53 protein-coding genes and 1 other RNA gene (1 of these 54 running past the window's edge) are annotated in these 53,718 nt (G+C 69.0%); 22 read left to right on the top strand and 32 right to left on the bottom strand.

Annotated elements, in window-relative coordinates:
- Positions 1-326 carry the 5' portion of a peptide deformylase gene (gene def, locus AB6A69_RS12855; RefSeq protein WP_371061069.1) on the bottom strand. The gene continues 193 nt to the left of window position 1, outside the view, so 326 of the gene's 519 nt are visible here — the first part of the coding sequence; its start codon is at positions 324-326; its stop codon lies beyond the left edge, outside the window.
- Positions 327-421: 95 nt separating this feature from the next.
- Between def and AB6A69_RS12860 the strand changes: the two genes are divergently transcribed.
- The gene (locus tag AB6A69_RS12860) at positions 422-1,603 is read left to right on the top strand and encodes a MalY/PatB family protein (RefSeq protein WP_371061070.1); all 1,182 of its coding nucleotides are present in this window, start codon (positions 422-424) and stop codon (positions 1,601-1,603) included.
- Between the two features lie 4 nt (positions 1,604-1,607).
- On the opposite strand, the gene AB6A69_RS12865 is transcribed toward AB6A69_RS12860, so the two are convergent.
- Entirely contained in the window at positions 1,608-1,967 is a 360-nt protein-coding gene (locus tag AB6A69_RS12865) for a hypothetical protein (RefSeq protein ID WP_371038193.1), read from the bottom strand.
- Between the two features lie 219 nt (positions 1,968-2,186).
- Between AB6A69_RS12865 and AB6A69_RS12870 the strand changes: the two genes are divergently transcribed.
- Complete coding sequence (locus AB6A69_RS12870) at positions 2,187-3,161, top strand: glutathione S-transferase family protein (RefSeq protein ID WP_371061071.1); 975 nt, start codon at positions 2,187-2,189, stop codon at positions 3,159-3,161.
- 11 nt (positions 3,162-3,172) lie between these two features.
- On the opposite strand, the gene AB6A69_RS12875 is transcribed toward AB6A69_RS12870, so the two are convergent.
- Positions 3,173-3,550, bottom strand: coding sequence for a response regulator transcription factor (locus AB6A69_RS12875; RefSeq protein WP_371061072.1), 378 nt, complete (start codon positions 3,548-3,550; stop codon positions 3,173-3,175).
- Positions 3,551-3,767: 217 nt separating this feature from the next.
- Between AB6A69_RS12875 and AB6A69_RS12880 the strand changes: the two genes are divergently transcribed.
- Both AB6A69_RS12880 and AB6A69_RS12885 read left to right on the top strand, forming a co-directional pair.
- On the top strand, positions 3,768-4,955 hold the full coding sequence (locus AB6A69_RS12880) for a lytic murein transglycosylase (protein WP_371061073.1): 1,188 nt from the start codon (positions 3,768-3,770) through the stop codon (positions 4,953-4,955).
- Positions 4,956-5,030: 75 nt separating this feature from the next.
- Positions 5,031-5,642: an exopolysaccharide biosynthesis protein gene (locus AB6A69_RS12885; protein WP_371061074.1), complete on the top strand. Its 612-nt coding sequence runs from the start codon at positions 5,031-5,033 to the stop codon at positions 5,640-5,642.
- Between the two features lie 3 nt (positions 5,643-5,645).
- On the opposite strand, the gene hemF is transcribed toward AB6A69_RS12885, so the two are convergent.
- Positions 5,646-6,527, bottom strand: coding sequence for an oxygen-dependent coproporphyrinogen oxidase (hemF, locus tag AB6A69_RS12890; RefSeq protein WP_371061147.1), 882 nt, complete (start codon positions 6,525-6,527; stop codon positions 5,646-5,648).
- A gap of 145 nt (positions 6,528-6,672) precedes the next feature.
- On the opposite strand from hemF, the gene AB6A69_RS12895 reads away from it, so the two are divergent.
- Entirely contained in the window at positions 6,673-7,050 is a 378-nt protein-coding gene (locus tag AB6A69_RS12895) for a hypothetical protein (RefSeq protein WP_371038188.1), read from the top strand.
- A 159-nt stretch (positions 7,051-7,209) separates the two neighbouring features.
- Here the strand turns inward: AB6A69_RS12895 and AB6A69_RS12900 are convergent, their stop codons facing one another.
- Genes AB6A69_RS12900 through clpS form a run of 3 tightly spaced genes read right to left on the bottom strand, consistent with a single transcriptional unit; the run spans position 7,210 to position 9,394 of the window.
- Entirely contained in the window at positions 7,210-8,010 is an 801-nt protein-coding gene (locus tag AB6A69_RS12900) for an SDR family NAD(P)-dependent oxidoreductase (protein ID WP_371038187.1), read from the bottom strand.
- Between the two features lie 21 nt (positions 8,011-8,031).
- Positions 8,032-9,033, bottom strand: a complete 1,002-nt coding sequence (locus tag AB6A69_RS12905; RefSeq protein ID WP_371061075.1) for a class I SAM-dependent methyltransferase — start codon at positions 9,031-9,033, stop codon at positions 8,032-8,034.
- Positions 9,034-9,043: 10 nt separating this feature from the next.
- Entirely contained in the window at positions 9,044-9,394 is a 351-nt protein-coding gene (gene clpS, locus AB6A69_RS12910) for an ATP-dependent Clp protease adapter ClpS (protein ID WP_371038301.1), read from the bottom strand.
- A 443-nt stretch (positions 9,395-9,837) separates the two neighbouring features.
- Here clpS and AB6A69_RS12915 point away from each other — a divergent pair, with 443 nt between their 5' ends.
- Complete coding sequence (locus AB6A69_RS12915) at positions 9,838-11,358, top strand: serine hydrolase (RefSeq protein ID WP_371061076.1); 1,521 nt, start codon at positions 9,838-9,840, stop codon at positions 11,356-11,358.
- A 17-nt stretch (positions 11,359-11,375) separates the two neighbouring features.
- Here AB6A69_RS12915 and ccoS read toward each other — a convergent pair whose 3' ends face one another.
- The 4 genes from ccoS to AB6A69_RS12935 are packed head-to-tail and all read right to left on the bottom strand — an operon-like array spanning position 11,376 to position 15,742.
- Entirely contained in the window at positions 11,376-11,534 is a 159-nt protein-coding gene (gene ccoS, locus AB6A69_RS12920; protein ID WP_371038184.1) for a cbb3-type cytochrome oxidase assembly protein CcoS, read from the bottom strand.
- Entirely contained in the window at positions 11,531-13,726 is a 2,196-nt protein-coding gene (locus AB6A69_RS12925; RefSeq protein ID WP_371061077.1) for a heavy metal translocating P-type ATPase, read from the bottom strand. Before AB6A69_RS12925 ends, ccoS begins: the two co-directional genes overlap by 4 nt.
- A gap of 4 nt (positions 13,727-13,730) precedes the next feature.
- Positions 13,731-14,192, bottom strand: a complete 462-nt coding sequence (locus tag AB6A69_RS12930; protein WP_371061078.1) for a FixH family protein — start codon at positions 14,190-14,192, stop codon at positions 13,731-13,733.
- Positions 14,189-15,742, bottom strand: a complete 1,554-nt coding sequence (locus AB6A69_RS12935; protein WP_371061079.1) for a cytochrome c oxidase accessory protein CcoG — start codon at positions 15,740-15,742, stop codon at positions 14,189-14,191. Before AB6A69_RS12935 ends, AB6A69_RS12930 begins: the two co-directional genes overlap by 4 nt.
- 340 nt (positions 15,743-16,082) lie before the next feature.
- On the opposite strand from AB6A69_RS12935, the gene AB6A69_RS12940 reads away from it, so the two are divergent.
- Entirely contained in the window at positions 16,083-16,943 is an 861-nt protein-coding gene (locus AB6A69_RS12940) for a sulfotransferase domain-containing protein (RefSeq protein WP_371061080.1), read from the top strand.
- 384 nt (positions 16,944-17,327) lie between these two features.
- Here the strand turns inward: AB6A69_RS12940 and ccoP are convergent, their stop codons facing one another.
- The 4 genes from ccoP to ccoN are packed head-to-tail and all read right to left on the bottom strand — an operon-like array spanning position 17,328 to position 20,786.
- Complete coding sequence (ccoP, locus tag AB6A69_RS12945) at positions 17,328-18,212, bottom strand: cytochrome-c oxidase, cbb3-type subunit III (RefSeq protein WP_371038179.1); 885 nt, start codon at positions 18,210-18,212, stop codon at positions 17,328-17,330.
- Positions 18,209-18,427, bottom strand: coding sequence for a cbb3-type cytochrome c oxidase subunit 3 (locus AB6A69_RS12950; protein WP_371055228.1), 219 nt, complete (start codon positions 18,425-18,427; stop codon positions 18,209-18,211). Before AB6A69_RS12950 ends, ccoP begins: the two co-directional genes overlap by 4 nt.
- Before the next feature lie 9 nt (positions 18,428-18,436).
- Positions 18,437-19,162: a cytochrome-c oxidase, cbb3-type subunit II gene (ccoO, locus tag AB6A69_RS12955; RefSeq protein WP_371055229.1), complete on the bottom strand. Its 726-nt coding sequence runs from the start codon at positions 19,160-19,162 to the stop codon at positions 18,437-18,439.
- Positions 19,163-19,175: 13 nt separating this feature from the next.
- On the bottom strand, positions 19,176-20,786 hold the full coding sequence (gene ccoN, locus AB6A69_RS12960; protein ID WP_371061081.1) for a cytochrome-c oxidase, cbb3-type subunit I: 1,611 nt from the start codon (positions 20,784-20,786) through the stop codon (positions 19,176-19,178).
- Positions 20,787-20,987: 201 nt separating this feature from the next.
- Between ccoN and AB6A69_RS12965 the strand changes: the two genes are divergently transcribed.
- Positions 20,988-21,827 carry a universal stress protein gene (locus tag AB6A69_RS12965; RefSeq protein ID WP_371061082.1) on the top strand — a complete coding sequence of 280 codons (840 nt, stop codon included), beginning with the start codon at positions 20,988-20,990 and terminating at the stop codon, positions 21,825-21,827.
- A 49-nt stretch (positions 21,828-21,876) separates the two neighbouring features.
- Here AB6A69_RS12965 and fnrL read toward each other — a convergent pair whose 3' ends face one another.
- Complete coding sequence (fnrL, locus tag AB6A69_RS12970) at positions 21,877-22,623, bottom strand: transcriptional regulator FnrL (protein WP_371038174.1); 747 nt, start codon at positions 22,621-22,623, stop codon at positions 21,877-21,879.
- Between the two features lie 70 nt (positions 22,624-22,693).
- Between fnrL and hemN the strand changes: the two genes are divergently transcribed.
- Both hemN and AB6A69_RS12980 read left to right on the top strand, forming a co-directional pair.
- Positions 22,694-24,049, top strand: a complete 1,356-nt coding sequence (gene hemN / locus AB6A69_RS12975; protein ID WP_371061083.1) for an oxygen-independent coproporphyrinogen III oxidase — start codon at positions 22,694-22,696, stop codon at positions 24,047-24,049.
- A gap of 48 nt (positions 24,050-24,097) precedes the next feature.
- Positions 24,098-25,015 (top strand): endonuclease/exonuclease/phosphatase family protein, encoded by a 918-nt coding sequence (locus tag AB6A69_RS12980; protein WP_371061084.1) that lies wholly within the window; start codon positions 24,098-24,100, stop codon positions 25,013-25,015.
- On the opposite strand, the gene AB6A69_RS12985 is transcribed toward AB6A69_RS12980, so the two are convergent.
- From AB6A69_RS12985 to AB6A69_RS13005, 5 genes are all read right to left on the bottom strand, one after another.
- Positions 25,012-26,649, bottom strand: a complete 1,638-nt coding sequence (locus tag AB6A69_RS12985; protein WP_371061085.1) for an ABC transporter ATP-binding protein — start codon at positions 26,647-26,649, stop codon at positions 25,012-25,014. The genes AB6A69_RS12980 and AB6A69_RS12985 overlap by 4 nt on opposite strands.
- Entirely contained in the window at positions 26,646-27,800 is a 1,155-nt protein-coding gene (locus AB6A69_RS12990; protein WP_371061148.1) for an ABC transporter permease, read from the bottom strand. The genes AB6A69_RS12985 and AB6A69_RS12990 overlap by 4 nt, the downstream gene beginning before the upstream one ends.
- A 69-nt stretch (positions 27,801-27,869) precedes the next feature.
- On the bottom strand, positions 27,870-28,955 hold the full coding sequence (locus tag AB6A69_RS12995) for a microcin C ABC transporter permease YejB (RefSeq protein ID WP_371061086.1): 1,086 nt from the start codon (positions 28,953-28,955) through the stop codon (positions 27,870-27,872).
- A 7-nt stretch (positions 28,956-28,962) separates the two neighbouring features.
- The gene (locus tag AB6A69_RS13000; RefSeq protein WP_371061087.1) at positions 28,963-30,933 is read right to left on the bottom strand and encodes an extracellular solute-binding protein; all 1,971 of its coding nucleotides are present in this window, start codon (positions 30,931-30,933) and stop codon (positions 28,963-28,965) included.
- Between the two features lie 191 nt (positions 30,934-31,124).
- On the bottom strand, positions 31,125-32,240 hold the full coding sequence (locus AB6A69_RS13005; RefSeq protein WP_371061088.1) for a cytochrome c family protein: 1,116 nt from the start codon (positions 32,238-32,240) through the stop codon (positions 31,125-31,127).
- A 122-nt stretch (positions 32,241-32,362) separates the two neighbouring features.
- On the opposite strand from AB6A69_RS13005, the gene AB6A69_RS13010 reads away from it, so the two are divergent.
- Positions 32,363-33,202: a prephenate dehydratase gene (locus AB6A69_RS13010; protein WP_371061089.1), complete on the top strand. Its 840-nt coding sequence runs from the start codon at positions 32,363-32,365 to the stop codon at positions 33,200-33,202.
- A gap of 21 nt (positions 33,203-33,223) precedes the next feature.
- On the opposite strand, the gene nudC is transcribed toward AB6A69_RS13010, so the two are convergent.
- Positions 33,224-34,174 (bottom strand): NAD(+) diphosphatase, encoded by a 951-nt coding sequence (nudC, locus tag AB6A69_RS13015; RefSeq protein ID WP_371061090.1) that lies wholly within the window; start codon positions 34,172-34,174, stop codon positions 33,224-33,226.
- Between the two features lie 173 nt (positions 34,175-34,347).
- On the opposite strand from nudC, the gene AB6A69_RS13020 reads away from it, so the two are divergent.
- The 6 genes from AB6A69_RS13020 to recR all read left to right on the top strand — a co-directional run bounded on the left by AB6A69_RS13020 (position 34,348) and on the right by recR (position 40,362).
- Positions 34,348-36,189 (top strand): 5'-nucleotidase C-terminal domain-containing protein, encoded by a 1,842-nt coding sequence (locus AB6A69_RS13020; protein WP_371061091.1) that lies wholly within the window; start codon positions 34,348-34,350, stop codon positions 36,187-36,189.
- Between the two features lie 45 nt (positions 36,190-36,234).
- An RNA gene (ffs, locus tag AB6A69_RS13025) (signal recognition particle sRNA small type) lies at positions 36,235-36,331 on the top strand.
- 114 nt (positions 36,332-36,445) lie between these two features.
- Positions 36,446-37,471, top strand: coding sequence for a sodium:calcium antiporter (locus AB6A69_RS13030; protein ID WP_371061092.1), 1,026 nt, complete (start codon positions 36,446-36,448; stop codon positions 37,469-37,471).
- Between the two features lie 82 nt (positions 37,472-37,553).
- Positions 37,554-39,323 (top strand): DNA polymerase III subunit gamma/tau, encoded by a 1,770-nt coding sequence (locus tag AB6A69_RS13035; protein ID WP_371061093.1) that lies wholly within the window; start codon positions 37,554-37,556, stop codon positions 39,321-39,323.
- A 45-nt stretch (positions 39,324-39,368) separates the two neighbouring features.
- Complete coding sequence (locus AB6A69_RS13040) at positions 39,369-39,713, top strand: YbaB/EbfC family nucleoid-associated protein (RefSeq protein WP_371055240.1); 345 nt, start codon at positions 39,369-39,371, stop codon at positions 39,711-39,713.
- A 55-nt stretch (positions 39,714-39,768) separates the two neighbouring features.
- Positions 39,769-40,362 carry a recombination mediator RecR gene (gene recR / locus AB6A69_RS13045; protein WP_371038161.1) on the top strand — a complete coding sequence of 198 codons (594 nt, stop codon included), beginning with the start codon at positions 39,769-39,771 and terminating at the stop codon, positions 40,360-40,362.
- 16 nt (positions 40,363-40,378) lie between these two features.
- On the opposite strand, the gene AB6A69_RS13050 is transcribed toward recR, so the two are convergent.
- Together AB6A69_RS13050 and AB6A69_RS13055 are read right to left on the bottom strand one after the other, a co-directional pair.
- Positions 40,379-41,533 (bottom strand): FAD-dependent oxidoreductase, encoded by a 1,155-nt coding sequence (locus tag AB6A69_RS13050; protein WP_371061094.1) that lies wholly within the window; start codon positions 41,531-41,533, stop codon positions 40,379-40,381.
- A gap of 78 nt (positions 41,534-41,611) precedes the next feature.
- Positions 41,612-42,367, bottom strand: a complete 756-nt coding sequence (locus tag AB6A69_RS13055) for a DUF1013 domain-containing protein (protein WP_371038159.1) — start codon at positions 42,365-42,367, stop codon at positions 41,612-41,614.
- Positions 42,368-42,494: 127 nt separating this feature from the next.
- On the opposite strand from AB6A69_RS13055, the gene AB6A69_RS13060 reads away from it, so the two are divergent.
- On the top strand, positions 42,495-43,127 hold the full coding sequence (locus AB6A69_RS13060; protein WP_371061095.1) for a ribonuclease T: 633 nt from the start codon (positions 42,495-42,497) through the stop codon (positions 43,125-43,127).
- Positions 43,128-43,146: 19 nt separating this feature from the next.
- On the opposite strand, the gene AB6A69_RS13065 is transcribed toward AB6A69_RS13060, so the two are convergent.
- Together AB6A69_RS13065 and AB6A69_RS13070 are read right to left on the bottom strand one after the other, a co-directional pair.
- Positions 43,147-44,133 carry an NAD(P)H-quinone oxidoreductase gene (locus AB6A69_RS13065; protein WP_371061096.1) on the bottom strand — a complete coding sequence of 329 codons (987 nt, stop codon included), beginning with the start codon at positions 44,131-44,133 and terminating at the stop codon, positions 43,147-43,149.
- Between the two features lie 4 nt (positions 44,134-44,137).
- Complete coding sequence (locus AB6A69_RS13070; RefSeq protein WP_371061097.1) at positions 44,138-44,845, bottom strand: COQ9 family protein; 708 nt, start codon at positions 44,843-44,845, stop codon at positions 44,138-44,140.
- 111 nt (positions 44,846-44,956) lie between these two features.
- Here AB6A69_RS13070 and rpsU point away from each other — a divergent pair, with 111 nt between their 5' ends.
- The gene (rpsU, locus tag AB6A69_RS13075) at positions 44,957-45,163 is read left to right on the top strand and encodes a 30S ribosomal protein S21 (RefSeq protein ID WP_371038299.1); all 207 of its coding nucleotides are present in this window, start codon (positions 44,957-44,959) and stop codon (positions 45,161-45,163) included.
- A 179-nt stretch (positions 45,164-45,342) separates the two neighbouring features.
- Here rpsU and AB6A69_RS13080 read toward each other — a convergent pair whose 3' ends face one another.
- Complete coding sequence (locus AB6A69_RS13080; RefSeq protein ID WP_371061098.1) at positions 45,343-45,837, bottom strand: DUF2165 family protein; 495 nt, start codon at positions 45,835-45,837, stop codon at positions 45,343-45,345.
- A 100-nt stretch (positions 45,838-45,937) separates the two neighbouring features.
- On the opposite strand from AB6A69_RS13080, the gene AB6A69_RS13085 reads away from it, so the two are divergent.
- Positions 45,938-46,084 (top strand): hypothetical protein, encoded by a 147-nt coding sequence (locus AB6A69_RS13085; protein ID WP_371038154.1) that lies wholly within the window; start codon positions 45,938-45,940, stop codon positions 46,082-46,084.
- Between the two features lie 4 nt (positions 46,085-46,088).
- Here the strand turns inward: AB6A69_RS13085 and AB6A69_RS13090 are convergent, their stop codons facing one another.
- Positions 46,089-46,547: an Lrp/AsnC family transcriptional regulator gene (locus AB6A69_RS13090; protein WP_371061099.1), complete on the bottom strand. Its 459-nt coding sequence runs from the start codon at positions 46,545-46,547 to the stop codon at positions 46,089-46,091.
- A 134-nt stretch (positions 46,548-46,681) separates the two neighbouring features.
- On the opposite strand from AB6A69_RS13090, the gene ald reads away from it, so the two are divergent.
- Positions 46,682-47,800, top strand: coding sequence for an alanine dehydrogenase (gene ald, locus AB6A69_RS13095; protein WP_371061100.1), 1,119 nt, complete (start codon positions 46,682-46,684; stop codon positions 47,798-47,800).
- 39 nt (positions 47,801-47,839) lie between these two features.
- Here the strand turns inward: ald and AB6A69_RS13100 are convergent, their stop codons facing one another.
- Both AB6A69_RS13100 and AB6A69_RS13105 read right to left on the bottom strand, forming a co-directional pair.
- On the bottom strand, positions 47,840-48,397 hold the full coding sequence (locus AB6A69_RS13100; RefSeq protein ID WP_371061101.1) for a thioredoxin family protein: 558 nt from the start codon (positions 48,395-48,397) through the stop codon (positions 47,840-47,842).
- Between the two features lie 80 nt (positions 48,398-48,477).
- The gene (locus tag AB6A69_RS13105; protein ID WP_371061149.1) at positions 48,478-49,272 is read right to left on the bottom strand and encodes a mechanosensitive ion channel family protein; all 795 of its coding nucleotides are present in this window, start codon (positions 49,270-49,272) and stop codon (positions 48,478-48,480) included.
- Positions 49,273-49,443: 171 nt separating this feature from the next.
- Between AB6A69_RS13105 and AB6A69_RS13110 the strand changes: the two genes are divergently transcribed.
- A complete protein-coding gene (locus AB6A69_RS13110) occupies positions 49,444-50,145 on the top strand; it encodes a glutathione S-transferase family protein (protein WP_371038150.1) in 702 nt (233 codons plus the stop codon).
- Positions 50,146-50,166: 21 nt separating this feature from the next.
- Here AB6A69_RS13110 and AB6A69_RS13115 read toward each other — a convergent pair whose 3' ends face one another.
- Both AB6A69_RS13115 and AB6A69_RS13120 read right to left on the bottom strand, forming a co-directional pair.
- Positions 50,167-53,064: an error-prone DNA polymerase gene (locus tag AB6A69_RS13115; RefSeq protein ID WP_371061102.1), complete on the bottom strand. Its 2,898-nt coding sequence runs from the start codon at positions 53,062-53,064 to the stop codon at positions 50,167-50,169.
- Between the two features lie 58 nt (positions 53,065-53,122).
- Positions 53,123-53,605 (bottom strand): RNA pyrophosphohydrolase, encoded by a 483-nt coding sequence (locus AB6A69_RS13120; protein WP_371055251.1) that lies wholly within the window; start codon positions 53,603-53,605, stop codon positions 53,123-53,125.
- Between the last annotated feature and the right edge of the window lie 113 nt (positions 53,606-53,718).

The raw sequence follows: 53,718 nt of genomic DNA on the forward strand, positions 1-53,718 counted from the left end.
TCGGCCGGGCGGGTCACGTCGGCGAACTGCTCGGGGATCGACAGGCATCCCTCCTCGTAGGTGTTGAGCTCGTCCGAGGCGGCCACGATCTCGGGGTTGAACATCGCCAGCGGACGCGGCTCCTCCCCCTCGCGCTTGGCGCAGTCGAGCACGACAAGCCGTTCGAGCACGCCGACCTGCGGCGCGGCAAGGCCGATGCCGGGCGCGTCGTACATGGTCTCGAGCATGTCCTCGGCCAGCTGCCGGCGCGCGTCGGTGATGTCGTCGACCGCCGCGCTGACCTTCTTGAGGCGCGGGTCGGGGTGGATCAGGATGGGCCGTTTCATGGCCGTTGAGATAAGCGAGCGCGTGACCGTGCGCAACGCCCCCTTGCGCCCCGCGCGCTTTCGTCTAGCGTCGCGCGCCGAACCGGAGGAAGCAGATGGATTTCGACTTCGACGAGGTGATCGAGCGCCGTGGGACCCATTCGCAGAAATGGGACAAGATGGAGCGCCTCTACGGCGTGCCGGCGGAAGACGGGCTGGCGATGTGGGTGGCGGACATGGATTTCCGCCCGCCCCCGGGCGTCACCCGGGCGCTGGCGCGGATGGTAGATCACGGGATCTACGGCTATTTCGGCGACGACTCGGACTATCTCGACGCGATCCGGTGGTGGATGCGGGAACGCCATGGCTGGGATGTCGCGCCCGAGTGGATCTTCACCACCCACGGGCTGGTGAACGGCACGGGCCTTTGCGTCGACGCCTACACGCAACCGGGCGACGCCGTGGTGCTCTTCACCCCCGTCTACCACGCCTTCGCGCGGGTGATCCGCGCCGCCGGGCGCCGCGTCGCGGAATGCGAGATGCCGGTCGAGGACGGGCGCTACGTCCTCGATTTCGACGCCTGGGACGCGCAGATGACGGGCGACGAGCGCATGCTCGTGTTCTGTTCGCCGCACAATCCGGGCGGGCGGGTCTGGAGCGCGGAGGAACTGCGCGGCGTGGCCGAGTTCGCGCGGCGCCACGACCTGATCGTGGTGTCGGACGAGATCCATCACGATCTCGTCTATCCCGGCGCGCCGCGGCACCTGCCCATGACCGTGGCGGCGCCGGATATCCTCGACCGGCTCGTGATGATGACCGCCACCACCAAGACCTTCAACATCGCGGGCGCGCATCTCGGCAACGTCATCGTGCCCGACGAGGCGCTGCGGGCGCGCTTCGCGGCGCGGATGGCCGCGCTCGGGATCAGCCCGAACGCCTTCGGGCTGCACATGGCCACCGCGGCCTATTCGCCGGAGGGCGCAGCCTGGGTGGATGCGCTCATGGCCTATCTCGACGGCAACCGCCGCATCTTCGATGCCGGCATCGCGGAGATCCCGGGGCTCTTTTCCATGCCGCTTGAGGCCACCTATCTGTCATGGGTGGATTTCTCGGGCACCGGGATGCCGGGCGAGGAGATCACGGCCCGCGTCGAGAAGGACGCGCGGATCGCCGCGAATCATGGGCCCACCTTCGGCAAGGGCGGCGAAGGCTGGCTTCGCTTCAACATCGCGACCCCGCGCGCCCGCGTCGAAGAGGCGGTCTCGCGGCTTCGGTCGGCCTTCGCCGACCTTCAGTGACGCCTCAGCCCTCGCGCGCGTCGGCGATCAGCCCGGCGGGCGCGGCCTCGTCCCGAGCGAAGTCGAGCGCCACGCCGCCGGGGGCCGCGATTGGCCGCTTGAACTCGTAGCGGCGCTCGCCCCCCTCCTCGGCGGAGGTCACCACGAGGCACCGCCCGAGATGGCGCGCGCCGTCGTAAAGATCGACGAGGCCGCGCAGACGCGGCGCTTCGCCCGCGTCGAGAACGAACCCGCCCTCCCAGATCCGAAGCACGGCGTGGCTGGCCCCGCCCCCTTCCACCCTGAGGCGGGTGCGGCGGCGCGCGCGCATCGACCGCGCGGCATCGAGACCCGCTTGCAGTTCCGCCGAGACGTAGGTGGACATGATCCGCTCTCCGCTTTCCCTTACGACAAGAAGGTCCGCAAAAAAGATGAAAATCAAGTGAAACCGGGGGCGCGGCGGATGCCGAAGCTGCGCGAGGATGTCGCGTCCGCGCCCCGCGCCGAAGGCTCTGTGCGATGCCGCAGGGCGGGTGCGCACCCTCCGCGCTTTCATGCCGGCGCAGGATGGCTATCTCTGGCTGAAAGAGGAAAGGAAAGCGGCATGGGCCTTCTTGTCGACGGCGAATGGCACGACCGGTGGTACGACACCAGCAAGACGGGGGGCGCCTTCGTGCGCTCCGATTCGAAATTCAGGAACTGGGTCACGCCCGATGGGGCGCCGGGCCCCTCCGGCGAAGGCGGCTTTTCCGCCGAGAGCGGGCGCTACCATCTCTATGTCAGCCTCGCCTGCCCCTGGGCGCACCGGACGCTGATCTTCCGCAAGCTGAAGGGGCTGGAAGACCACATCGGCGTCTCGGTGGTCCATCCCGACATGCTGTCGGACGGCTGGACCTTCGACACGGGCTTTCCCGGCGCGACCGGCGACCGGCTTTACGGCCTGCCCTACGCCCGTGACCTTTACGTGAAGGCGAAGCCGGATGTCAGCGGCCGCGTCACCGTGCCGATCCTGTGGGATCGGCAGAGCGAGACGATCGTTTCTAACGAATCGGCCGAGATCATCCGCATGTTCAATTCCGCCTTCGACGGGATCACCGGGAATGCCGACGATTACTGGCCTGAGGACCTGCGCGAGGCCATCGAGCCCGTGAACGCGCGCATCTACGACACCGTGAACAACGGGGTCTACAAATCCGGCTTCGCGACGACGCAGGACGCCTACGAGGCGGCGGTGCATCCCCTTTTCGAAACGCTCGACTGGATCGAGGACCGCCTCGGCGGCAGCCGTTACCTAATGGACGCGCGTGTCACCGAGGCCGACTGGCGGCTCTTCACCACGCTCATCCGCTTCGATTCGGTGTATCACGGACACTTCAAGTGCAACCGGCGCCGGATCGTGGACTACCCCAATCTCTGGGGCTACACGCGTGAACTCTACCAGTGGCCGGGCGTGGCCGAGACGGTGAACCTCGAGCACATCAAGCGCCACTACCACTACAGCCACGAGACCATCAATCCGCACCGCATCGTGCCCATCGGGCCCGTTCTCGACCTCGAGGCGCCGCACGGGCGCGGCTGACGGGCCGGGGATCAGGGCGGCGGGGATGGCGGGGCGGAGCCGTAATGCTCCACCATCGCCGCAAGGTCCTCGGGCGGGGTCGCACTCTGGATATACGCGCAGGCGTTCGAGCAAAGTCCGAAGATGGAGCCATCGGAGAAGAAGCGCGTGTTGGTAACGAAGATCACCTTGGCGTCCGGGACACGGTAGCTGGCGAAGTCGGCGACGGCGAAGGCGCTGCCCTGGTCGAGCACGAGGTCCAGCACGATCACCTGCCAGTCCGCCTGCTGAAGAAGGGCGATCGCGTCGTCCTCGGCCGCCGCGCGCCCGACCTCCGCGCCCTGTCGGTGCAGGTGGCGTTGCCAGAGTTCGCCCAGATCGGGGTTACTCTCCACGATCAGAACGCGCATGCGAGCCCCCGTTACAACGCCGGGCCCGCGCCTCGCGCCGCCCGCAAACGCCCCTCCCCCTTCTTACCTTAAGTCAAACGCGACGCGCCGGGTGGAATTTCGGACGCTTCCCGGCCCGACCGGCAAGATTCGGCCGGCAGGAGTGGCGCGGGCCAGCCTTGCTCCCCCGGCTGCGCCTGCTAGCCTGCCCCCGTGGAAACCAGTTTAGGGTATCATCATGCGCGGCGCGGCGATCCTATGGGCCTTGCTGATCTTCCTTCACACCGCCGGCGCCGCGACGGCGCAATCCGCGCCCTGCGGCGGCCCGTTCCCGGACTTCGTGGACGGCCTGAAGCGCGACGCCGAGCGCCGCGGCCTCGATCCCGCGACTGTGGCGCGTTTCTTCGCAAATGTCCGCCAGGATCCGGACGTGATCCGCGCCGACCGACGGCAGGGCGTCTTCCAGCTGCCCTTCGTGGAGTTCTCGCGCCGCCTCATCAGCCAGAACCGGATAGAGAACGGACGCCGCAACGCCCAGCGCCATGCCGCGGTCTTCGACAGGATCGAACGCGAGATCGGGGTGCCGCGCGGCATCCTGCTGTCCTTCTGGGCGTTCGAGACCGATTACGGCGCGGTGCAGGGTGATTACAACACGCGCGACGCGCTGGTGACGCTGTCGCACGACTGTCGCCGGCCGGGGCTTTTCCGGCCGCAGGTCTTCGCGGCGATCGAACTCTACGCGCAGGGCGACCTCGATCCCGACGGCACGACGGGCGCCTGGGCGGGCGAGATCGGCATGGTGCAGATGCTGCCGCGGGACATCCTGGAACATGGGACGGACGGCGACGGCGATGGCCGCGTCTCTCTCAAGACCTCGCCGCCCGACGCGCTCCTTTCCGGGGCGAAGATGCTCGAAAGCCTGGGCTGGCGCGCGAACGAGCCCTGGCTGCAGGAGATCACGGTGCCCCGGGGCTTCGACTGGGCGCTTTCGGGGCTGGAGGGCACGCGGCCGGTTTCCGAGTGGGCGGCGCTCGGCGTGCGCGGGCGCACCGGGCCGCTCGGCCCCGGCGCGCTTCAGGCATCGGTGATCGCGCCGCAGGGCCGGCTCGGGCCGACATTCCTCGCCTATCCGAATTTCAATGTGCTTTTCGAGTGGAACCAGAGCTTCGTCTACGTCACGACCGCCGCCTATTTCGCCACCCGGCTCGAGGGCGCGCCGGTCTATGACGCGGGCACGCCGGAACCCGGTCTTTCCGGCGATCGGATGAAGGCGCTTCAGCGCAAGCTCGCCGGGATGGGCTACGACGTGGGCGGGGTGGACGGCATCCTCGGGGCGAAGACGCGGATCGCCGTGCGCGAGGTGCAGGCGCGCCTCGGGCTTCCCGCCGATGGCTGGCCGACGCCCGCGCTGCTGGATCGTCTGTGAGGCGGATTGCAGTCAGCGCGGCGCCCACCTATCTCTGCGGCGTGCCCGTCGGGGCGCATCCCTTCCAGAGGCCGCATGGGCGAGCTTGAGCTTCCCCGAGATCGCGATCCGATCACAATCCGCGAGATCCTCGCGCGGCTCGAGGTGCTCTCGCAGCGTGAGCGCGTGTCGCTGGGCGACATCCTGGAATCCTTCGGCCAGGCGAGTTTCGTTCCGGCGCTGATGCTGCCGGCGCTTCTGGTCTTTTCGCCACTGTCGGGGATTCCGCTCTTCTCGTCGATCTGCGGACTGACGATCGCCGTCGTCTCGGCCCAGATGCTCGTGCGGCGCCGGTATGTCTGGCTGCCGCGAGGGCTGCGCAAGCGCGCGGTGGCCGGCGGCCGCCTGCGTGCCGCGCTTACGCGCATCGCGCGCATCGGGCAATGGATCGACCGGAACACCGGCACCCGGTTGCGGCTGCTGACAGTACAGCCCATGGCAAGCTTGTTCACGCTGATCTGTCTCTGCGCCGGGCTTGCCATGCCGTTCCTGGAGCTTGTGCCGTTTTCCTCCTCCGTCCTCGGCCTGTCGGTGGTCCTGATCTCGGCGGCGTTCCTGACGCGCGACGGGCTTTTCGCGCTCGCCGGGCTCGGCGTCTTCGCCATCGCGCCGATGATCCCGCTGGCGCTGTGGATCGGGCTCGTCTGAGCCTCAGATCCACTTCGCCATCGGCGGCAGGCTCATGAGCACCGCGTTGGCGTCGTGCCCCGTGGCCAGACCGAACTTGGTGCCCCGGTCATAGACGAGGTTGTATTCCGCGTAGAGCCCGCGATGGACAAGCTGCGCCTCCTTGTCCTCCTCGCTCCACGGCATGACGCGGCGGCGCTCGACCAGCGGCACGAAGGCCGGCAGGAAGGCGCGGCCGATGTCCTGCGTCAGCGCGAAATCGGCCTCCCAGTCGCCGGAGTTGCGGTCGTCCATGAAGATTCCGCCTACGCCGCGCGCACGGTTCCGGTGGGGGATGTAGAAATACTCGTCCGCCCAGGCCTTCAGCTCGCCGTAAAGGTCCTCGCCGTGCGGCGCGAGATGCGCCTGCTGCGTGGCGTGGAAGTGCCGGGTATCCTCCGCGTACTCGATGCAGGGATTGAGGTCCGACCCGCCGCCGAACCACCAGGCGCCCGGCGTCCAGAACATCCGCGTGTTCATGTGCACCGCCGGAACATGCGGGTTCTGCATGTGGGCCACAAGGCTGATCCCGGACGCCCAGAAACGCGGATCGCTGTCCATGCCCGGCACACCCCGGGCCGCCATCGCCTTCTGTGCGGCCGGCCCCAGGGTGCCGTAGACGGTGGAGACGTTGACACCGACCTTCTCGAAGACGCGACCGCCCCGCATCACGCTCATCAGGCCCCCGCCCGCGTCCGAGCCATCCTCCGAGGAGCGCCGCGTCTCGGTCACCTCGAAGCGCGCGGGCGCGGCGTCGGAGAGCGGCCCGGTGTCGTGGCTCGCCTCGAGCCCCTCGAACGCGGCGACGATCTCGTCGCGCAGGTCACGGAACCAGGCGCTCGCGCGGCCCTTCTCGCTTTCCATCATGGCGGTCATTCCCGGCCCTCTTCCCCGTGTCGCCGCAAAGACGTAGCAGCGCCCGCGCGGCTTGGCCAGAACCGGGATGCCGCCCTGATCGCCGCTCGCGCGCCCGGGCGTTGCGCGGACCGCCGTGCCGGCCTATCGTTCCGAAATGCGGTTCGTGCTGATCTTCCTCGTCGCGCTCGTGACGCTTTCGGCCTGCACGCAGCGCGACATCTGCATCTCGCAGGCGACGCGCGATCTTCGCGTGCTCGATGGGCTGATCGCCGAGACGCGCGCGACGCTCCGCCGCGGCTACGCGGTCGAGGAGCGTGTGATCGAAACCACGCGCACACGCGGATGCCGCCTGGCCGACGGCACGGTCGGCGTATGCACTGTCGAGGTGCCGACGACGGTGCGGACCCCGGTCGCCGTCGATCTCGACGCGGAGCGGCGCAAGCTCGACTCGATGCTGGCACGGCGCGAGGGGCTTGTCCGGGAAACCGAGGCGGCGGTGCGCGCCTGCCAGGCCGCCTACCCAGAGGGCTAGGCGGCTTCGGCGCTAGTGAAGGTGTCGCGCCGAAGGCGCGCCAGTTGGATCAAATCAGGCCGAAGGCGCGCCAGTTGGGTCAAATCAGGCCGAAGGCGCATCAGCCCGGGCAACGCCCCCTTGACGGGATCCGATCGGGGCGGCCCGGCGGGGGCCTCGTCAATGCGCCGGGGCCGCCACCGGGTCGAGCAGCGTGCGCCCGCCATCCACCGTCATGATCTGCCCGGTCACGAAGCCCGCCCCCTCGGAGGCCAGGAACTGCACGGCTTCGGCAAGCTCGCCCGGTGCGGCGATCCGGGACAGGGGCGTGTGGTCCTCGATGTCCTCGCGATATTCCGCGTTCTGCTGCAAGGCGCCCTTCAGGCTCGCCGACATGACCGAGCCGAAGGCGACCGCGTTCACCCGGATGCGGTATGGCGCGAGCGCCACGGCAAGCGACCGGGTCAGCTGGTCCAGCGCGGCGCTCGATACCGAATAGGCCATGAGGTCGGGATGCGTGCGGCGTGCGGCGATCGAGGACAGGTTCACGATGCTGCCCACCTGCCCGCTCTCCTGGCCTTCCGCCTGCTTGATCATGCGCCGCGCCACGCACTGGCTGAGGCGAAGGCTTGTCATCAGGTTCTGGTTGAGGAGTTTCTCGACAGACGTGTCCTCGGGGTCCAGCGGGTCGGAGGCCATCATCTGCCGCGAGCCGTTCACCAGGATGTCCACCCGGTCGAAGCTGTCGAGCGTGGCCGACAGCAGGTTGGCGATGGCCAGGCGCTCTCGCAGGTCGCCCGCGAAGTATCGGACGTTGCCGTCCTCCGCCGTCCCGCCCAGCTCGTGGGCGAGACGCGCCTCGTCGATGTCGGCGAACATCACGTTCGCGCCCCGGTCGGCGAAATGCCGCCCGATCGCAAGACCGATGCCGTTGGCGGCGCCAGTGACGATGGCGGTCTTGCCTTCGATGGAAAAGGACATGGGAAAAGGCTCCTGGGGGGATCAGCGGAGGCGGCGCGGGCGCGCGGCCTCAAGGATCTTGAAACGCGCGTCGCCGCCGGTCTCGGCCGTCTGCGCGAAACACTCCGTCAGGGCGGTCTCATAGGGCAAGTGGCGATTGGCGACAAGCCAGAGCCGTCCGGAGGGCGCGAGGCAGGCCGCGGAGGCGGCGATGAAGGCGCGCCCGAGCGACGGGTCTGCGGCGCGACCGCCGTGGAAGGGCGGGTTCATCACGATGCCGCCAAGGGGCGCTTCGGGACGCCAGCGGGTGGCGTCGGCCCAGTGAAAGCGCGCTCGGGGATCGCGGATGTTCTCTCGCGCGCAGGTCAGTGCCAGATGGTCCGCTTCGACGAGGTCGATCGCCTCCACCCCGTCGCGGCTCAGCGCCGCGGCGGCGAGCCAGCCCCACCCCGCCCCGAGATCGGCGAGATGCGATGGCAGGCGTGCGGGCAGCGCCTGCGCGAGCAGCACCGAGCCCGGGTCCGGCCCATCGGCGGAAAAGACCCCCGGCGCGGTGACGAAGCCGCCTTCCACCTGCTCTCTCGGCGGTGCCCGCCAGTCCGAAAGCGCCCCCGTCGCGGAAAACCAGTAAAGCTTGCCGTGCGCCTTGTTGATCGGCCCGGCCACGGCCACCCGCGTCCTGAGCGCGCGAAGCAGCGCGTCGGCACCGTCGGTCTTCTGGCCGTCGACGACCACCAGGCCGCCGCGCGCCACCAGCAATTCGGCGCGTGCCACGGCGTCGCGCCCCTCCGAGCGCGCGCGCGGCAGGACCACGATCGCCGCAGCGTAACGCCCCTCGGCCTCCTCGGGCGGCTCTGGCGCCGTGTTCCAGCCCCCCACGGCAAAGGCGTCGTGGTCGGGCCGGAAGCGCTGGATCACATCCACACGGTCCCGGTCCAGCGCCGAGAGATCCATGCCGGCACGCGGACCCAGCACGACGATCCGCCCATCGGAGGTCAGCTCCAGTCCGCCGCCGAGGGCCAGGCTCAGGCGCGATGCGCCCATCCCGGGCGGCCTATTCCTTTTCCATGGTGCACTGCAGCGGGTGCTGATGCCGGCGGGCGAAGTCCATGACCTGCGCCACCTTCGTCTCGGCGATCTCGTGGCTGAAGACGCCGACGACGGCGACGCCCTTCTTGTGAACCGTGAGCATGATCTCGAAGGCCTGGGCGTGGCTCATGCCGAAGAAGCGTTCGAGCACGTGCACGACGAATTCCATCGGCGTGTAGTCGTCATTCAGCAGCAGGACCTTGTAGAGCGGCGGGCGTTTCGTCTTGGGCTTGGCCTCGACGACGACGTCCGAGCCCGTGCCACCCCCGTCGGGGCGGTCGGACTGCAGCGTCCATGTCCGGGCGGGCGTGTTCATCGTGTCGCTTCGCGTCATCGTTTCCGACCCGGTTATATAAGTGACCGGGGCGCACTGAAAAGGGGGCGTCCGGTCGGCAGCATCATGGTTTCCGGCCAGAAGGGTCCCCGCCGTTGCAGGGCATGTCCGGCGCCGCGCCCGGTTCATGCCAGGCCCGGGGCCTCGCGCTTCGCGTCTGTCTGCATGACGGCGCCGGGAAAACGGCCGCGACATGCGGGGCGATTGGTCGCGGTCGCCGCTTCGACCCGCCATGCGATGGACCGGGGGAAAGGTATTGCGCCCTCGCAACGCGCAGGCCCCACATCTTGGGACGCCCTGCGTCCCTTCAGGCCGAAAAATCGTTCCTATGTCGTGCTTTATTCGCCGTTCTTCCTGTGGTAACTTTCCGTCACAACAATTGCCAGCCGGAAACCGGCGGCGCGAGCAGACGAGGCGGGACAGCGATGGCGCGGGTACGCAGGCAACCGGCCCGGTGGGGCCTGTATTTCATTGCGTTCGTATGGTTGGTCGTGGTGGTGCCACTCAGCGCCGCCGCGGCGCCCTATGCGGCGATGGTGATGGACGCGCGCACCGGCGAAGTGCTGCACTCGCGCAACGCGGACACCCGCCTGCATCCTGCCTCTCTGACCAAGATGATGACGCTTTACGTCGTGTTCGAAGCGGTGGAAAACGGCGAGATCGGTCTCGACGATCTGGTGACGATCTCGCGCAAGGCCGCCGCAGAGCCGCCCTCGAAGCTCGGCCTGCGCGCCGGCCAGAAGATCAAGCTGCGCTATCTGATCCGCGCGGCCGCCGTGAAATCCGGCAACGACACGGCGACGGCGCTGGCCGAGGCGATCTCGGGCTCCGAGGCCGCCTTCGCGCGGCGCATGAACCGCACGGCCAAGGCCATCGGGATGACGCGCACCACCTTCAAGAACGCCCATGGCCTCACCCAGGAGGGGCATCTTTCCACCGCGCGGGACATGACGATCCTGGGCCGGCAGCTCTTCTACGACTACCCCGAGTATTACAATCTCTTCTCCCGTCGTTCGACCCATGCGGGCGTCAAGACCGTGCCCAACACGAACCGCCGCCTGCTCGACGCCTACAGGGGCGCCGACGGGATCAAGACCGGCTACACGCGCGCCGCGGGCTTCAACCTCGTGGCCTCCGCCGAGCGGGGCGGTGAGCGCATCATCGCGACGGTCTTCGGCGGCCACTCCACGGCATGGCGCAACCAGCGCGTGGCCGAACTGCTCGACATGGGGTTCGCCCGGGCGCCGACGCGGGTCGCGGTCCACCGGCCCGCGCGCCCGCCCTATCTCGGCAATACCGGCCCCGGCGGCGCCAGCGGCACGGAAATCCGCGTCAGCGGGCTCGTCGCGCGCTCGGTGCGGCCGATGGCGCGGCCGCGGCCGGCCGAGACCGTCCCGGTGGCGGTCGCCAGCGCGCAGGTGATCGACAGCGCCGTGGCCGAAGTGCTGGATGCCTCGGTAAGCGACGTGCTCGCCACGGTGGTCGGCGACCCGGACGAGCAAGTCGCCGAGATCGTGGCCGAGACCGTCAGGGCAGAGCCCGCCCAACCCGTCGGCGCGGCGGCGTCCACGGCAGGCGTCGCGCCGAAGGCGAGCGTCCCGCCGGAGACGCGTCCCGAGACGTTGCAACTTGCCAGCGCCGCCGCGAACGAGCGCGCGGCGGAGACCGCGGAAGACCGCGTCGTCACGCGGCTTTCCACGTCGGGCGGGCGGCAATGGGGCGTCAACCTCGGCCGGTATCCGACGCGCACGAGCGCAGAGAAGGTTCTGCTCACCACCGCGCTCGCGGAGATGTCGGCACTCGACGGGGCGCTGCGGAAGGTCGTGCAGCGCAACGGCGGTTTCGAGGCCAACTTCCACGGGCTGACGCGCGACGGGGCGGACCGCGCCTGCCGGCGTCTCCAGGCGCGCGGCACCACTTGCTTCATGGTCGGCCCGCCCAGCTGACGCGCGGCGCGCGTGGCTCAGGGTTTGGGGTGGTCGTCGTATTCGTCCGACAGGATGCGCCGCGCGTCGCCCTCCGGATCGTCGTACTGGCGCGACCGCACCGTGTAGACGAAGAAGGCGAGGCCCACGGCCCCCAGGAACACCGAGATCGGGATGAGGTAGGCGAGGATGTTCATGAGCGTCCCCTCAGCCGCAATGCGTTCAGCGACACCGTAATCGACGAGGCGGACATCGCCAAGGCGGCGACCAGCGGCGTCGCCCAGCCGATCACCGCGATCGGCACCGCGATCACGTTGTAGATCGTCGCCAGGCTGAAGTTTTCATGGATCCGCTTCGTGGCGGACCGCGCCACCGCGATCGCGTCTGCCACCGGCTCCAGGTTGCCGCCAAGAAGCACGATGTCGGAGGCGACGCGCGCGGCGTCGAGCGCCGAGGCCGGCGAGATCGAGGCATGCGCCGCGGCAAGCGCGGCCGTGTCGTTGAGCCCGTCGCCGATCATGAGCACCCTGGCACCCTCGGCCGAAAGCGCCTCGACCCGCGCGGCCTTGTCCTCGGGCCGCATTCCCGCGGTCCACTCCGCGATCCCCAGCCGGTCGGCCAGGTCGCGCACCGGCGCAGCGGAATCGCCCGAGAAGAGCAGGATCCGCATCCCGTCCGCACGCAGCGCGTCGACGGCGGCCTCCGCCCCCTCGCGCAGCCGGTCGGTGAAGGTGAACGCCACCGGATCGCGCCCCTCGATCGACAGCCAGGCTGCGGTCGTCTCGCCGGTCTCGGCCCCGACCCAGTCGGCCCGGCCCAGCCGGACCCGACGGCCCTGCCAGCGCGCCTCGGTGCCGTGGCCGGGCACCTCGGCCAACGCCTCGATACCCGGGGCGGGCTTCACCCCCGCCGCCCGCGCCGCTTCCGCCAGCGCGCGCGAGAGCGGATGCGCAGAGCCTTCGGCGAGGGCAAGCGCGATTTCGAGGTCCTGGCCTTCATGCGCGTCGAGATTCGTGAGCACCGGCGTGCCCGCGGTCAGCGTCCCCGTCTTGTCTAGAACAACGGTGTCCACCTGCGCCAGACGCTCGAGCGCGGTGGCGTTCTTGATCAGAAGCCCCTTGCGGAACAGACGCCCGGAGGCCGCGGTGGTCACCGCCGGCACGGCGAGGCCCAGCGCGCAGGGGCATGTGATGATCAGCACTGCCGCCGCGATGTTGAGCGAGATGCGCAGATCGCCCGACCACAGCAACCAGCCCGCGAAGGAAAGCGCGGCAAGGATGTGAACGCCGGGCGCGTAAAGCTTGGCCGCCTTGTCGGCGAGCGAGGTGTAGCGCGACCGGCCCGATTCGGCGACAGCGACGAGTTCGGCCATGCGGTGAAGCGAGCTTTCCTCGCCCACGGCGGTGGCACGCACGGTAAGCGGGCCGGTCAGGTTCACCTCGCCCGCGCTGACCGCCATGCCGGGCTGGGCGCGGACGGGCAGCGTCTCTCCGGTGAGGAGCGAGCGGTCGAGTTCCGAGGCGCCCTCCACGATCTCGCCGTCCACCGGCATGCGCCCGCCGGGCCGCACCAGCACCAGGTCGCCGGCGGCAAGCTCGGCGATGGCGACCTGCTCGGTTCCGCCGTCGTCGCGGACGCGCAGCGCGCGCGGCACCTCGAGCGCGGCAAGCTCCTCGGCGGCCGAGCGTGCCACGGCCCGGGTGCGGTGGTCGAGGAACCGGCCGGCCAGCAGGAAGAAGGTGAGCGCGATGGCCGCGTCGAAATAGGCATGTTCGCCCGAAAGCGAGGTCTCCCACAGGGACGTCACCACCGCGAGGAGGATGGCGAGCGAGATCGGCACGTCCATGTTGAGCCGTCCCGCCGACAGCGCCGCCCAGGCGTTGCGGAAGAAGGGCTGGGCCGAGAAGGCGATGGCCGGAAGCGCGATCGCCGCGGAGACCCAGTGGAAGAGGTCGCGCGTCACGCCTTCCGCGCCGGACCAGACGGCGATGGACAGCAGCATCACGTTCATGGAGGCGAAGCCGGCCACCGCGAGGCGCATCATCAGGTCGCGGCCCGCGCGGTCGGTTTCCGTCGCCGAAAGGGTGCCGGCATCGAGCTCGTGCGCCTCGTAGCCGAGCCGGTCGAGCACCCCGGTGAGGTCCTCGGCGGTGACGTCCGGATCGGCCTCCACGGAGGCGCGTTTCAGCGTCAGGTTCACCCGGGCGGAATGCACCCCCGGATATGCCGAAAGTCCCTTCTCGACGGTCGTGATGCAGCCCGCGCAGTGGATCGTCGGCAGCGAGAGCGCGATCCGCGCGTTCTTCTGGGGTGCGCGCGCGGCGAGGTCTTCCGCCGCGGGCGCGGCGCTGCATGCGGGACAGGCCGAGGGGCGGGCCGCGGTGTTCACCTGGTCAGCCCCGCACGTAGATCTCGATGCGCTGCTCGAACGGCGTGCCGTCGAGCGCCTGCGCCCGCATGCGCAGGTTCCAGACGCCGCTCGCGAGCGAGGTCCGCGCCACGTAGTCGCGCCCGTCGAAGCTGAACTCCGGCGTGAAGTCGTCCCGCACATGCGTGGCCCGGCCCATGGTCGTCTCCAGCTGGCCGAGTTGCACCGGCCGGCCCTCCGCATCGCGCACCGACAGCACCAGCGTCTCGTCCTCGAAGGCGGCCGAGACGTCCCAGCCGAGCGCCTCCTGCGCCTCGCGGCGGGCGTCGAAGTTCTGCGACGCGACGTAGGAGTTCTTCACCTCGAGGCCCGGGAAAGTCGAGACCGCGTTCCAGGCCAGCGCCAGGTTGACGCCGATGATGATGGTGAAGGCGCCGACGAAGATGGCCAGCGCATGCCGCCCGGTGAATTCGCGTTCAGGTTTCAATCCGAGGCCCTCCCGAAGAAGATCGTGCCGTTATGCGCACGCTCCGCGTTGGTGAGATCCTCGACCCAGAAGCGGAAGTCGGTGCGCTCCGCGGTGGCCGGCTCCGATCCCGGCGGCGCAACGACGTAGACGCGCTGCAGGAAGGTGGTGTCGGCGGGCACCTCGACGGTCTCGTAGGGCGTGCCCTCCAGCTGGATGCGCAGCTGCGGGTGGCCGGTGAGCGAGACGCGGAAGGGGCGATCCTCTCCATGCTTGTTCAGAAGCCGCACGTCGTAGGTGTTGCGGACCGATCCGTCCGACAGCGTGACGTAGGTCGGGTTGCGCACCGGCGCCACGGTCATCTCGATGTCGGGGCGAACGAAGAGCGCGAAGACGAGGCCGAGGCCCACCATCGCCCAGAGCGTCGTGTAGAGGACCACGCGGGGGCGGAGAACGTGCTTCCACACCGGGCGCGGCGCCATCCCCTCGCGCTCTCGCCGCTCGTCCGAGAGCGCGATGTAGTCGATCAGGCCGCGCGGCTTGCCGATCTTCTCCATGACGTCGTCGCAGGCGTCGATGCACAGCGCACAGGTGATGCATTCGAGCTGCTGGCCCTCGCGGATGTCGATGCCCATCGGACAGACGTTTACGCAGGCCATGCAGTCGATGCAGTCGCCGGCCTCCTGCTCCTGGTCCTCGCTCCGGGTGCCGGTGGGCGCTTCGGGCGTGGGCGTGGGCGCATACCTCACCGCGCCTTCGCCGGACGCCTGGGCCTGCTCTTCGGCGGCCTGTGCCTCCTTGACCGAAACGCGGCGCACGTTGTGCTTGCCGCGCGGCTCGCCCCTCCAGGCGCGATAGGCGACGGTCAGCGTTTCCTCGTCCATCATCGCGGCCTGGATGCGGGGCCAGGGGCAGGCATAGATGCAGATCTGCTCGCGCGCGAAGCCCCCGAAGAGGAACGTCGTGCCGGTCAGGATCGCGATGGTGATGTAGGCCGCGGGATGCGCGTCGAGCGTGAAGAGGTTGCCCAGAAGGGTCGGCGCATCCGCGAAATAGAAGACCCACGCCCCGCCCGTGGCCACCGCGATGAGAAGCCACGTTACCCATTTCGTCAGCCGCAGACGGGCCTTGCGGAAATCCAGCTTCTTCTGCCTGTGCAGGCGCAGCCGGGCGTTGCGGTCGCCCTCGATCCAGCGCTCCACGGTCAGGAAGAGATCGGTCCAGACCGTCTGGGGGCAGGTATAGCCGCACCAGACGCGCCCGAGCGCGGAGGTGAAGAGGAAGAGCCCCAGCCCCGCCATGATCAGCAGACCGGCGACGAAATAGAACTCGTGCGGCCAGATCTCGATCCAGAAGAAGAAGAACCGGCGGTTCGCGAGATCGATCAGAACCGCCTGGTCGGGCAGGTTCGGGCCACGGTCCCAGCGGATCCAGGGCGTGATGTAGTAGATGCCCAGCGTCACCGCCATGATGATCCATTTGAGGTTGCGGAACCGGCCCGAGACGCGGCGCGGGAAGATCGGCTCGCGCGCGGCGTAAAGGACGGGGGGCTCTTGGTCGGTGGAACTCACGGAATGTCTCCAGCGGTCTGGGAATGCGTCACGGTCTTGTCTCAGGGCGGGGCCGCGCGAGCTTTGACCTGCATCAAATCCTGTATCTGTGATCCACCTATTCGCGTTGCGCTGCGGCCTCGTGCCGCAGTCGTGTCGGGCACCAGGTCGCGCGACACGCGGCGCAAGCGCCGCCTTGGGCATGCATGCGGTCCGTGCCGCGCAGGCCGGCCGGTGACGAGCGGCGTGCCGAGGTCGCGCAACCACGACCTTCCGTCAGGCCGCCATTGCCAAAAGTGGGTCCAGAGGGCACGTTCGAAGTTGGGACAATTTCGGGCAAGGGTCGAAAAGGACTGTAGAGTTGCGACATCGAATTCAACGAATAGTCAACAGGTTTCGGCCAGTCAAACTACCGGACTTTGCAATCATCGGCGGCCAAAAATGTGGCACGACCTCATTGTATCACATGCTCGCGTCTCACCCGAATATTGGCATGTCAGTAGGCGCACAGGAAACCCATTTCCTAGACCGCCATTTTCACAAGGGTCTCGATTGGTACAGGGCCCACTTTCCCTTCGACGGCAAGACTGACAGACAAGGGATACGAACAAGTGCCGGCGACTGCACGCCCATCTATCTCTTTCATCCCCTTGTTCCCGAACGCGCCAGGAACACGATTCCGAACGCTAAGTTCGTCGTACTCCTGCGCGACCCCGTCGAACGTACTCTTTCGCACTACTTTCATTGCCTCAAAAGAGGCCATGAACATCTGAAGCTTGACGACGCCCTCGCCGCAGAGGAGGAACGGTTATCCGGGGAAGTCCAGAGGATGTATGATGATCCCGGCTATTACAGCATACCGTACAGACGGTTTTCCTATCGCAAGCGTGGCGTCTATCATGAGCAGATCGCTCGTTGGCGGGACTTTTTTCCGGAGGAGAGCTTCCTGTTTCTGCGAAGCGATATGCTATCGTCCTCACCCGGCGAGGCTCTGGGGCGGATCTTCGATTTTCTGGATTTGCCAGCAATGGAGCCGCCGCCCGATACACGACGGAATGTCGGAAGGTGGAGTGATGTCCCAGAGAAAACCATAGAAATGCTCGCCCAGTACTTTGAAGAACCCAACCGGCATCTCACGGAAGTGCTCGGACCCGATTTCAATTTCAACGAACGCCCCGGCCCACTATTGCGCCAGAGATTTGGCGATAAATCTTCCAGATAATCTCCACGCGGCTCGCGTCGGTTCGCGAGTTTCCTCGAAAGCTGCCTCCAGCTCACTCCCATTAGTGAAAATCAAAAAGGCTCTTTTCGAGGAATGTCGCGACGCAGCACGTGGCTGGAAAGTGTCGCGGCGCTTGGGTTCCAGGTCCGGGCGCATCCAAAGAACCCTCAGCGACGTGAAAAACCGCCTTGGCGTTGTGATGCGCCCCTGTTTTATGTCGGGGACGTAACACGTGCACTCCGCAGGTTCAGCAGGCGCGCCGATGAGGAGCTGACGTATCTTTTGCCGGAAAATCGCGCCGGCATCCCGGGAAACGCGCGAACAGGACGGGATGCCGGCGCTGGGCCCGGGGGGCAGGGATGCCCCCGGGTGTTCTCTACCCCGTCACTCGGGGCTATCCTCGCCGCCGCCCAGCTGGTGGACGTAAAGCGACACGGCGCGGATCTCGTGCTCGTCGAGGCGCGACTGCCACGGCGGCATGACGCCGAAGCGCGAGTAGGTCACGGTCTCGTGGATCGTCTCGTAATCCCCGCCATAGAGCCAGATCGCGTCGTTGAGCGCCGGCGCGCCCTGCCACTTGTCGCCATTGCCTTCGGCGCCGTGGCAGGCCGAGCAGTTGATGTCGTAGACCTCGGCGCCGGCTTCGGTGGCCGCGGCGTCCTGCGGCGTCTGGCCGGACATCTGCATGACGTAGTTGGTCACCTGGTGGATCTCGTCCTCCGACAGGATCTCTCCGAAGACCGGCATCTGCGACCAGCGGGCGTTCGGGTCGTCCTCGTTGCGGATGCCGTGCGCGATCGTGGTGTGGATATCCTCGATCGTGCCGCCCCAGAGCCACGCATCATCGAGCAGGTTGGGATAGCCCGCCGCCTGCACGCCCGCCGCGCCCGAGCCGTGGCACTGCGCGCACCAGGTCTGGAACACCGACGCGCCGGCCTGCACCGCGTATTGCCGCAACTCGGGGTCGTCGCCGATCTCGGTGAGCGGCGCGCTGACGAGCCGTTCGTTGATGCCCGCGTTCGCCGCCTCGGCCTCGGCAAGCTCCTTGGCCACTTCCGCCCGGCTCGAATAGCCCAGAAGGCCCGGCGTCGCCTTGTTGATCCCGGGCCAGGCCGGGTAGGCGATCGTGTAGCCGATGGCCCACACGATCGTGGCATAGAAGATCCAGAGCCACCAGCGGGGCAGCGGGTTGTTGTATTCCTCGATCCCGTCCCATTCGTGCCCTGTGGTTTCCGGCTCGTGCTTCTTCTGTCTGGGCGACTTGCTCATTTCCGCGCCTCCTCGTTCTCGGCGGGTTCGTCGTCATCGCGGCCGGCGTCCGGCGCTGGCGCGTCCTCGTAGCGGAAGGGAATGGTCTTGCTGTCCTCCAGCGCCTTCTTGCGGCTGGGCAGGAACACCCAGATCACAACGGCGATGAAGAACACGAACATCGCCAAGAGACCCCAGCTGTCCGCGAAGCCCCGCAATGCGGAGTAGGTCTCCATCGCGTCCTCCTAGCGGCTTTCGTCGGGCGTGAAGGTGGAGAAGTCCACCAGCGTGCCCAGCATCTGCATGTAGGCGATCAGCGCGTCGGCCTCGGAGATGCCGGGCTGGCCGTCGAAGTTGCGCGTCTGCGCCTTCGGATAGCGCGCCAGCAGCCCCTCGTGATCGGCATCCGGATCCGCCTGCGCGTTGAAGTCGGCGCGCGCGTTCTCGATCATCTCGTCGGTGTAGGGAACGCCCAGGAACCGGTGGGTGCCCAGCAGGTCCTCGATATACTGGGCGTCGATCAGCGTGCGCTCCAGGTGATCGTATTTGGGCATCACCGATTCCGGCACCACCGACTGCGGGTCGCGCAGGTGGTCCACGTGCCAGTCGTCCGAGTAGCGCCCGCCCACGCGGGCGAGGTCGGGCCCCGTCCGCTTGGAGCCCCACTGAAAGGGGCGGTCGTACATCGACTCGGCAGCGAGGCTGTAGTGGCCGTAACGTTCCACCTCGTCGCGCATGGGCCGGATCATCTGGCTGTGGCAGACGTAGCAGCCCTCGCGGACATAGATGTCGCGGCCGGTAAGCTCGAGCGGCGAGTACGGCCGCATCCCCTCCACCTCCTCGATCGTGTTGTCGAGGTAGAAGAGCGGCACGATCTGCACGAGCCCCCCGACCGTCACGACCAGGAACGAGAAGATCAGCAGCAGAGTCGCGTTGGTCTCGAGGATCTTGTGCTTGTCGAGAATTGCCATGCCTCGGCCCTCCTTATTCGGCCGGGACGGCCGCCGGGGTGCCCGCGGCCTCTTTGGCCGGGGACCGCCGGACGGTCATCCAGAGATTGTAGCACATGATGATCGCGCCGGTGAGGTAGAGCACCCCGCCCAGAGCCCGGACCACGTACATCGGGAACTTGGCGGCCACGGTGTCGGCGAAGCTGTTCACGAGGAAGCCGTTCGCGTCCACCTCGCGCCACATCAGGCCCTCCATGATGCCGGTGACCCACATCGACGCGGCGTAGAGCACGATGCCGATGGTCGCGAGCCAGAAGTGCCAGGACACGAGGCTCAGCGAGTAGAGCCGCTCGCGGTTCCAGAGCCGCGGCACGAGGAAGTAGAGCGCGCCGAAGGTGATCATGCCGTTCCAGCCGAGCGCGCCCGAGTGCACGTGGCCGATCGTCCAGTCGGTGTAGTGCGACAGCGAGTTCACGGCCTTGATGGACATCATCGGCCCCTCGAAGGTGGACATGCCGTAGAAGCCGACCGAGATCACCATCATCCGGATCACCGGGTCCGTGCGCAGCTTGTCCCAGGCCCCCGAAAGGGTCATCAGGCCGTTGATCATGCCGCCCCAGCTGGGCATCCAGAGCACGATCGAGAACACCATGCCCAGCGTCGAGGCCCAGTCGGGCAGCGCGGTGTAGTGCAGGTGGTGCGGACCGGCCCAGATGTAGATGAAGATCAGCGCCCAGAAGTGGATGATGCTGAGCTTGTAGGAGAAGACGGGCCGCTCCGCCTGCTTCGGGATGAAGTAGTACATCATGCCGAGGAAGCCGGCGGTGAGGAAGAAGCCCACCGCGTTGTGGCCGTACCACCACTGCGTCATCGCGTCCTGCACGCCCGAGAAGGCGGAGACGGACTTCGAGCCGAAGATCGAGACCGGCACCGACAGGTTGTTGAAGACGTGCAGCATCGCGACCGTGACGATGAAGCTGAGGTAGAACCAGTTGGCGACGTAGATGTGCGGCTCTTTCCGCTTCACGATCGTGCCGAGGAACACGGCGAGATAGACCACCCAGACGATCGTCAGCCACCAGTCGGTGTACCACTCGGGCTCGGCGTATTCGCGCGACTGCGTGGCGCCGAGAAGGTAGCCGGTCGCGGCCAGCACGATGAAGAGCTGGTATCCCCAGAAGACGAACCAGGCCAGATCACCGCCCCAGAGCCGTGCCGCGCTCGTGCGCTGGACCACGTAGAACGAGGTCGCGATCAACGCGTTGCCGCCGAAGGCGAAGATCACCGCCGAGGTGTGCAGCGGGCGTAGGCGGCCGAAGTTGGCGTAGCCTTCCGCCCAGTCGAAATTGAGACCCGGATAGGCGAGCTGGAAGGCGATGAAGGTGCCCACCAGGAAGCCCACGATCCCCCAGAACGCCGTTGCGATCACGCCCGCGCGGACGACGCCGTCCATGTATTGCCCCGACAGGTCGGGCTTTACGGTGTCCTCCTCCGTGTTCCGCAAGACCCACAGGAAAAGGCCGCCCGAGACCAGCATGATCAGGATGGCATGGACCAGATAGGCCGCGTCGCGCGCGAAATTGGCCGCGATCATCGCGAAGAGCGTGATCAGGCCGAGCACGATCAGCTTCAGATAATTCGCCATAAGGTGTCGTCCCTTCGGTCGTTCTGCCCGCACGGGTCATGCTCCGCGGGGGCGGGTGTCTGTGTCAGCTTTCATGTACAGGCGCGGCCCCGCGCGCCTTGATCTGCATCAATGCGTTGGGCCGGCAAGGTTGACGCGCATCAAGGTCGCACGCCGTCTGGCACCCTACGGTCCACGAACGAAGTCTATCTGGAGGACGAGATGAGCTACAAGACACTGATGACCGTCGTCACCGACACCGGCGTTTCAAAACCGCCGCTCGAGGCGAGCGTGGCGCTGGCGCAGGCTTGGGACGCGCATCTCGAGGCGATGTGCATGGGCGTCGACAGAACGCAGACCGGCTACTACTACGCGGGCGCCAACGCGATGATCCTGCAGGAGACGATCGCCCGCGCCCAGCGCGACGCAGAGGCGGCGGGGCAGCACGTGCGCGACACGCTCGGCAAGAGCGACGTGCGCTGGAACGTGGAGACGGGTGTCGCCCAGCTTGCGGATATCGGCCGCCAGGTGGCGATGCACGCGCGCTTTTCCGACCTGGTGATCCTGCCCAAACCCTATGGCGAGGACCGTGGCGCGGAGTTGGAGCCGGTGATCGAAGGCGCCCTGTTCGACGGCCATGTGCCTGTCCTCGTCGTGCCGGAGGACGGGCTTGCCAAGACGCGGCCCGAGCGAATCCTGCTGGGCTGGGACGAGGGCGACGAGGCGCTTTCGGCGGCGCGCGCCGCGCTGCCGTTCCTGTCCGCGGCCGACACCGTGCATATCGTCGTCGTCGATCCGCCGGCGCACGGGCCGAACCGGTCCGATCCGGGCGGCCTTTTGTCGCAGTTCCTCGCCCGTCACGGCGTGAAGGTCGAGATCGACGTGCTGTCGAAGACGATGCCGCAGATCTCGGACGTGCTGATGCGCCACGCGCTGGACGTCGATGCGGACATGATCGTGATGGGCGCCTACGGGCACTCGCGCTTCCGCGAGGCCATTCTCGGCGGCGCGACGCGCAACATGCTGGAGAATTCTCCGCTGCCGCTCTTCATGGCGCATTGAACCGTGCGGGGCGCCGGCCGCGTTTTGCGGCCGGCGGGGCACGACCCGGTCAGACCAGCATGCCGCCGTCGCTGTCGTCGCCCGCCTCTTCCATCAGGCGCCCGAAATCGGGCACCGTGACGTGGCGCTTGCCCTGAAGCTCGATGACGCCGTCGCGCCTGAGCGCCGACATCTGCCGGCTCACGGTCTCGAGCGTGAGACCGAGATAGTCGGCCATCGCCTCGCGCGTCAGCGGAAGATCGAAGACGAGGGGCCCTTGCGTGCCCCGAAGTTGCAAGGTCGCGTCGCGCCGCGCGATGATCGACAGGAGCGACGCGATCTTTTCGCGCGCCGTCTTGCGGCCCAGGACCAGCATCCATTCCCGCGCCGCGTCGAGTTCGTCCAGCGTCATTTCCAGAAGCCGCTGCGCGATGTGGGGCGTGCGCTCCATCATCTGTTCGAAGGGCTTCTTGCGGAAACAGCACATCACCATGTCGGTGGTGGCCACGACGTCGTAGGCCGCGCCCTCGCGGCCGGGGCGTCCGACGAAATCGCTGGGCAGCAAGAGGCCGACCATCTGGGTGCGGCCGTCTTCCATGGTTTGCGTGAGCGTGGCGATGCCGGAGACGACCGAGCCGACGAAATCCATGCGGTCGCCCGACCAGATCACCGTCTGCCCCGCCTCGAAGCTGCGGTAGTATTTCATCTCTTCGAGGCGATCGAGCTCGTCGGTGTCGCAGCGCGCGCAGACAGCGCGGTGGCGGATGGGGCAATCCGAGCATGCCTGCGAGATCGGTTTCATGGTGTCGTTGAGCATGTGATCGGTCGCTCTCGCTGGTTGATCTGAGTCAAGGTTCCCACATCCCTCATTGTCTAATTTTAGTGACATGGACAGCCGAACACAACTTGCAAAGCTGGGACTCTTCGACGCGAAGGTGCCCCGCTACACCAGCTACCCCACAGCGCCCCATTTCGGTGGCGGCGTCGATCCGCAACACTTCGCGGACTGGATCGGTGCGATTCCCGAAGGCAGCGCCATTTCGCTCTACGTGCATGTGCCGTTCTGCCGCAGACTTTGCTGGTTTTGCGCGTGCCGGACGCAGGGCACCCAGAGCGAAAAGCCCGTCGCGGCCTATCTCGAAACGCTGAAGACCGAACTGGCGCTGCTTCGCGACACCCTGCCGGGCGGGGTCCGCCTCGCGCGGCTTCACTGGGGCGGCGGCACGCCCACGCTGCTGTCCGCGCCGATGATGGAGGAACTGGCCGCCGCCATCGCCGAGATCGCGCCCTTCGCCGAGGACTACGAGTTTTCCGTCGAGATCGACCCGAACGAGATCGACGGTCCCCGGCTCGACGCGCTCGCCGCGGCGGGCATGAACCGTGCCTCGATCGGCGTGCAGGATTTCGACCCGCATATCCAGAGCACGATCGGCCGCATCCAGAGCTTCGACGCGACCCGCGACGCGGTGGACGCGATTCGCGCCCGTGGCGTCGCGAGCCTGAACGCCGACATTCTCTACGGCCTGCCCCACCAGAGCCGCGCGCGGATCACCGAAAGCGTGCAGAAGCTCCTGTCGCTCTCTCCGGACCGGGTGGCGCTTTACGGCTACGCCCATGTGCCCTGGATGGCCAAGCGCCAGCAGATGATTCCCTCCGACGCGCTGCCCACACCGCAGGAACGCCTCGACCTCTTCGACACGGCGCGGGAGCTTTTCGCCTGGGACGGTTACGAAGAGATCGGCATCGACCATTTCGCCCGGCCCGAGGACGGTCTCGCCGTCGCGGCGCGGCAGGGGCGGCTTCGCCGGAACTTCCAGGGCTACACCGACGACACCGCCGAGGTGCTGATCGGCGTCGGCGCCTCGTCCATCTCGCGCTTTCCGCAGGGCTATGCGCAGAACGCGCCGGCCACCTCTGCGCACACCACCGCCATCCGCGAGGGGCGCTTCTCGACCTCGCGCGGTCACGTCTTCAGCGACGAGGACAAGCTGCGCAGCCGGATGATCGAGGCGCTGATGTGCGACTTCCGCATCGACGCGGCAGAGATCGCCGACAGCTTCGGCGTGTCGCGTCGGCGGCTTTCGGCCATGTTCGCAGAGGCGCAGGCGGCCTTCGGGGGGCTGCTCAGGGTCACGCCCGACGGGCTTTCGATCCCGCCCGAGGCGCGACCGCTGACCCGCATGGTGGCGCGCGCCTTCGACGCCTACGAACTCGACAAGGCCGGCCACTCCTCTGCCATCTGACGCGGGCGGGCTCTGGACAGGGGCGCGGCCGTCGGGCGCTATGGGTTCATGCGTGTCGCCAGCTTCAACATGCAGAACCTGCGCCTGCGCGACGGGCGCCTCGATGGCGCACGCGACGGCGACCGCCCCGAGGACGCGACGGCGACGGCCGCGGGGCTCGACCCGGCCGACCGGCGCCTAGGGGCGAAGCTGATCGCGCGGGCCGACGCGGATGTCGTCGCCCTGCAGGAAGTCTTCGACCGTGCCTCGCTCGATCATTTCCACGACCGGTTCCTCGCGCGCGCCGGAGACGGCCGATATCCTTGGCGGGTGTGCCTGCCGGGCAATGACGGGCGCGGCCAGGACGTGGCGCTGATGAGCCGGCGACCCCTTGAGGACGTGGCGAGCCACGCCAGCCTTCGCCCCGCCGACCTCGGCCTCGAGGCGCCGCGCGGCGTCGATCCCGACCACCCGATCTTCCGCCGCGATTGCCTGCGCGCGCGCGCCGGCCCGCTCACGCTCTTCGTCTGTCACTTCAAGGCGCCCTACCCCAGCGCGCGGCGCGCCTGGGCGATCCGCCGCCTCGAGGCCGAGGCGGTGCGCCGGCTGATCGAGGCGCGCTTTCCGGACCCGGCCGCGGCGCTCTGGCTGGTTCTGGGCGATCTGAACGAACCGGCGGACGGGACCGGCGCGCCGGCCATCGCGCCGCTGCTGCCACCCTTCTCGGTGGACCTTCTCCAGCGGCTGCCTCCCGGCCGGCGCTGGTCCTGGCACGACGCCGAGACCGGCGGGTACGGCCGGCCCGACGCGCTGCTCGCCTCGCCCGCCCTTGCCGGCCGCTTCCCGCAGGCATGCCCCGAGATCCTGCGCGCGGGGCTCGGGCACGAGGCCACCCGGCACGCGGGACCGCGGCTCGAGGGGACGGGCTGGCATCGCCCGCATGCGAGCGATCACGCGGCGCTGGCGGTGACGTTTCCGGGTCTCTAGCGCAGCGCCTCGGCCGGCGCGGGAGCGCGGCCCGCGACGCTGCCACCCGTGGGGTTGAGCGCCGCCTCGAGCAGCGCGCGCGTGTAGGCGTGGCGCGGCGTCTCGAAGATCTCTTCCGAGGGGCCGTGTTCGACGATATCGCCGTCCTTCATCACCACGACGCGGTGCGACATCGCCCGCACAACCCGCAGGTCATGCGAGATGAAGAGGTAGGCGAGGCCGTACCGCTCCTGCAACTGGCGCAGCAGGTTCACGATCTGCACCTGCACGGTCATGTCGAGCGCCGAGGTCGGCTCGTCGAGCACCAGAAGCTTCGGGCGCAGGATCATCGCCCGCGCGATGGCGATGCGCTGGCGCTGGCCGCCCGAGAACTCGTGCGGATAGCGGTCCATCGTCGCGGGGTCGAGCCCCACGTCGGACATGACCTCGGCCACGAGTTCGCGCTGCGGGCGCTTGTCGCGGGTTCCATGCACGCCCAACCCTTCCGCGATGATCTGCTCGCAGCTCATGCGCGGCGAAAGGGAGCCGAAGGGATCCTGGAAGACGATCTGCATATCCCGGCGCAGGCGCCGAAGCTTGCGCACGGACCACGCGTTCACGTCCTCGCCGGCGAAGGTGATCTCTCCCTCTGAGCCGATGAGGCGCATCATCGCCATCGCGAGCGTGGTCTTTCCGGACCCGGATTCGCCCACGACACCCAGCGTCTCGCCCCGCCGCACCGTGATGGTGGCGTCGTTCACCGCCTTCACATGGCCCACCGTGCGCCGCAAGAGCCCGCGCTGGACGGGAAACCAGACCTTCAGCCGGTCGGTGCGCACCACCTCCTCGGCGTCTTCGGGCACGGGGTCGGGCATCCCCTCCGGCTCTGCGGCCAGGAGTTTCCGGGTGTAGGGGTGTTCGGGGCGGGAGAAGATCGCGGCGGTCGGCCCGCTCTCGACGATCTCGCCGTCCTTCATGACGCAGACGCGGTCCGCGATGCGCCGCACGATGCCGAGATCGTGGGTGATGAACAGAAGCCCCATCCCCTCGTCGGCCTTCAGCTCGGCCAGAAGCTCCAGGATCTGGGCCTGGATCGTGACGTCGAGCGCGGTCGTTGGCTCGTCGGCGATCAGGATGTCGGGCTTGTTGGCGAGCGCCATGGCGATCATCACGCGCTGGCGCTGCCCCCCCGAGAGCTGGTGCGGATAGTCCTTCAGCCGGCTTTCGGGATCGCGGATGCCGACCCGGTCCAGGAGCTCCACGATGCGCACGCGCGCCGCGTCCCCCACGAGCCCCTGGTGCAGCGCGAGGCTTTCGCGGATCTGCCGTTCCAGCGTGTGAAGCGGGTTGAGCGATGTCATCGGCTCCTGGAAGATGAAGCTCAGGTCGTTGCCGCGCACGCGGCGCAACGCCGCCTCGGGGGCGCCGATCATCTCCTCGCCCTTGTAGCGCACGCTGCCCGAAACCTCGGCCGACGGGCCGAGCAGCGACACCGTCGAAAGCGCCGAGACCGATTTGCCCGAGCCGGATTCGCCCACCAGCGCCACCGTCTCGCCCTTGTCGACGGCGAAGGAGACACCGCGCACCGCCTCGATGCGCCGTCCGTCCTGACGGAACGCCACGCTCAGCTTCTCGACTTCGAGGACCCGGCTCACTGGAAGGTCTTTCGCGGGTCGAAGGCGTCGCGCACGCCCTCGAAGATGAACACCAGAAGCGAGAGCATGATCGCGAAGGTGAAGAACGCCGTGAAGGCCAGCCAGGGCGCCTGAAGGTTGCGCTTGGCCTGAAGCGTCAGCTCGCCCAGCGACGGCGCCGAGGACGGCAGGCCGAAGCCCAGGAAATCAAGGCCGGCGAGCGTGGCGATGGTGCCGGTGACGATGAAGGGCAGCATGGTGAGCGTCGCCACCATGGCGTTGGGCAGCATGTGGCGGAACATGATCGTCCAGTTCGACACGCCGAGCGCCCGGGCCGCGCGGACATATTCGAGGTTGCGCGCGCGCAGGAACTCCGCGCGCACCACGCCCACCAGCGCCGTCCATCCGAAAAGCACCGTGAGCAGCACGAGCAGCCAGAAACTTCGCCCGAGGATCGCGAAGAGGATGATGATGATGTAAAGCGCCGGCGTCGCCTGCCAGATCTCGATGATGCGCTGGAAGATGAGGTCCAGCCAGCCCCCGAAGAAGCCCTGGACGGCGCCGGCGACGATGCCCACCACGCTCGCGAGCGTGGTGACGATGATCGTGAAGAGGATCGAGAGCCGGAAGCCGTAGATGATGCGCGCCAGCACGTCGCGCTTCGTGTCGTCGGTGCCCAGAAGGTTCTGCTCGTTGGGCGGCAGCGGCGCCGCGCCCGGCCGGTCCACCACGGTGTCGTAGGCGTAGGGAATGGGCGGCCAGAGCAGCCAGCCCTTCTCGATCTCCTGCCCGTCCACGATCCCGTCCTCCGCGTCCTCGATCAGGCCCTCGGGATCGTCGAAACAGGCGTCGAGCCCGCCCGTGACGATCAGGCAGGACACCTCGGGATCGCGGTAGATCGCCTCCGTCCGGAAATCGCCGCCGAATGCCGTCTCCGGGTAGAAGGTGAAGACGGGCGTGTGAAGCTCGCCCCGGTAGCTCACGAGGATCGGCTTGTCGTTGGCGATGAACTCCGCGAAGAGCGAGAGCCCGAACAGGATCGAGAAGATGATGAGCGACCAGTAGGCACGCCTGTTGCGCCGGAAGTTCCGCCAGCGCCGCTCGTTGAGCGGCGAAAGCCAGCGGCGCTTCTGCGGCGGAACGACCGGCGCGGGGGCCATGTGGCCCGGCATCCGTTCCTTGTGGGGGACGGTCTCCTCGGTGGGAACCGGGGTTTCGTTGGGCGCGCGTTGCTGCACCGCTCAGCCCTCGCGTTTCTCGAAGTCGATGCGCGGATCGACGATGACGTACATCAGGTCCGACAGGATGCCCACCACGAGACCGATCAGCCCGAAGATGAACAGCGTGCCGAAGATCACCGGATAGTCACGCGCCACCGCCGCCTCGAAGCCCAGCCGCCCCAGCCCGTCGAGCGAGAAGATCGTCTCGATGATGAGCGAGCCGGTGAAGAAGATCCCGATGAAGACGGCCGGGAAACCCGCGATCACGATCAGCATCGCGTTGCGGAACACGTGCCCGTAGAGCACGCGCCCCTCGCTGACGCCCTTGGCCCGGGCGGTGATGACATACTGCTTCTTGATCTCGTCCAGGAAGGAGTTCTTCGTCAGCAGCGTGAGCGTCGCGAAGGCCGAGATCGTGGAGGCCGCGACCGGCAGCGTGATGTGCCAGAAATAGTCCGCGATCTTGGCGGGAAGGCTCAGGTCCTGCCAGTTGTCCGAGGTCAGGCCCCGCAGCGGGAAGATCTGCAGATAGCTGCCGCCCGCCAGCAGCACGAGCAGCAGGATCGCGAAGAGAAAGCCCGGAATGGCATAGGCCACGATGATCGCGCCCGAGGTCCAGGTGTCGAAGGGGGTGCCGTCCTTCACCGCCTTGCGGATGCCCAGCGGGATCGAGATCAGGTAGGCGATCAGCGTGGACCAGAGGCCGAGGCTGATCGACACGGGCATCTTCTCGAGGACCAGCTCCGTCACCTCGATCTTGCGGAAGTAGCTCTCGCCGAAATCGAGCCGCATGTAATCCCAGAGCATCCCGAAGAACCGCTCCAGCGGCGGCTTGTCGAGGCCGAACTGCCGTTCCAGATCGGCGATGAACTCGGGCGGAAGTCCGCGCGCGCCGGCATAGCCCTCGAGCTCCTCGGCCGAGGTGCTGCCCGCATCCTCTCCAGAGCCCGCGAAACCCTCGAACACGTCGCCCTGCCCCTGCATCTGGGCGATGATCTGCTCGACCGGACCGCCGGGCACGAACTGCACCAGCGTGAAGTTGATGATCATGATGCCCAGCAGCGTCGGGACGATGAGCAGAAGCCGCCGGAGGATATAGGCGCCCATGCCGCCCCTACCTCAGCGCGCCGTCGGCGCGAAGGCGCGCGGCCTTCTCCGCGTTGAACCACCAGAAATCGAGTACGCCCAGCGCGTAGGGCGGCAGGGTCTCGGGGTGCTCGTACTGGTCCCAGTAGGCCACCCAGTGGCTGTCGTTGTACCAGACCGGCACCATGAAGAACTCGTGCCGCAGAACGCGGTCGAGCGCGCGCAGCGCCACGGCCTCGTCCTCGCGATTGTCGGTCGCGAGCGCCGCCTCGATCACCGCATCCACCAGCGGGCTGGCGAGCCCGGCGGGATTGAACAGGCTGAATTCCGCCTCTGTGGAGCCGTATCGCTGCATCAGACCGGTGCCCGCCTGAAGGAAGGCGACGTAGTTGTCGAACACCAGATCGTAGTCGCGTTCCCGGCTGCGCAGGGTGAACTGCGAGGGATCGACCCGCTCCACGTTGGCCTCGATCCCCATCAGTTCGAGGTTCTGCGCGAAGGTCTGCACCACCGAGACGAGGGTCGCGGAACTCGACGACGAGATCGGGAAGTCGAGGCTCAGCACCTCGCCCGCGGCGCTGCGGCGCAACCCGTCATCCCCCACGGCCCAGCCCGCCTCGTCGAGCAGGCGCATCGCGCGGCGCAGGTTCCGGCGGTCGTTCAGCCGGTCGGCGCCGGAGCTGTGCGCGTCGCGGGCCGGTTCGGTCAGCACTTCTTCGGGGACCTCCACGTCGAGGGATTGCAGCAGCTCGAGTTCCGCGCCCTCGGGCGGGCCCTCGGCCTCGATCGGCGTGTCCTGAACGAAGGACTCGCGCTGCTTGAAAAGGCCATACTGCAGCGACTCGTTGGTCCATTCGAAATTGTAGGCCAGCGAGATCGCCTCGCGCACACGCTTGTCCTTGAGGACGTCGCGGCCGAGGTTGAAGACGATGCCGGTGGGCGCGGGCGGCGTGCCATCCGGAAGCTCCTCCAGCTTCACGTGCCCGCGCTCGACCGCGGGGAAATCGTAGCCCGTGGCCCAGGTGCGGGAATTGCCTTCGGCGCGGAAGGTGTAGACCCCCGCCTTGAACGCCTCGAAGGCGGCGTTCTCGTCGGCGAAATACTCGATCCGGATGCGCTCGAAATTGTGCCGGCCCTGGTTGATCGGCAGGTGCCAGCCCCAGTAGTCGGGATTGCGCCGATAGACGATGCTGCGGTTCACGTCGACGCTGTCGAGGACATAGGGACCGGAGCCGACCGCCGGCTCGAGGCGCGGCTCGTCGAGGCGGGCGCCCGTCTCCTCGAACCACGCCTGCGACCAGACCGGAACGCCGCCCACCTGGTCGATGAGCGACCGGCGCGAGATATCCTCGGCGAAGGTGAACTTCACCGTGTGATCGTCGAGCGCCTCCGCCGAGAGGACGCGGCGGCTGACCGCCTGCGCGTAGCTCGGAAGCCCCTGTTCCAGCAGCAGGTTGTGCGAGAAGACCACGTCATGCGCTGTCACCGGCGTGCCGTCGGAAAACCGCGCCTCGGGGCGCATGTGGAAGATCGCCCAGGTCTTGCCCGGATCGTATTCGACCTTCCAGGCGAGAAGCCCGTAGGATTCCCCGATCTGGTCGGCCGGCGCGCCCGCCCCCGAGGCGGGCATCTCGCCCAGAAGCGACTCGTAGAACATCCACGAATAGCGTCCGGCCCGGCCCTGCCGGGAATAGGGATTCATGCTGTCGAAGGTGCCCGGGGCCCAGAGCGAGATCTCGCCGCCCACGGGCGCGTCGGGATTGACGTAGTCGAAATGCTCGAAGTCGGGCGGATAGGTGAGATCGCCGAAGAAGTTGTAACCGTGCGAGACGACGACCTCGCCGCCCTGGGCGCGCGCGGCCTCGCTCGGCTCCGGCGTGAAGGCGGGCGTCCCGGTCTCGGCGGCAGCCGTCGCCGGCGGGAACGCCGCCGCAAGCGCGAGCGCCGCGGCACCGAAGAGTTGGACGATGGCCTGCGCGGGCTGCTGCGACGGGGTCATGGTCGGATCCTCCAGCGTTCCGAAGCGGTGCGCACTTCACGGGAAATGGTGCAGTTACGCTAGAATGCCAGATCGCGCGTGTTCAAGTTGCGATTGCGTGATCCCGGCAGGCCGACCGTCCGCTGGCGCGAAAAGGGCCGCCGCGCTCCCGCGCGACGGCCCCGATACGCCTTGCGGGCGCGAGACACTGCTCAGTCGTCGAGGCTGTCGAGCCACGCGATAAGGTCGGCACGATCCTGAAGATCGCGAAGCCCGGCATAACCCATCGAGGTGCCCGGCGCGTAATCACGCGGGTTCTCGAGCCAGGCGTCCATTTCCTCGGCCGTCCAGACGCCTTCGGGAAGGGCGCCGGAGTAGCGGAAGCCGTCCACCGCGCCGATCTCGCGGCCGATGATGCCGACAAGGTGCGGGCCGACGCGATTCTGTTCTTGGTTCGCGACGTGGCAGGCCGAACACTGGCGGAACACGCGCTCGCCGTTGCCGACGTCGGCCTCGGCCAGCGCCATCTGCAACTCCGACATCTCGCCGCCGGCGGACGCATCCTCGGACGCGTCATCCGCGGCGGTCATCTCCTCGGTCGCTGCCTCCTCGGTGGCGGTGTCCTCCATCGCGACGTCTTCCGTGGCGGTGTCTTCGCTCGCGACCTCTTCTTCGGCGGCTTCTTCCGCGGCGGGCTCCTCAGGCGCCGCGTCTTCCGCAGCAGCCTCCTCGGTGGCCATGTCCTCGGCGGGGGCCTCGGCGGCCGCCTCTTCCACGGCGGCGTCCGCGCCCGGCAGGGTCCATCCTTCGGTGTAGCTGCCCAGATAGGCGATCAGGTCCGCGCGGTCCTCGTCATCGGCAAGCCCGCCATACCCCATCGAGGTGCCCGGCGCGTAGTCGCGCGGATTCTCGATCCACGCGTTCATCTCTTCCCATGTCCATGCGCCCTCGGGCAGCGCCCCGGAATAGCGGAACCCGTCGATGGACGCGATCTCGCGGCCCATGACGTTCACGAGATGCGGCCCGACACCGTTGCGCTCCTGATCGACGACGTGGCAGGCCGAACACTGGCGGAACACGCCTTCGCCGGCATCGGCGCTCGCGTTGGCGAGAAGCTGGACGAAGGGAACTTCCTCTTCCTCTTCGACGGGGGCCGCGTCGGCCACCTCCTCTTCCTCTTCGCCCGTGTCGATAACGTAGGCTTGCTGCTCGCCGTAGGGAACGCCGACATGATAGAGTTCCTCGGCGGCCCACTTGCCCAGCAGGAAGACCAGGAGCGCGCCGCAGAGGCTCCCGAATACCTTGGTAAACGTCATCGTGTCAGGCATGGCTCGCATTTCCGTTTTCCGGTGTCAGTCCGGGGGTATCTATAGGGTTCCGTCCAACCCGCGCAAGGTGTAGTTACCGCGACCAAACGCCCGGATCGGGGCTTTTTCGCGGGACGATGGCCATGACAGCACGCATCGCCTTCCAGGGCGAGCCGGGTGCGTATTCGCACCAGGCCTGCCACGACGCGCATCCGGAGATGGAGGCGCTGCCCTGCCGCACCTTCGAGGACGCGGTGGAGGCTGTGCTGGACGGCCAGGCCGAACTCGCCATGCTGCCGGTGGAAAATTCCACCTACGGGCGCGTGGCCGACATCCACCAGCTTCTGCCGATGTCCGGGCTGCACATCGTGAACGAGGCCTTCGTGCGGGTGCACATCAACCTGCTCGCCCTGCCCGGCACGCCCCTGTCGCGGATCGAGCGCGCGATGAGCCACACCATGCTGCTGGGCCAGTGCCGCGACTTCCTGCGCGCCCACGGCATCCACCGCGTGACCGGCGCGGACACCGCCGGTTCCGCCCGCCATGTCGCGAACGCCCACGATCCCGCGCTGGCCGCGCTGGCCGGCGACCTCGCCGCCGAGATCTACGGCCTCGAGGTGCTCGCCCGGCACATCGAGGACCAGGGCAACAACACCACGCGCTTTCTCATCATGGCGCGAGAGCCCGACCACACGCCGCGTGGCGACGACGGCATGATGACAAGCTTCGTCTTCCGCGTTCGCAACATCCCCGCGGCGCTCTACAAGGCCATGGGCGGGTTCGCCACGAACGGTGTCAACATGACCAAGCTGGAAAGCTACATGGTGGGCGGCTCGTTCAAGGCCACCCAGTTCCACGCCGATATCGAGGGGCACCCGGACGATCCCGGCGTGAAACTGGCGCTCGAGGAACTCGACTACTTCACCGACGAGATGCGGATCCTCGGCGTCTACCCGGCCGATCCCCGGCGGCACGGCGCCTGAGGCGCCGGCCGGCCCACGCATTCAATCCAGCCGGTCCGCGAGCCAGTTGCGCAGCAGGAACCCGGCGATGGCGCCCGCGCGCGGCGGGCTGATGAGGGGATGCGTGCCCGCGAAAACGTCCAGAAGCTCGGTCCGGCCGACCCAGAGCGCATCCTCCAGCTCCGCAGGATCGAGCGTGATCGCCTCGCTCTCGGCCTCGGCGAGGCAGCCGAGCATGAGCGAGGCCGGGAAAGGCCAGGGCTGGCTGGCGAGGTAGCGCACCGCGCCGACGCGCACGCCCGCCTCCTCCAGGACTTCGCGACGCACCGCGGCCTCCATGCATTCGCCGGGCTCCATGTAGCCCGCGAGCAGCGAATACATGCCGCCCGGCCAGTGAGGCGAGCGGCCCAGCAGCACCCGCGGGCCCGAGACGACGAGCATGATGACCACCGGATCCGTGCGCGGGAAATGCTGGCCGCCGCAGGACGCGCAGACCCGCACCCAACCACCCCGCGCCGCCGCGCTTTCGGCCCCGCAACGCGCGCAGAACCGATGGCTTCGGTGCCAGCCGAGAATGGCGCGGGCGGTGGCGGCAAGCTCGGCATCGCGCGGTCCGAGTGCGGTCATGGACGATCTCAGCTCGCGGAAGGCGTGATCCCCGGGAAGGGCGGGGTGGCGCTGTTCGGCATCTTCCGAAGGCTCTTCGGCCGTCTCCGGCATCCAGTGCGAGATATCGGCGGCGAAGACCGCGCAGCCATCCTCGCGCCCGATCAGGATGGGCTCGCCCGCGCCGTCGAGCGCGGCATGCCCGACCGGAAGGCGGACCAGCCGGTCGAGCGCCGGGCCGGCGAAAAGCGGCCGTCCGCGCCAGAGCGCCAGCACGCTGGACCGGGGATCGGACATCGCGTCCGCGAGCGCCCGTTGATCGGCCCGAAGCGTGTCCGCGCGGTCGAGCGCCGATCCACCGAAAGTCACCGTCTCCGCGTGCCGCATCATCCTTCCTTCCGGTTCGTTCGCCCGCCGCCGGGCACGAGCCATGACATGCGCGACGCCACGCAGGCCAGTGGAAATGCGGACTCCGGCGGCTGGCTTAACCCTAGATTGCAATACATCATTGGATTACATTCCCAGATAGTCAAAGCCGATGGATGCCAGAACTCCCAACGATGACGATCTCTTTCGCCCCCCTGACCCTCGCGCCGGGCATGGTACAGCTGCGCATCCTCGCGACCACAGACCTGCACTGCACGCTTCTCGGGCACGACTACGCGCGGAACGCGCCGGTGCCGCGAGCCGGGCTTGCCGCGCTCGGCCCGCTCATCCGGCGGCTTCGCGCGGAGGTGCCGGGCACGCTGCTCCTCGATAACGGCGACACGCTGCAAGGCACGCCGCTCGCCGACCATGTGGCCGAGAACTGGGCGGAGCGCGGCGGCGCGCCACACCCCGCGATCGCGGCGATGACGGCGCTAGGCTACGACGCCGCGACGCTCGGCAACCACGATTTCGATTACGGCCTCGCGTTCCTGCGCAACGCGCTGGCCGGCGCGGGCTTTCCGGTCGTGCTGGCCAATTTCGCGGACGCGGGCGGCACGCCCCTGCTGCCGCCCTACACGCTGATCGACCGCGAGCTGCGCAACGGCGGCGGCGGGCGCGCCCGGGTGCGGGTGGGCGTGATCGGTTTCGCGCCGCCCCAGACCGTACGATGGAGCGGTCGTGCCCTCGCGGGCGCGGTGCGCGCCGCTTGCATCCTCGACACCGCGCGCCGGCTCGTGCCGCGGATGCGCGCGGACGGGGCCGATGTGGTGGTGGCGCTCGCCCATAGTGGCCTCGGAGAAAGGCGGCCCGCCCCCCGCGCCGAGAACGTGGTCCGCGCGCTCGCGGCGGTTCCCGGTCTGGACGCGGTGATCGCCGGACACAGCCACGCGGCCTTCCCGCCCGACGACACGCCCGGCGCGACGCTGGCGGGCATCCCCGCCGTGATGCCCGATTTCCTGGGCAAGAGCGTGGGCGTCATCGACCTTGTCCTCGAGCGGCGGTCGACCGGCGGGTGGCGGGTGGCGGCGCACCGGGCGCGCCGCGTCGCCCCGACGGGCGGGGAAGGCGAGGACGCCGCGGTCCTGCGCGCGGCGGCCCGCGACCACGGCGCGGCGCAGGCGCGTCTCGCCGTGGTCGCGGGCGCCACCTCGCGGCCGCTTCACAGCCATTTCGCGCTTCTGACCGACGCGCCGGCGCTGCGCCTTCTGGCCGAGGCGCAGCGCGCCGCGGCAGAGCGCGGGCTCGCCGGCACCCGATGGGCGGGCCTTCCCCTGCTTTCGGCCGTCGCGCCGTCCAAGGCGGGCGGGCCCGGCGGACCCGGGCACTTCGTCGATATCCCCGCCGGCCCGCTGCACGCGCGGCACCTGTCGGAGCTTTTCCCCTTCGGCAACGCGCTCCAGGTCGTGCGGCTGAGCGGCGCGGCACTGCTCGACTGGCTGGAACGCGCCGCCGCGCTCTACCGCACGCTGCGGCCCGGCGTCGCGGACCAGCCGCTCCTCCAGCCCGATTTCCCGACCCACCGCTTCGACGTGCTGCACGGCCTGAGCTATCGGATCGACCTGTCGCGCCCGGCCCTTTACGACATCTCCGGCCGGCCCACCGGGCCGGGGCCCGGCCGCGTGGACGCGGTCCGGCACGCGGGGCGCCCGGTGCGGCCGGCCGACGACTTCCTCGTCGTCACGAGCGCGCATCGCACCGGCGCGTCGGACCCGCCCGGCGGCGCCGCCGACTGGGAGGTCGTCTGGGATGCGGACCTGGCCGACCGCGATGCGCTCGCGGACCACCTTCTTCGGGCAAGCCCGGTCCGGCCGGACCCGATCCCGGTCTGGCGGTTCGCGCAGCTGCCGGGCGCCACCGCACTCGCGCCGACCGGGCCGGCCGCGCGGGCGCATCTTGTCGACGCGGCAGGCCTAGACGTGGCCGAGACGGGCGAGACGGCGGACGGGTTTCTGCAACTCCGGCTGCGGCTCTGAGCGCACGGGTTGCGAATCCGCGCCGCCGGCCTTAGATACCCTCTTGAGAGGTTGGTGCGGGCAAGCGCCTCGCCAACCCGGTCAGGTCCGGAAGGAAGCAGCCGTAACGAGCCCCGCTTGGGTCGTTTTCCAACCTCTCACCTTTCCCCTCCAGTCCGGAATCTGACGCGCGTGCGGATGTGACGGGGCGCGGTTCCTCCGGCCGCCGCCCGCTGATATGTCCCTGATGTGGGCAACCCGGTCCGAGGCGCGGTGGATGTTTTCCGACTTCTCTTTCGCGGCCCTCGCGGCGTTCCTCGCCGGGACGGCCATCGTCATCCTGCTCAGCGGCTTGCGGATGACCTCGCTCGCCGACCGCCTGGCCGACCGAACCGGGCTGGGCGAGGCGATGGTGGGGGCGGTCCTCCTCGGCGCGGCGACGTCGATCTCGGGCACGATCGTCTCGGTCACCGCCGCGCTCGACGAGCGCGCATCGCTCGCCTTTTCCAACGGGATCGGCGGGATCGCGGTGCAGACGGCCTTCCTCGCGCTCGCGGACATCCTGCATCGCAAGGCCAACCTGGAACATGCCGCCGCCGAACTCGCCAACGTCTTCCAGGGCACCGTGTTGATGCTGATGCTGGCCCTGCCCTTCGTCGCCTATACCCTGCCCGAATTCGCGATCTGGGGCGTTCACCCCGTCTCGGTCCTGCTCGTCGCGGTCTACGCGGTCGGGCTGCTCGCGGTCCGCGAGGTGCGCGAGACACCGATGTGGCGACCGGTGCGCACGCACGAGACCCGCGAGGACGAGCCCGAGGAGGACGATCCCGAGCCACGATCGACGCTCGCGCTTTTCACCGTTTTCGCGGCGCTGATGCTGATCATGGCGGCGGCGGGCTGGACGCTTTCGCGCGCGGCGGCGGAACTGACCGACCGCTACGCGTTGAACGCCTCCGTCGTCGGCGCGCTCGTGACTGCGGTCATCACCTCGCTTCCCGAACTGGTCACGACGCTCGCCGCGATCCGGCGCGGCGCGCTGCAGATGGCCGTCGGCGGCATCATCGGCGGAAACACCTTCGACGTGCTCTTCATCACGCTCTCGGATGCCGGCTATCGCGAGGGGTCCATCTACCACGCGATCGGCAGGGACGACCTGTTCTGGCTGACCGCGGGACTGACCATGACCGCGATCCTCGTCCTCGGGATGCTCTACCGGCAGCGGCGCGGGCCGGCCGGCATCGGGCTGGAAAGCGTCCTGATCCTGGCGGTATACGGGTTCGCGATCGCGGTGCAGGCGTTCTGATGGGCGGGCGTCCGCGCGCCGCCCGCTGGACGATGCCGGGCGGCGGCCCTATGCTACGCATTCAGGATTCGGGCGAGGCGTGATGCGCGAGACGGACAAGGGCGGCTACCAGGTTCTGGCGCGGAAATACCGCCCCGAGACCTTCGCCGATCTCGTCGGCCAGGACGCCATGGTGCGCACGCTCAAGAACGCCTTCGCGGCGGACCGGATCGCGCAGGCCTTTCTCATGACCGGCATCCGCGGCACGGGAAAGACGACGACGGCGCGGATCATCGCCAAGGGCATGAACTGCGTCGGCACCGACGGAACGGGCGGGCCCACTACCGATCCCTGCGGGGTCTGCGAGCACTGCGTGGCCATCGCCGAGGGCCGGCACGTCGACGTGCTGGAAATGGACGCGGCGTCGAACACGGGCGTGGGCGACATCCGCGAGATCATCGACAGCGTCCACTACCGGGCGGCCTCGGCGCGCTACAAGATCTACATCGTCGACGAGGTGCACATGCTGAGCACCTCGGCCTTCAACGCGCTGCTGAAGACGCTGGAGGAGCCGCCGGCGCATGTGAAGTTCATCTTCGCCACCACCGAGATCCGCAAGGTGCCCGTCACCGTGCTCTCGCGCTGCCAGCGCTTCGACCTGCGGCGGATCGAGCCCGAGGTGATGATCGGCCTGCTGCGCCGGATCGCCGAGCGGGAGGGCGCGGCGATCGCGGATGACGCGCTGGCGCTCATCACCCGCGCCGCCGAGGGCTCGGCCCGGGACGCGACCTCGCTTCTCGACCAGGCGATCAGCCACGGCGCGGGCGAGACGACGGCCGAGCAGGTGCGCGCCATGCTGGGTCTGGCGGATCGCGGCCGGGTCATGGATCTCTTCGAACTCGTGATGAAGGGGGACGCGGCCGGCGCGCTGTCCGAGCTGTCGGCGCAATACGCCGACGGGGCCGATCCCATGGCCGTCTTGCGCGATCTTGCCGAACTCACGCACTGGATCAGCGTCGTGAAGATCACGCCGGGCGCGGCCGAGGATCCCACGGTGGGCCCGGCCGAGCGCGCCCGCGGCGCCGACCTCGCCGAGCGGCTGCCGATGCGCGCGCTCACCAGGACGTGGCAGATGCTGCTGAAGGCGCTCGAGGAGGTCGCCGCCGCGCCCAACGCGATGATGGCCGCCGAGATGGCCATCATCCGCCTGACGCATGTGGCCGAACTGCCCAGCCCCGAGGATCTGCTCCGCCGGCTGCAATCCGAGCCGCCCCCGCCTGGGCCTGCCCCGGGCGGCGGCGGAGGCGGCGGCGCGGCGCAGCAATCGACCGGGCAGATGGCCACGTCCGGCGCGCAGCTTCGCGCGCCCGCGCCCCCCCGCGGTCCGGCCGGCGCGGCGGGCGGCGCGGCGCAGGCCCACGCGCTCGCGCCCTCGCTGGCCGACTATCCGGCCTTCGAGCATGTGGTCGAGCTCGTCCGCGCGCGCCGAGACATGACGCTGCTGATCGAGGTGGAAAGCCATCTGCGCCTTGCCGCCTATCAACCCGGACGGATCGAGTTCGAGCCCACGGACGAGGCCGCCCCGGACCTCGCCCAGCGCCTCGGCCAGCGTCTTCAGGCCTGGACCGGCGCCCGGTGGGCGGTGAGCGTCGTCGGGACGGGCGGCGGCCCCACGATCGCGGAGACCCGCGCCGAAGAGGCGGGCGCGCTCGAGGCCGAGGCGCGGGCGCATCCGCTCGTGCAGGCGGTGCTCGCCACCTTTCCCGGCGCCCGGATCAAGGATATCCGGACACAGGCGGCGCAGGAAAGCGCGGCCGCCGAGGGTGCGCTGCCCGAGGTCGAGGACGAGTGGGACCCCTTCGAGGACGATTGACGAAAGCCGCCGGCAGGCGCCGCGCGCGACAGGAAAGGAACGAAGATGTTCAAGGGACTGGGCCAGCTCGGCGACATGGCCGGGATGATGAAGAAGGCGCAGGAAATGCAGCAGCGCATGGCTGACCTGCAGGAAGAGATGAAGCAGATGACGGTGACGGGCGAGTCGGGCGGCGGCCTCGTGAAGGTCGTCTGCACGCTCAAGGGCGAGCTTACCGCACTCGACATCGATCCGTCGATCTTCTCGGGCGACGACAAGGAAGTCGTCGAGGATCTCATTCTCGCGGCGGTCAAGGAGGCGCAGACCAAGGCCCAGACCGCGGCGCAGGAGGAGATGTCGAAGCTCACCGACGAGATGGGCCTGCCCAAGGACATGAAGCTGCCGTTCTGAGGCGCGTGGCCGCGGCCGCGCCGCGCCACCGCCCGGGATTGCCGCCTTCGCCGCCATGAGCGCTCCTTCGGACATCGACACGCTGATCGAGATGATGGCCCGGCTGCCCGGTCTCGGGCCGCGGTCGGCGCGGCGCGCGGTGCTGCATCTCGTGGCGCGGCGGGAAAGCCAACTCGCGCCGCTCGCGCGCCAGATGCAGCAGGTGGCCGCGACCGCGCGGGAGTGCGCGCGCTGCGGCAACGTGGGCACCGGCGAGATCTGCCCGATCTGCGCCGATCCGGCGCGCGGCAACGGTCAGATCTGCGTGGTCGAGGACGTCGCCGACCTCTGGGCGATGGAACGGTCGGGCGTGTTCAAGGGGCGCTACCACGTTCTCGGCGGCACGCTCTCAGCGCTCGACGCGGTGGGGCCCGAGGATCTGCGCATCCCGCAGCTCCTGGAGCGCGTGGCGGAGGAAGGCGTGCAGGAGGTGATCCTGGCGCTTTCGGCCACGGTGGACGGACAGACCACCGCCCACTACATCGCTGACGCGCTGGACGGGCGGGCCGCGATCAGCTCGCTCGCCCAGGGCGTGCCGGTGGGTGGCGAGCTCGACTACCTCGACGACGGCACCATCGCCGCGGCGCTCACCGCGCGAAAGTCGTTCTGACGCGGCGCGGGGCGGCTCAGGCGGCCCGTGCGGCCACCGGCTGCAGCTCGGCCCAGTCCGGCAACGCGGCGCCCAGAACGGCAAGGCCGCCCAGCCGCCCGAGTTCGTCGGAACACTTGGCGCCCCGCCCGCAGCCGGCCACCGCCACCGCGACGCGGTCGGAAAGCCGCCCGATGGCCGGGCGATCGGCAGGGGTGTAGGTGGTCACGCAGGCGTCCGTGACCGTGCGCCGGATCGCGAGGCCGGGCATCCGCTTCCGGATCATGGCCTCGAGGCGCGCGCCCACCTCCGCCGAGCCGCCGCCGCGGAACCAGTCGCCGAGCGCCGCGCGGCCCTCCAGCGGCACGTCCACCGGGTCGCCGCCGAGCTTGAGGTAGAGCCGCCCGTCGGGGTAGCGGATCGGCGGCAGGAGATAGGGATCCTCGCCGTTCGGCAGAAGCGCGATGAGCGACGGCATCGAGGAAAGCCGCGCGGCCTCTGCCGCGTCGATCTCGAAAAGCGCCACGGTGCGCGCATAGACCGAAAGCGGCAGCGCCCCGGGCAGGAGGACGTCGGTGAATCCGCCTGTCGCCACCAGGGCGCGATCGGCCCGCACCGGTCCCTCGGACGTGGCGACGCTGATGCCCGCAGCGGTTTCGTCGAGGCCCTGCGCCTCGGCCGCGAGATACCGCGCGCCGGCGCGTTCCGCCGCGACCCGCTGCGCCCGGGCAAGACGGCGCGGGCTGATGTGCCCTGCCGCCGTCGCTTCGTAAAGGGCCAGCGTCCCGGGCGCGAACGCGAAAAAGGGGAACCGCTCGGCCAGCGCGCCGCCTGTCAGCCGCTCGGCGGGAAAACCCGCGGCCTCCTGCACCTCGGCGGTCTGGCGGATCAGCGTGCCGTCAGCCGGCCCCGCGAGCATCGCGCCCGCCTCGGTGTAGAAGGAAACGCCGCTTTCGGCCTCGATCTCGCCATAGCGCGCGATGCTCTCGCGGCTTACACGGCTCCAGAAGGCCCAGGGATCGAGCTTGCGGGTGATGCGGCCCTCGTCGTAGTGGCTCGCGAAGACCCCGTCGTGGCACCGCTTGTCGCCCGGCTCGGCCGGACCGATCAGCACCACGTCGTGGCCGGCCCTAGCCAGGTGCCGCGCCGCCGCGCCACCGATCAGACCCGCGCCGATGATGGCGATCCGCATCGCATCCTCCCGCTCTGTCACCGGGAAAAGGCTGCCGCGCGGCGAAGGAAAAGAAAAGCCCCGCCGCGCCTTTCGCGCTCAGCGGCCGCCGTCCTCGTCGTCGTCCTCGGTCTCGTCGGGCAGGTTGAAGAAGCTGTCGGGATCCCGCTTGTCGTCCTCGTCGGCGCGCGTTTCGCTGCCTCCGGTGAGCGTGAAGGACTCGAGCCCCTCGATCGCCGTCGGCATCTTGGGCTCGGCCTCCATGCCGAGGCTCTGCTCGGTGGAGACGAGCTTGCGGCGCTCGTCGTCGGACATGATCGCGCCCTCGGCTTCCTTCTTCTTCGCCGCCTTCTGCACGACGGCGTCGAGCTCGCTCTGCTTGCAGAGCCCCAGGGCAACCGGGTCGATCGGCTGGATGTTGGAGATGTTCCAGTGGGTGCGCTCACGGATCGACTGGATCGTGGGCTTCGTCGTGCCGACGAGCCGCGCGATCTGGCTGTCGGCCAGCTCGGGGTGGAACTTCACCAGCCAGAGGATGGCCGCCGGGCGGTCCTGCCGCTTCGACAGCGGCGTGTAGCGCGGGCCGCGGCGCTTGTCCTCATCGCGCGCGGCGGGGTTGAACTTGAGCTGGAGCCTGTAGTTCGGGTCGGCCTCCGCCTTGCGGATCTCCTCGGGCTCGAGCTGGTTGTTGGCCACGGGGTCGAAACCCTTCACGCCCGCGGCCACGTCGCCGTCGGCGATGCCCTGGATCTCCAGCTCGTGCATCTCGGTGAAATCGGCGATCTGCTTGAAGCTGAGCGTGGTGTTGTCCACGAGCCAGACGGCGGTCGCCTTCGGGTGCAGCAGTTTGGCCATGTCGCGTCTCCTCAATACGTATTGCCCGGCGCCCGGGGCCGGGCGGCCTCGCCCTGCGAGGCTGGATCGAGTTGTGGGGGAACTCGGCGCTGATATAGTCGAGCCGAAACGCGAAGGGAAGGGCCGAATGCGCTGGGCGATTCTGCTGCTGTTCTGGGCTACGGCGCTGCGCGCCGAGGGCGAGGCGGCGGGCGATTTCGACTACTGGGTGCTCTCGCTGAGCTGGAGCCCGACCTGGTGCGCGCTCGAAGGCGGGGCGCGCGGCGCGCCGCAATGCGATCCGGCCGCCGATCACGGCTGGACGCTGCACGGGCTCTGGCCACAATACCATCGCGGCTGGCCGAGCCATTGCCCGACCTCGATGCAGCCGCCCTCGCGGGCGGACACCCGCGCGATGGCAGACATCATGGGCAGCGCGGGGCTCGCCTGGCACCAGTGGAAGAAGCACGGAAGCTGCTCGGGGCTGGCCGCCGACGACTATTTCGCGCTTTCGCGCCGCGCCTACCTGTCGGTGGCGCGGCCCGAACTCTTCCGCCGGCTGAGCGATCCGGTGCGCCTGCCCGCCCGGGTGGTGGAGGAGGCGTTCCTGAAGGCCAATCCCGGCGTGGCGCCCGACATGCTGACCATCACCTGCCGGGCGGGCCGCATCCAGGAGGCGCGGCTTTGCCTGTCGCGCGACGGGCTCGCGCCGGTGCCCTGCGGCCGCGACGTGGTCGAGGACTGCCGTCTCGACGACGCGCTTCTCGCGCCGATCCCCTGAGCGGCGGACGGAGGGGCGTTCAGCCCACCTTCAGAACGATCTTCCCGATATGGGCGGAGCTTTCCATCCGGGCATGCGCCGCGGCGGCCTCTTCGAGCGGGAATTCGGAATCCATCACCGGTTCGATGCGCCCCGCCTCGAGAAGCGGCCAGACATGGGCGCGAAGCCCTTCGGCGATGCGCGCCTTGGCGAGGTCGGATTGCGGGCGCAGGGTGGAGCCGGTGATCGTCAGCCGCCGCGTCATCACCTGCGCGAAGTTCAGCTCCACCTTGGGGCCCGACAGGAACGCGATCTGCACGAGCCGCCCGTCATCGGCGAGCGCCTTGACGTTGCGCGGGATGTAATCGCCGCCCACCATGTCGAGGATCAGGTCGGCGCCGCCCTCGGCGCGAAGCGCCTCGACGAAATCCTCCTCGCGGTATTTGATCGCGCGCTCGGCCCCGAGACGAGCGCAGGCGGCGCATTTCTCCGGGCTTCCCGCCGTGGCGAAGACCCGGGCGCCGAAGGCGTGGGCGAGCTGGATCGCCGTCGTCCCGATCCCGGAAGAGCCGCCATGAACCAGGAACCGCTCCCCGGCCTGGAGCCCGCCGCGCATGAAGACGTTGGACCAGACGGTGAAGAAGGTCTCGGGCAGGCAGGCGGCCTGCTGGAGGTCGAGCCCCTCGGGCACGGGCAGGCAATGCGCCGCGGGCGTCACGACGTGTTCGGCGTAGCCGCCGCCGGGCAGAAGCGCGCAGACGCGGTCTCCCACCGCCCATTCCGTCACCCCGGGGCCGATTGCCGCGATCTCGCCCGCGGCCTCGAGGCCCGGCAGGTCGGACGCGCCGGGCGGGGGCGCGTAGGCGCCCGCGCGTTGCAGCGCATCGGGCCGGTTCACGCCCGCATGGGACACGCGGATCAGGACCTGCCCCGCCCCCGGCTCGGGCACGGGGCGGGTTGCCAGGCGCAGCACCTCGGGGCCGCCGGGCTCGCTGATCTCGACGGCGCGCATGGACTGCTCTGGCATGGGCTCACTCCTGGGCGGGCGGGCCGGACCAGCGGCCCGGCAGGTCGATGTCGGGGGCGCGCATCGGCGCGCGTACCTTGCCTAGCACCCAGGCCGGTCCGGCGAAAACCCGTTTCAGCACCGGGTTCTCGCCGACCTGCGCCTTGACCTTCTCGAACTGCATCACGTCGGCGATCCGGCGGTCGAGGAACGCCCATGTCGCGCTGCTGTCGGGCGTCTCGTCGCCGAGCCAGTAAAGCACCGTCGCGCTGTAGACCGCCGAAAGCGTGGCGCGCTTGGTATACCAGTTCACGTCGTCGGAGTCGTCGCCAAGGGCCGTCCAGATGGTGTCCGCCGTCTCCCAGATCAGGCGCGCGCCCTCCGCCGCGTGGTTGGGAAGCGCGAAGAACGTGGTGCCGCGGCGCACCGCCTCCTTGTCGCCTGCCGCCTCGAGGCGGGCGCGCACGGCGAAGGCGATCCGGTCGCGCATCCGCATCTCCGTGAGGTCGGTGACGCGCAACCGCTCGCGCATCGCCCTGTCGCCGCGGCGGTGGAACGCCACGGCAAGGTCCAGAGCGCCGCGCCGGCAGAGCGCACGGGCGACCGCCGGGTCGATGCCGGTGTCGCGTATCGCGGCGCGGAACGTGGCCTCGGACCAGCCGTCGAAGGGCACGTGAAGAAGCGCGGCGTCTAGCAGCGCTGCGAGTTCGGGGCTTTCCGGCGTCGTGGGCATCTGGCGACTCCTCGGCATCTCGTGGATGTTCTGGACAAGCTAGCGTGGCCTTGGTATACGACCACCTCCTGCAATAACAGCAACTTCAGCCCGAAAGGTGGTGACACCCACATGCAGGTCAGTGTTCGCGACAACAATGTCGATCAGGCGATGCGCGCGCTCAAGAAAAAGCTGCAGCGCGAAGGCGTCTTCCGCGAAATGAAGCTGCGCCAGCACTTCGAGAAACCCTCGGAGAAGAAGGCGCGCGAAAAGGCCGAGGCGATTCGCCGTGCGCGCAAGCTCGCGCGCAAGAAGGCCCAGCGCGAAGGGCTCCTCTGAGCGTTCGCCTGCCGGCGATCGAACACGAATGGGAAACCCCCGCGGCCTCGTGCCCGGGGGTTTGTCATGTTCGGGCGGGCCCGTCGGGACGCCGGAACGTCCGGGCCCGCGCGCGGCCCGGCGCCGCCGGCGTCAGGTCCCCGCAGGGCGCCGCCCGCATCGCGGCCGTCAGGCGCGGCTCACCACGCCTCCTCGTCCCGCATCATCACGAAGATGAGCACCGCGAGAATGCTCATGTAGAAGCGGAAGGCGGCCTGCTGGCCGTTCCACGTGTCCGACTGCCACATCAGGAACCACTCGCCGCCCACGGCCATGAACCCCACGAACCAGACGAGAAAGCCCACCGTCGCGCCGAGCACCACGTAGGTCTTGGCGGACTGGAACGCGTCGGCGTCTGCGTCCCGCGCGGCGAACATGCGCAGCGCGCCGACGAGAAGCAGGAGGAAGGTGATCCCCTCCCCCGCGATGATACCCCAGTAGCCGGCGTGCCACATCCACGGCACCGTGATCGCGCGCCACATGCCCGCGTTGCCCTCGAAGGTCGTGTCCATGCTGAGAACATGTTTCACGAACTCGAAATTCGAATTGTAATCGGTCAGGTTGTTGAACGTGACGAGAAAAGCGAAAAGGCTTAGGCCCAACACCATCACCATCTTGCAGTAGCGGACGAGCATGTCGGTAACTCCAGTTTCACACGGCGCCGGATTGCGGACCAGGTTCCGGCTCACGGCGAGCGCCGCCGCACGTGCCCTTACGTCAGGGATCGGCGAAGAGTTGCGGCCCGTCAAGCCAGATCCGGCGATGCAGGCCGGCGACCGGCTGCGTGTGCAAGACGAGGTCTTCGTCGTGATCCGGCGCGTGTGGACCGTCTCGGACGGCGCCCCGCTTCTGGAACTGGTCGTGGACTGGCCCGAACGCTGAGCCCTCAGACGGGCAGCGCCGTGGTCGCGCAGACGCTGCGGAGCGAGAAGCTCGACTGCATCTGCGCCACGCCCGGCAGGCGCGTGAGGTATTGCCGGTGGATGCGGGCGAAATCCTCGGTGTCCTCGGCCACGATCTTGAGAATGTAGTCCGCGGTGCCCGCCATCAGGTGACATTCGAGGACGTTGGGAATGCGCCGCACCGCGGTCTCGAACGCCTCGAGCACCTCATCGGCCTGCGCCTGGAGCGTGATCTCCACGAAGATCGTGGCAGGAACGCCCAAGGCGCGGGGCGACAGCAGCGCGACGTAGCCCGCGATCGCGCCCGCCGCCTCCAGCCGCTGAACCCGGCGGTGACAGGCCGAGGGCGACAGGTTGACCTGTTCCGACAGGTCGGCGTTCGAGATGCGGCCCTGCTTCTGAAGCGCGCGCAGGATCCGGCGATCGGTTTCGTCCATCGTCATTACGGCCGCATGTCCTTCGCCGATTTACCTTGATCTGCGAAGAAACTGCCGAAGACTGCATTCCCGGCGCGAGAGATTTCAACGCATTTGCACCGGATATCCTGCATGCTCGGTGCAGGGAAGAGGAGACCGCGATGAAGATTGGCTGCCCCACCGAGATCAAGCCGCAGGAGTTCCGCGTGGGCCTCACGCCGAACGCCGCGCAGGAAGCCGTGGCGCACGGGCACGAGGTGATCGTCCAGTCGGGCGCCGGCCGGGGCGCGGGCTTCGAGGACGCGGATTACACCGAGGCCGGCGCGCGGCTCGCCGAGACCGCCGAGGAGATCTTCGCCGAGGCGGAGATGATCGTGAAGGTCAAGGAACCGCAGGCGGCGGAGCGCGGGATGCTGCGCGAGGGCCAGGTGCTCTTCACCTACCTCCACCTCGCCCCCGACCCGGACCAGACGCGGGACCTGCTCGCGTCGGGCGTCACCGCCATCGCCTACGAGACGGTCACCGACGCGCAGGGCGGGCTGCCGCTGCTCGCGCCCATGTCCGAGGTCGCGGGCAGGCTCGCCCCGCAGATGGGCGCCTGGGCCCTGCAGAAGGCCAATGGCGGGCGCGGCACGCTGATGGGCGGCGTGCCGGGTGTCGGTCCTGCCGAGGTGGTGGTGATCGGCGGGGGCACCGTGGGCACCCACGCCGCGCGCGTGGCGGCCGGGATGGGGGCCGAGGTCACCGTGCTCGACCGGTCCCTGCCCCGGTTGCGCTACCTCGACGACGTGTTCGGCGACAGGTTCCGCACCCGCTACTCCTCAAGCGGCGCGCTTGCGGAGCTGCTCGGCCGCGCCGACCTCGTGGTGGGCGCGGTGCTGATCCCCGGCGCGGAGGCCCCCAAGCTCGTGCGCCGCGACGACCTTGCCCGGATGAAGCCGGGCGCCGTGCTCCTGGACGTGGCCATCGACCAGGGCGGCTGTTTCGAGACGTCGCGGGCGACCACCCACGAAGACCCGATCTACGAGGTGGACGGGATCGTGCATTACTGCGTCGCCAACATGCCGGGCGCCGTGGCGCGCACCGCGACCATCGCGCTCGGCAACGCCACGATGCCCTTCATGCTGGCGCTCGCCGACAAGGGCTGGCGGCAGGCCTGCACCGACGACCCCCATCTGCTGGCCGGGCTGAACGTGCACGCGGGGCAGCTGACTTACTATGCCGTGGGCAAGGCGCTCGGGATCGACGTGATCTCGCCGCAGAAGGTGCTGCGGTGCTGAACCGCCCGCCGCGGCGGCGCGCGGCGGCGCGCGGCCCTTTCAGGCGGCCTTCCACTTGATCGAACACCCGATGGACGGGACCGGCTCGGCCGGTCCCTTCCCCGTCTCGGCCACCTGCTTCATCGCCTCGAAGAGATCCCGGCGCAGGTCCTCGGGGCCCGTCTCCGCGCGCGAGGCATCGAGCCTGCCGCGATACTGGAGGCCGAGATCCGCGTCGAAGCCGAAGAAGTCCGGCGTGCAGGCGGCGCCATAGGCGCGCGCCACGGACTGGTCCGCGTCGTGCAGGTAGGGGAAGGGGAAGTCCTTCTCCTTCGCCATGGCGCCCATGTTCTCGAAGCTGTCGGCCGGGTAGTTCTCGGCGTCGTTCGAGCAGATTGCCGCGAAGCCGACGCCGAGCGGCGCGAGATCGCGCGCGTCGCGCACGATCCGGTCGATCACGGCGAGGACATAGGGGCAGTGATTGCAGATGAAGGCGAGCACCAGACCGTTCCGGCCCCTGAGGTCGGAGAGCGCGTGGGTCCGACCGTCGGTCGCGGGCAGGCGGAACTCCCGGGCCGTCCAGCCGAAGTCGCAGACAGGGGGGCGGGCGGCGGGCATGGGCAGGGCTCCTTTCTGTCGGTCGCGCCGAGGCTAACGCGCCGCGCGGTGCCGCTTCAAGCAGCGCCGGCCCCGGCCGCTCAGGCCGGCTTCGAGATCTCGACCGAATGCGGGTAAGGGATCGTGACGCCCTCCGCGTCGAAGGCTTCCTTGACGCGTTTCAGCATGTCGAACTTGAGATCCCAGTAATCCTCCGCCGCGCACCAGAGCCGCACGCCGAGGTCCACCGAGCTTTCGCCGAGGCCGACCACGCGCACCCAGGGCGCCGGGTCGGCGTGGACGCGCGGATCCCCCTCGGCGATGCGCAGGATGATCCCCATCGCCTTGTTCGCGTCGTCGCCGTAGTCGATGCCGAAACCCAGATCGAGGCGGCGCGTCGCATGGGCTGAGTAGTTGGTGATGACCGAGCCCCACGCCTTCCCGTTCGGCATGATGATCTGCACGTTGTCGGGCGTGACGAGTTCGGTCACGAAGAGGTCGAGGTTCTCGACCGTCCCCGCGGTGCCGCCGATATCGACGAACTGGCCCAGCTTGTAGGGCCGGAACAGGATCAGCATGAAGCCCGCCGCGAGGTCGGCGAGCGTGCCCTGGAGCGCGAGGCCCACCGCCAGCGTCGCGGCGCCCAGCACCGCGACGAGGCTCGTGGCCTCGATCCCGAAGATGCCCAGCACCGCGATGAAGACCACGAGGAGCAGCACCCACTTCACGACGCTGGCCACGAAGTTGCCGAGCGTCTTGTCGATCTGCGGGGTGCGGTTGATCCGACGGCGCACGGTGCCGCCGACGATGCCGGCGATCGTCCAGCCGACGACGAGGACGACGAGCGCCTTCAGCGCATTGAGCAGGATCGGGCCGTAGCCCGACGCCGTTTCCATGAGCTGTCTCGCCTGGTCTTCCATCGCGCCCATCCTTTCGCCGCGCAGCCGTCGCCCCGCGCCTGCGGGTTGACCCTCATGCGCAGGCAATCCTGCACCCGCGCACAAGTCAAAGGGTTTTACCTGCCGGTAATGCGCCTATTGTGCGACCGGAGCATGAAAGGAGACCCGATGGCCGAGCTTGCCGATTTCCCGATCACCCGCCGTTGGCCGCCGCAGGACCCGTCCGTGCTGCAACTCTATTCCTTCCCCACGCCGAACGGCATCAAGGTGTCGGCCATGCTGGAAGAGACGGGACTGCCCTACGAGGCGCACCGCGTGACGCTCGACGACGCCGACGTGAAGAGCCCGGAATTCCTTTCGCTCAACCCCAACAACAAGATCCCCGCCATCATCGATCCCGACGGGCCCGGCGGGGAACCGATGGGCCTCTTCGAGTCGGGGGCCATCCTGGTCTACCTCGCCGAGAAGACCGGGCAGTTCCTGCCCGCCGATCCGCGCGGGCGCTACGAGGTGCTGCAGTGGCTGATGTTCCAGATGGGCGGCGTGGGGCCGCTCTTCGGCCAGCTCGGCTTCTTCGTGAAGTTCAAGGGCGCCGAGGTGAAGGACCCGATCCCGCGCGAGCGTTACGTGAACGAGGCGCGCAGGCTTCTGGGCGTGGTGGAAACCGCGCTCGAGGGGCGCGAGTGGATCGCGGGGGAGTATTCCATCGCCGACATGGCGCTCGCGCCCTGGCTGCGCGCGCTCGACTTCTACGGCGCGAAGGACCTCGTGGGCTGGGACGCGCATCCGCGCACCGTGGCCTATCTCGACCGCTTCCTCGCGCGGCCCGCGGTGCAGCGGGCGCTCGACATCCCGCCGAGGAACGGCTGACGCGGCGGCGCCCGCGGCCTCTCATCCCGCTGCAGGCGGCGTCAGCCGGTCGCGCAGCAGCGCCACCGGGTGCGCGCGCAGGCTGAGGCGCATGGCCACGTAATCCTCCACCACCTCCTCGCCGAGCGTCATCTCCGGCAGGAGCGCCGCTGGCTCGGCGATGCCTTCCCCGTCCATGTCGCCCTCGAAAAGCGGCAGCGGCGCGGGGGCGCGGAGCGCGCGCGCCTCCCATGACGCCTCGCGGCGCGAGAGGCCGAGCGCGGCGAAGACATCCGCCTCGGCCAGCCGGGCGAGCACCGGGGGCGTCACGCCCGCGCGGCGCCAGACGTCCTCCACCGTCAGGTAGCCATTGCCGCGCGCCGCCGCGATCCAGGCGGCGTCCTCCTCCTTCAGCCCCCTGATCTGGCGGAAGCCCAGGCGCAGCGCCAGCCCGCCGCGGCCGTCGGGCTCCATCACGTTGTCCCAGTAGCTCTCGTTGATGCAGACCGGGCGCACCTCCACCCCGTGCTCGCGCGCGTCGCGCACGATCTGCGCCGGCGCGTAGAACCCCATGGGCTGCGCGTTGAGAAGCGCGCAGGCGAAGAGGCCCGGGTGATGGCACTTGAGCCAGGCGGAGGCATAGACCAGCAGCGCGAAGCTCGCCGCGTGGCTTTCGGGGAACCCGTAGGAGCCGAAGCCCTCGATCTGGGAGAAGCAGCGCTCCGCGAAATCGCGGTCGTAGCCGTTCGCCACCATGCCCTTCAGGAACCGGCTCCGGAACTCGCTGATGTTGCCGTGCTTCTTGAAGGTGGCGAGCGAGCGGCGCAGCCGGTCGGCCTCATCGGGCGTGAAATTGGCGCCGATGATGGCGATCTGCATCGCCTGCTCCTGGAAAAGCGGCACGCCCAGCGTCTTGGCCAGCACCGCGCCCAGCGCGTCGGAGGGGAACTCGACCCGCTCCTCGCCGTTGCGGCGACGGATGTAGGGGTGAACCATGTCGCCCTGGATCGGCCCCGGCCGCACGATCGCCACCTCGATCACCAGATCGTAGAACGAGCGTGGCTTCATCCGCGGCAGGAAGTTCATCTGCGCGCGGCTTTCCACCTGGAAGACGCCGACGGAGTCGGCCCGGCACAGCATGTCGTAGACCCTCGGATCCTCCTGCGGCAGCGTCGCCAGCGTGTAATCCGCCCCGTGATGCTGGCGCAGCAGCTCGAACGCCTTGCGGATGCAGGTCAGCATCCCCAGCGACAGCACGTCCACCTTGAGGATGCCCAACGTGTCGATGTCATCCTTGTCCCAGCAGATGACGGTGCGGTCCTCCATCGCCGCGTTCTCCAGCGGGCAGAGCTCGTCGAGCCGCCCCTCGGTGATGACGAAGCCGCCGACATGCTGCGACAGGTGGCGCGGGAAGCCCACGATCTCGTCGATCAGCTCCATCGTCTGGCTCAGGCGCCTGTCCGAAGGGTCGAGGCCGATCTCGGAGAGCCGCTCCGCCTCCGTCCCGCCCATGCCGTAAAAGCCCCAGAGCTGGGAGCTGAGCGCCGCCACCGTGTCCTCGGAAAGCCCCATCGCGCGGCCCACCTCGCGGATCGCGCGCTTGCCGCGGTAGTGGATGACGGTCGCGCAAAGACCCGCGCGGTGGCGGCCGTAGCGCTCGTAGATCCACTGGATCACCTCCTCGCGGCGCTCGTGCTCGAAATCCACGTCGATGTCGGGCGGCTCGTCGCGCGCCTCACTGACGAAGCGCTCGAAGACCATGGTGCCGATCTCGGGGGAGACGGAGGTGACGCCGAGGCAGTAGCAGACCACCGAATTCGCCGCCGAGCCGCGCCCCTGGCAAAGGATGCCGCGCGTGCGTGCGAAGGCGACGATGTCGTTGACTGTCAGGAAATAGGGCTCGTAGTTCAGCTTGGCGATGAGCGCGAGTTCATGCTCGAGCATGGCGCGCACGCGCTCCGGCGCGCCCTCGGGATAGCGCCGGGCGAGACCCGCCCGGGCCAGCCGGGCCAACCGGTCGCGCGGGCGCTCTCCGTCGGCGACCTCGGAAGGATATTCGTAGCGGAGCGCGTCGAGCGAGAAGGTGCAGCGCCGCGCCAGCGCCTCCGCCCGCGCCACCGCCGCCTCGTGGCCGCGGAAGATCCGGCGCATCTCGGCCGGCGAGCGCAGCCGCTGTTCGGCGTTGGCGAGCGCCGCGCGGCCGAGCGCGTCCACCCGCGTGCCGGTGCGGATGGCGGTGAGCACGTCGGCGAGCCGGCGGCGCCGGCCGTGATGCATCATGGGCCGCGCGGTGGCGAGGGTCGGCAGGGCAAGCCGCGCGGCCTCCGCCGCCCAGAGGTCGAAGCGCGCCGGGTCCTGCCCGTCATAGGCCGGGGCGAGGGCGAGGTGCAGGCGCTCTCCGAAGCGGCGGGCGAGGCGGGCCGCCTGCCGCCGCCAGTCCTCGGGCCAGTCCAGCGCGCGGGCGGGCGGGTGCAGCAGAAGCTCGAGCCCCTCCATCCCCTCCATGATGTCGTCCATGCGCAGCGCGGCGCCGCCCTTGGGCGCGCGCAGCCGCCCCCGCGAGATCAGCCGGCAGAGCCGCGCCCAGCCCTCGCGCGTGGCCGCGAGCGCGGTGATCTCGGGGCCGTCCACCGGCACGAGCCGCGCGGCCGGGATGAGGCGCGGCACGTTGCGGATCGCCGCCGACGGACCCGGGGCGCAGCCCTCGGGCGCGGGCGGGCCGATCGGCCCCCTGGCCGCCTCGAGCGCGTCGCGCTCGGCCACCTCGCGGGCGATCTCGCGCGCCGCGGCATGGGCCCGCACGATCCCCGCCACCGAGTTCTCGTCGGCCACCGCGATGGCGGACAGCCCCATGAGCCCGGCGCGGCGCATGAACTCCTCGGGATGCGAGGCGCCGGTCAGGAAGGTGAAGTTCGAGGTGATCGAGAGTTCCGCGGCCATGACGAGTCGGCATTATATTCACGTTTTGTTCTTTTTTGGAGTCCGCGCCGCGCCCGGTTCAGAGCCGCGCGCGGAACGCGTCGAGAACCTGCTCGTAGACGACACGCTTGAAGGGCACGATCACGCCCGGAAGATCCTGCGCCGGGATCCAGCGCCACTCCGAGAACTCGGGGTGATCCGTGGCGATGTCCACGTCCGCGTCCGTGCCCAGGAACCGCGCCAGCACCCATTTCTGCTTCTGCCCGCGGTAGCGCCCCTTCCAGATCCGGGGCACGAGGTCGTGGGGCAGGTCGTAGGTGACCCAGCCCTCGGTCTCGTCCTCGACGCGCACCAGGTCGGCGGTGATGCCCGTTTCCTCGCGAAGCTCGCGCAGCGCGGCCTCGCGCGGCGTCTCGTCCCCGTCGATCCCGCCCTGCGGCATCTGCCAGGCGGCCACATCGGAATCGATGCGCTGGCCCACGAACACGTCGCCGCCCGCGTTCAAGAGCATGACGCCCACGCAGGGACGGTAGGGCAGGCGGGCGATCTCCTCGGGCGTCATCCGGCGCACTCCTCTGGGCAAGAGCTTTGGCCGGCCCCTGTCCGGCCAGGGGCGGGGGGGGGGGGGGGGGGGGGGGGGGGGGGGGGGGGGGGGGGGGGGGGGGGGGGGGGGGG

It is taken from the genome of Rhodosalinus sp. 5P4, assembly GCF_041365695.1.
Taxonomy (GTDB): Bacteria; Pseudomonadota; Alphaproteobacteria; order Rhodobacterales; family Rhodobacteraceae; genus Rhodosalinus.

What these genes read in the sequence shown, in the direction of transcription:
- AB6A69_RS12860 (WP_371061070.1), top strand. Translation starts at nt 422, where the DNA reads ATGGATTTCGACTTCGACGAGGTGATCGAGCGCCGTGGGACCCATTCG.
- AB6A69_RS12865 (WP_371038193.1), bottom strand. Translation starts at nt 1,967, where the DNA reads ATGTCCACCTACGTCTCGGCGGAACTGCAAGCGGGTCTCGATGCCGCG.
- AB6A69_RS12870 (WP_371061071.1), top strand. Translation starts at nt 2,187, where the DNA reads ATGGGCCTTCTTGTCGACGGCGAATGGCACGACCGGTGGTACGACACC.
- AB6A69_RS12875 (WP_371061072.1), bottom strand. Translation starts at nt 3,550, where the DNA reads ATGCGCGTTCTGATCGTGGAGAGTAACCCCGATCTGGGCGAACTCTGG.
- AB6A69_RS12880 (WP_371061073.1), top strand. Translation starts at nt 3,768, where the DNA reads ATGCGCGGCGCGGCGATCCTATGGGCCTTGCTGATCTTCCTTCACACC.
- AB6A69_RS12885 (WP_371061074.1), top strand. Translation starts at nt 5,031, where the DNA reads ATGGGCGAGCTTGAGCTTCCCCGAGATCGCGATCCGATCACAATCCGC.
- hemF (WP_371061147.1), bottom strand. Translation starts at nt 6,527, where the DNA reads ATGATGGAAAGCGAGAAGGGCCGCGCGAGCGCCTGGTTCCGTGACCTG.
- AB6A69_RS12895 (WP_371038188.1), top strand. Translation starts at nt 6,673, where the DNA reads ATGCGGTTCGTGCTGATCTTCCTCGTCGCGCTCGTGACGCTTTCGGCC.
- AB6A69_RS12900 (WP_371038187.1), bottom strand. Translation starts at nt 8,010, where the DNA reads ATGTCCTTTTCCATCGAAGGCAAGACCGCCATCGTCACTGGCGCCGCC.
- AB6A69_RS12905 (WP_371061075.1), bottom strand. Translation starts at nt 9,033, where the DNA reads ATGGGCGCATCGCGCCTGAGCCTGGCCCTCGGCGGCGGACTGGAGCTG.
- clpS (WP_371038301.1), bottom strand. Translation starts at nt 9,394, where the DNA reads ATGAACACGCCCGCCCGGACATGGACGCTGCAGTCCGACCGCCCCGAC.
- AB6A69_RS12915 (WP_371061076.1), top strand. Translation starts at nt 9,838, where the DNA reads ATGGCGCGGGTACGCAGGCAACCGGCCCGGTGGGGCCTGTATTTCATT.
- ccoS (WP_371038184.1), bottom strand. Translation starts at nt 11,534, where the DNA reads ATGAACATCCTCGCCTACCTCATCCCGATCTCGGTGTTCCTGGGGGCC.
- ccoP (WP_371038179.1), bottom strand. Translation starts at nt 18,212, where the DNA reads ATGAGCAAGTCGCCCAGACAGAAGAAGCACGAGCCGGAAACCACAGGG.
- AB6A69_RS12950 (WP_371055228.1), bottom strand. Translation starts at nt 18,427, where the DNA reads ATGGAGACCTACTCCGCATTGCGGGGCTTCGCGGACAGCTGGGGTCTC.
- ccoO (WP_371055229.1), bottom strand. Translation starts at nt 19,162, where the DNA reads ATGGCAATTCTCGACAAGCACAAGATCCTCGAGACCAACGCGACTCTG.
- ccoN (WP_371061081.1), bottom strand. Translation starts at nt 20,786, where the DNA reads ATGGCGAATTATCTGAAGCTGATCGTGCTCGGCCTGATCACGCTCTTC.
- AB6A69_RS12965 (WP_371061082.1), top strand. Translation starts at nt 20,988, where the DNA reads ATGAGCTACAAGACACTGATGACCGTCGTCACCGACACCGGCGTTTCA.
- fnrL (WP_371038174.1), bottom strand. Translation starts at nt 22,623, where the DNA reads ATGCTCAACGACACCATGAAACCGATCTCGCAGGCATGCTCGGATTGC.
- hemN (WP_371061083.1), top strand. Translation starts at nt 22,694, where the DNA reads ATGGACAGCCGAACACAACTTGCAAAGCTGGGACTCTTCGACGCGAAG.
- AB6A69_RS12980 (WP_371061084.1), top strand. Translation starts at nt 24,098, where the DNA reads ATGCGTGTCGCCAGCTTCAACATGCAGAACCTGCGCCTGCGCGACGGG.
- AB6A69_RS12990 (WP_371061148.1), bottom strand. Translation starts at nt 27,800, where the DNA reads ATGCCGGGCCACATGGCCCCCGCGCCGGTCGTTCCGCCGCAGAAGCGC.
- AB6A69_RS12995 (WP_371061086.1), bottom strand. Translation starts at nt 28,955, where the DNA reads ATGGGCGCCTATATCCTCCGGCGGCTTCTGCTCATCGTCCCGACGCTG.
- AB6A69_RS13000 (WP_371061087.1), bottom strand. Translation starts at nt 30,933, where the DNA reads ATGACCCCGTCGCAGCAGCCCGCGCAGGCCATCGTCCAACTCTTCGGT.
- AB6A69_RS13005 (WP_371061088.1), bottom strand. Translation starts at nt 32,240, where the DNA reads ATGCCTGACACGATGACGTTTACCAAGGTATTCGGGAGCCTCTGCGGC.
- AB6A69_RS13010 (WP_371061089.1), top strand. Translation starts at nt 32,363, where the DNA reads ATGACAGCACGCATCGCCTTCCAGGGCGAGCCGGGTGCGTATTCGCAC.
- nudC (WP_371061090.1), bottom strand. Translation starts at nt 34,174, where the DNA reads ATGCGGCACGCGGAGACGGTGACTTTCGGTGGATCGGCGCTCGACCGC.
- AB6A69_RS13020 (WP_371061091.1), top strand. Translation starts at nt 34,348, where the DNA reads ATGACGATCTCTTTCGCCCCCCTGACCCTCGCGCCGGGCATGGTACAG.
- AB6A69_RS13030 (WP_371061092.1), top strand. Translation starts at nt 36,446, where the DNA reads ATGTTTTCCGACTTCTCTTTCGCGGCCCTCGCGGCGTTCCTCGCCGGG.
- AB6A69_RS13035 (WP_371061093.1), top strand. Translation starts at nt 37,554, where the DNA reads ATGCGCGAGACGGACAAGGGCGGCTACCAGGTTCTGGCGCGGAAATAC.
- AB6A69_RS13040 (WP_371055240.1), top strand. Translation starts at nt 39,369, where the DNA reads ATGTTCAAGGGACTGGGCCAGCTCGGCGACATGGCCGGGATGATGAAG.
- recR (WP_371038161.1), top strand. Translation starts at nt 39,769, where the DNA reads ATGAGCGCTCCTTCGGACATCGACACGCTGATCGAGATGATGGCCCGG.
- AB6A69_RS13050 (WP_371061094.1), bottom strand. Translation starts at nt 41,533, where the DNA reads ATGCGGATCGCCATCATCGGCGCGGGTCTGATCGGTGGCGCGGCGGCG.
- AB6A69_RS13055 (WP_371038159.1), bottom strand. Translation starts at nt 42,367, where the DNA reads ATGGCCAAACTGCTGCACCCGAAGGCGACCGCCGTCTGGCTCGTGGAC.
- AB6A69_RS13060 (WP_371061095.1), top strand. Translation starts at nt 42,495, where the DNA reads ATGCGCTGGGCGATTCTGCTGCTGTTCTGGGCTACGGCGCTGCGCGCC.
- AB6A69_RS13065 (WP_371061096.1), bottom strand. Translation starts at nt 44,133, where the DNA reads ATGCCAGAGCAGTCCATGCGCGCCGTCGAGATCAGCGAGCCCGGCGGC.
- AB6A69_RS13070 (WP_371061097.1), bottom strand. Translation starts at nt 44,845, where the DNA reads ATGCCCACGACGCCGGAAAGCCCCGAACTCGCAGCGCTGCTAGACGCC.
- rpsU (WP_371038299.1), top strand. Translation starts at nt 44,957, where the DNA reads ATGCAGGTCAGTGTTCGCGACAACAATGTCGATCAGGCGATGCGCGCG.
- AB6A69_RS13080 (WP_371061098.1), bottom strand. Translation starts at nt 45,837, where the DNA reads ATGCTCGTCCGCTACTGCAAGATGGTGATGGTGTTGGGCCTAAGCCTT.
- AB6A69_RS13090 (WP_371061099.1), bottom strand. Translation starts at nt 46,547, where the DNA reads ATGACGATGGACGAAACCGATCGCCGGATCCTGCGCGCGCTTCAGAAG.
- ald (WP_371061100.1), top strand. Translation starts at nt 46,682, where the DNA reads ATGAAGATTGGCTGCCCCACCGAGATCAAGCCGCAGGAGTTCCGCGTG.
- AB6A69_RS13100 (WP_371061101.1), bottom strand. Translation starts at nt 48,397, where the DNA reads ATGCCCGCCGCCCGCCCCCCTGTCTGCGACTTCGGCTGGACGGCCCGG.
- AB6A69_RS13105 (WP_371061149.1), bottom strand. Translation starts at nt 49,272, where the DNA reads ATGGAAACGGCGTCGGGCTACGGCCCGATCCTGCTCAATGCGCTGAAG.
- AB6A69_RS13110 (WP_371038150.1), top strand. Translation starts at nt 49,444, where the DNA reads ATGGCCGAGCTTGCCGATTTCCCGATCACCCGCCGTTGGCCGCCGCAG.
- AB6A69_RS13115 (WP_371061102.1), bottom strand. Translation starts at nt 53,064, where the DNA reads ATGGCCGCGGAACTCTCGATCACCTCGAACTTCACCTTCCTGACCGGC.
- AB6A69_RS13120 (WP_371055251.1), bottom strand. Translation starts at nt 53,605, where the DNA reads ATGACGCCCGAGGAGATCGCCCGCCTGCCCTACCGTCCCTGCGTGGGC.